Here is a 50,264-nt window from a genome sequence, read left to right on the forward strand (position 1 = left end):
GGCTAGTCAAGTAGCGATCGCTATTCATCAATCTGTACTCTACCAGCAAGTACAAGCTGCCAATGAAGAATTACAAAGATTAGCTACCCTAGATGGCTTGACTCAAATAGCCAATCGCCGCAGATTTGATCAATATCTGGAAGCTGAGTGGCAGCGATTCAAACGCGAGCAACTGTGTACAATATTTTTAATCGTGAGGATATATCTGTGTTCGCGGAGCGTCACGGAGTGAAGACAGCGTACCAATACAAGCTACGGCTAACAACAAAACAAGCCATTGAGATAGACAGGTGGCTGTCTATGCTATGCTCTCAATATAACTATTTGCTGGCTGATAGATTTGATTGGTATGAGCGCAATCGTTCACCGATTAATGCCTGTCCTCTTGTTTGCCATATACCAAAATTGCGAGATAACCCAGACTATTACTCGCAAAAGAAAATGTTACCGCAACTTAAAAAAACTCATCCTTGGTACAGTGAAATTTACTCGCAGGTGCTACAGGATATAGTCAAACGAGTGAAGATAACGTTTGACCGTTTTTTAAAATGTGATAGCAATGGAAAACATAGCGGCAAGCCCAGATTTAAATCTCGTAGCAGATATAGAACTTTTACTTATCAGCAAATGAAGGATGGGTGCTTAAGAGGCAATCTTATCACCTTGCCGATGTTTGGTATAGTCAAGGTTATTTTGCATCGCCCAATACCTGATGGGTTTAAAATTAAAACCGCATCAGTAACAAAAAAAGCTGATGGTTATTATTTAACTCTCGGTTTGGAGAATGCGACAGTCCCAACGATTAAGCCAGATTTTAACCCACATTCAATCACGGGTATCGACCTCGGTTTAAAAGACTTTTTGACAACTTCCGATGGTGATATTGTCCCAATCCCTCAGTATTATCGTAAATATCAAAAGCGATTGCGCGTTATTCAAAAGCGTGTTTCGCGTCGTAAAAAAGGAAGTAATCGGCGTAGAAAAGCTATTAAGCAAGTCGCCAAACAACACAAAAAAGTAGCTGATAAACGAAAAGACTTTCACTTTAAAACTGCCAATAATCTATTGAAAAAATATGATGTTGTAGTTCATGAAGATTTAAACGTCAAAGGTCTTTCTCGTTCCATGCTAGCTAAATCTGTGCATGATGCTGGATGGTCAAGCTTCCTGTCAATTCTAAGCACCAAAGCCGAAAATGCTGGGTTGTTGGTAATTGCAGTGAATCCATCGGGTACGTCACAAGATTGTTCTAGTTGTGGGGTGAAAGTTCCTAAAAAACTGCATGAAAGATGGCACGACTGTCCTAATTGTAAATGCAGTCTTGACCGCGATCGTAATGCAGCCGTGAATATAAAGAATAGAGCCGACGGACACGCGGTTCTTAAAAGCTCAACGCCTCCTACGCAATAGCCGGATTGGTTGAGAAGCCCACACTGCAACTGTATTCAGGTCAGTGTGTGGAGTGTGTCACGTAAATGTAGTTTGTTAGATATTTATAAAGTGTTGGGGAGTCTAGTAGATGAAGATACTGGTACTGAGTTGGGAGTTTCCACCAAGGATTATTGGGGGAATTGCGCGGCATGTGGCGGAGTTGTACCCGGAACTGGTAAAGCTAGGATATGAAATCCACCTGATTACAGCGGAGTTTGGTCACGCGTCGATGTATGAGGTAGTTGAAGGAGTAAAGATACATCGAGTGCCAGTGGCATATAGTAACGACTTTTTCCACTGGGTAGTGAATCTCAACTTGAGTATGGGAGATCACGGTGGTAAGTTGATTTTAGAAGAAGGGCCATTTGATTTAATTCATGCCCATGATTGGTTAGTCGGAGATGCTGCGATCGCTCTCAAGCATAATTTTAAAATACCACTAATTGCCACAATTCACGCTACCGAATATGGACGCTATAACGGTATTTACACAGATATTCAAGGTTATATAAATGGCAAAGAAACCTTGTTAGCTTACAATGCGTGGCGGATTATTGTTTGTAGCGACTATATGCGCCAAGAAGTAGAACGAGCGCTCTACAGTCCTTGGGACAAAATTGATGTCATTTATAACGGTATCCGAGCCGAAAAGAAACAGCATCACATCGATTTTCATGCTCTGGATTTTCGCCGCCAATTTGCCGCAGACGATGAGAAAATAGTTTACTACCTCGGTCGCATGACCTACGAAAAAGGTATACCTATATTACTTAATGCCGCACCCAAAATCCTTTCCCAAATGGGAGGTAACGTTAAATTTGTGATCGTTGGTGGCGGTAATACTGACCATCTCAAGCGCCAAGCCTGGGATTTAGGAATTTGGCATCATTGTTATTTTACCGGTTTTCTCTCCGATGAATACTTAGATAAATTTCAAACTGTCGCAGACTGTGCCGTTTTTCCGAGTCTTTACGAACCCTTTGGAATTGTAGCTTTAGAAAGCTTTGCTTCTCGTGTACCTGTAGTAGTTTCTGATACTGGTGGTTTTCCAGAAGTGGTGCAACACACCAAAACAGGCATTGTCACTTGGGTGAACAATCCCGATTCTTTAGCTTGGGGAATTTTGGAAGTGTTGAAAAATCCAGGTTATCGCCAATGGCTTGTGGATAACGCTTATCAGGATTTAGAAAGACGCTTTAGCTGGCCGAAATTAGCCAAACAAACCGAGCAAGTATATCAGCAAGTTGTGCAAGAGCGATCGCAAATACCGTGGTAATATAGATCCCCGATTTCTTGAAGAAATCGGGGATCTAAAATTTTATTTGAACTTGCATAAATCCTTAATCAACTTTGAAACATCCATAGCTCAATACGCTTGGGTTAGCGCCAAAAATCTTAAGTTGTGTAGGTTGGGTTGAGGAACGAAACCCAACATTTATGACTATATAAAATAAACTGCTCTTTTGGAATAAATTATGAGCTAAAGAAGCTAATGATATTGTTTATTGTGGACTATTTCTACCTTGGATTCACGCTTCTATTTTTCAATCGCTGGCAATTATCAGGAAGAACTAAATGGTGAAAATAATTTAATTTGTGTTCCCAGTTATTCAGCATATTGGTTAAGTATTCCCAGTAATTACGGAAGCATCTGAACAATCAATACCTAATCTATTTTAAATTTTATCTTGTCAGAATTAAACGCTACAAGCAATGTAGATATTTTCGCACAGTAGCACAGAGAATTAATGATTACTCTGCATTGTTTTGCGTTAACAAACAGTACAAGACCTGTACGCTGGAAATTCTACCCTATCTAGTGCCACAGTTAAGCTAGTGCGCGTCTCAATTGCACATTTTTCGTTAAGACTGTCCTAAGTCAATTGGTTATTCACAACAACAGATAAATGACTAATGACAAAGGACAAATTTCACGAATAAATAAGCAATTAAAATGCGTCACAGCCTAGCAATAATTGCAGTTTGCTCTAGAAATTTAGTATGACAAAGGCATTCCCAAGCATAGCAAGGCGCTTGAAAAGTACAGGAATCAAGTTGTTGAAAATGGGAACCTTCCTAATAACCCGTTTTATTGCAAGCTGGAAACGCTTCTTTCTGGGTGACACTGTTGATGTTCGCCCCTCCACCTCTGACTCCTTTGATGTCCGTCCCTCCTTAGCGGGCCCAGTCCTGAGTTTGGGTGGGGGAGGCCCCGATGTCGATGATGCTATCCAGTGGATGATTAACCAAGTTAGAGGAGGTAGTAACTCCAGCACTAAAGTTAATGTTGTAGTTATCCGCACTAATGGTAATCACGATTACAATCGGCTAATTTATGCCATGAAGGGTGTAAATTTTGTGGAAACTCTTTTGGTTAGGGATAGACAAGAGGCAAACAAAGCTGAGATTTATGAAAAAATCCGAAATGCTGATGTAGTTTTCTTTGCTGGCGGGGATCAATGTCAATACATCCGCAACTGGAAAGATACCAAGCTTGAGGCTGCCGTTAAATCAGTTTACCTTAAGGGAGGTGGTATTGGTGGCACTAGTGCGGGTGCAATGATCCAAAGTGATTGTGTCTATGATGCTTGCGCTTCTTCCGAAAAAGGCATTGAAACTAGAGACGCACTTGAAGATCCCTACCGAGACATTACTTTTACTTACAACTTTTTCAATTGGAGTAATTTGAAGGGAACTATCGTAGATACACACTTTGACAGGCGGGAAAGAATGGGTCGAATTATGACTTTCATTGCCCGTCAAATTAAGGATGGTGTATTTAGCAGTGTTTTAGGTATAGCGGTTAGTGAAAGTACGGCGGTTCTTGTGGATAAAAACGGTTTGGTGAAAGTTATGGGTAGGGGTGCAGCATACTTTGTACTTGGCAATCATCTGCCAGAAGTATGCGAACCCCGGAAGCCTTTGACCTTTTCCAATTACAAAATTTGGAAAGTTCGCAGTGGCGACACCTTCAACTTAAGAAATAGACCAACTTCTGGGTACTATCTCAGGAGTGTCAAAAGGGGACGGATTGATTCAAATCCCTATTGAGTGGCAGGGCTGATTCTTCCCATTTAAAACAGGATTTGTCAAGATGGTTAGCAAGAAAATTGTAAGTAAGGGTGACAATGAGATGAACATTTAAGCACTTAAATAGGGAGCATCTCACCTTTGCAAATATATCAGGCGTGTTTTTGCAAAAGTGAGATGCTCCCCTTAAATATCAGTAAAATAGTTCATTTTATCGGAACGCTGATAACAAACCAATCAATTTTTAATTGCTAGAACCCTTGATTTTTAAAGCTCTTTGGGGAATGAAACACGCCCAACGCCCATAACATCTTTTAATTTTTAAAATAGCTATCCAGGAGCTTTTAGCTCACTTGGGTAAAGGAGGGTTCAATAAAGTAATTTTAGAAAAGAATGTAAGAATATTCAAAAAAATAAATGATCCAAAATCCGTCATTGCGTTCGCTTCGCTCTCTACGAGACGCTACGCGAACGCAATGACAATTGAGTATTTTTTTACTTGGAGTACTTTAACAGAACCTGAGCTTCGGTTTTGCTCGGCTCAACCTGGCATATATAAGAATTTAAAAGTAATTTCGGGCAATACTAGGCGCTGATGGGTTGTTGTTCAGATTCAATTAACTGATTATTAGGTACATCAAATCTAATAGTACTAGCTGCCCAGTCTTTAAAATCGGGTGCTAGCCAGACTAGCTTACGCAGAATTTCATCATTGACCCACAACACCAAGGGAAACTGAAACTGTTTCCGAAACTCATCTCGCATGATATTGGTACTAATAATCAGTTGGTTAATTGCTACTACAGATTCTAAGCCTCGTACCATTAAAGCTTCGGGTTGAGTAGTACCAATTTCATTTGTAATAGCTGTATACAATTTGTCAGTAGTAGGTGAGAGCAAAATTTCGTGGATATCTGCTGATGAAAATTCTGTTAATAAATTTAACACTTGCTGCTGCCTTTGAACACAGTTGCAACACGCCAATAGCAGTGAAAACTGTCCACCAGAAACCATCATCGCTCTTGCCAGTCTCTTAGTGGCTGCTGTGCTGCTAACTGTGCTGTTTTCTGAATTAGTTAAGCCGATCATTAAAAACACCCTTCTTTTGATTTTCAAACATATTCAGTGATTCTACCCTATTAATTTTTATTTAAAAGTGTTAATCGGGTAACTTTTATGACTTGTCTCTGTAATATTAAGCATTATATAACGAACAAGCAGATGGTGCATTATCTCATATTCACAATTAAGGGATAATGTAAAGATAATATCAACACAATGTCAGTAATAGGGGACAAGCGAAGAATTAACAATTGAATTATCACTGGATTTTCATAGATTTTTGCATCTGCTAGCAAATAAGTAATTTTTTGTTAAGTGCAGTAAAAAAAATACTCGGTAAAAGTCTAACAGTAAATGTTAGCAAGTGGCAAAACTTATAGCAGTTTTCAAACGCACCCCTACTTAAACATTAGGTTTTCCATGTCACCCTTCTCTTGTGGTCGTACTATAACTTTGCTTCACGCTAACACCAGTTATCTACAGCAGTAAACCCCCTACAGCATGAGTTCACTGCGTCACTGTGTCTTCTCAACAAGCCATTTGGGGAGGGATATTGAGTGTGGAGTAGTAAAATAGTCTCAGCACAAGATGCAGAAATCTTGTTGCATTAAAGCTAACTCATCCGTTTGATAGAACTGTAGATTGAAGATGTCGCTCCGTTAGTGGAGGACAGGGAATATTTAGCTTTCTAAGATCGATTTAGAACATCTGAACTATAACAATAAGTTTGGAATTTGCTCAATTGCTCCATTTTTTGAGGTTGATAGCCAATAACAAACTTATGTAAATGTTTATTTTTTTTTAAGAATTCAATTAGGAATATCACACCATGTTATTTAAAGATCGGAGGTTTGCGGGTCAAGTTTTGGCTAAGGAGTTAAGCGCTTATGCTAACGATCCAAATGTTCTGGTATTAGGGCTACCAAGGGGTGGTGTACCCGTCGCCTTTGAAGTTGCCAAAAGGTTAAATGCCCCCTTAGATGTTTTAGTGGTACGTAAATTGGGTGTACCCGATCAAGAAGAACTAGCTATGGGAGCGATCGCTTCTGGTGGTGTGCGGATAGTCAATAAATATATTATCAACCTGGAAAAGATACCTGATGAAGTAATTGCCAGGGTGGCGGTGCAAGAAGAACGGGAGTTAGAGCGCCGAGAACAGCTTTATCGCCAAAATCGCCCCTTAAGAGATTTACAAGGACGTACAGTTATCTTGGTAGATGATGGTTTAGCCACAGGTGCAACGATGTGGGCTGCTGTTGTAACTGTGCGAAAACAGCAACCTGCTCAGATTGTGATTGCTGTGCCTGTGGCTGCACCTGAAACTTGCCAAGAGTTAGAAACTGAGGTAGACGAAATTGTTTGCATCTCCAGACCCAGCCCTTTCCAGAGCGTTGGTCTTTGGTACGAAAGCTTTCCTCAAACTAGCGATGAAGAAGTCCGCGACTTACTCGCAAAAGCGGCAAAGAACGGTGAAGCAATACCTGTTGGTATGTAGATAAACATTAAGTTTATGAGATGGTCTCAACTCACCAACTGAAATTTTAACGGGACAGAACTCAAATGGCGTGATGATATCGGTTCGGATTAGTAACGTTGCCGACACAAAAACGTTGATCGAGTATACAAACTAGTTGATATGGTTAAATAATACTGAGTTCATCTGAAACAGCAACCGATATTTCACGATCTATACTCAATAATCCCCAGGAATAAATATGTCTCTTATTCAAAACAAAGTGGTAATCATCACCGGAGCCAGCAGTGGGTTAGGTGAGGCAACTGCCAAGCGACTTGCTGCTAGTGGAGCCAAACTGATGCTGGCTGCCAGACGCGAAGATCGTCTCAAAGAATTGGTTGGAGCGATCGCTAAATCAGGAGGGACTGCAACCTATCAAGTAACGGATATAGCAGACCGCGCACAGGTGGAAGCCTTAGCGAAGGAAACTTTGAGTACTTATGGCAGGATCGACGTGCTAATTAATAATGCCGGGTTGATGCCGCTTTCTCCCCTCGACCAAGTAAAGGTGGAGGAATGGGATCGGATGATCGATGTGAACATTAAGGGTGTCCTCTATGGCATTGCTGCCGTGTTGCCGACTATGCGTCAGCAAAAGTCTGGTCACGTCATTAACCTATCATCAGTGGCCGGACATAAGGTATTTGCGGGATCGGCAGTCTACTGTGCCACCAAGTACGCAGTGCGGGCGATTTCTGAGGGGCTGCGGTTAGAGTCAAATGGTGAAATCCGTTCGACTAATATCTCACCAGGAGCTGTTGCCACCGAACTGACTAATACGATTACCGATACAGACACAGCAGCAGGAATTAATCAACTTTATACGATCGCCATTGATGCAGATGCTATTGCCCGTGCGATCGCCTACGCCATTGAGCAACCCGATGATGTTGATGTGAATGAAATGATCATCCGTCCGACACGTCAAGAACTTTAAATTTAAGTTTACAAAGTAAGCATTCGGCTCAGATAAACTCTCTCACCGAACAAGCAAATATAGAATTCGCTCAAAAAAACTCTGCGTACCTCTGCCCTTTCCTTCCCTACGGGACGCTCCGCAAACGCGTCCCTCTGCGTTTAAAACGTAACTATCTTAGGCAAAGCTGTATAAATCCTCAGTGTCAGATTAATAAGTCCAGTTTTGCTTAGTCTGCAAGCTATAGGTTCCATCTTTCACATTCACCCGCTCAGGAATCAGATTTAAATCTCTAAAGATATTTGCCTGATGCTGTAGAGCAGTGAGCGATTGGTCGTCAATCGGGATGATGGCGCGTTCAGCACTACGTTGCTGTAAAGTTCCAACGATGGATGGATCGATTTCATGGTGTTCTGCCATTCGTTGAACTGCTTCTAATTCCTGTCTCTTAGCCCAAGCTCCAGCTTCATTTACCTCTTCTAAAATCACCTTGAGCAGGTCGGGATAGTCGCGTACCAGTTCTGGAATTGCGTAGTAATAGGTCGGAACTTCCACGGAGGCTTTGTCACCAAATATGCTCTCTAGGTCTGCAATCGATCGCCCTGGATAAGCGCTTCGAGCAAGAGTAGCTGTGTAGGGAACCCAAATCACCCAAGCATCGATTTCACCCCGGCGGAATCGGGGTAGCGCCTCCGGTTGTGTCAAATAAACTGGCTCAATATCACTAAAATCGAGGCCGACTTTTGCCAGCAATCGCACAAGCACATAATGGGCACTTGAGCCTTTGTCAAAAGCAATCTTTTTACCCTTGAGGTCGGCCAGCGTCTGAATCGGCGAATCTTCTGGTACTAGAATCGCTTGACCTTTGGGAGCGGTATATTTTTCCTTAGCCACCCGCACAAATACATGATCTGCCGCTTGAGAGAAGATGCTGGCCGTACCGCCGCCACCGCAGAAGTCAATCGTGCCGTTACTGAGTGCTTCTATCAGAGAAGAGGCTGATAAAAAGCTTGTCCAGGTGATACTCAGCCCATAAGGTTGCAAACGCGTTTCGAGCAAGCCTTGATCGCGGAGAACTTCCAGATTGGTCATCCCTTCTGGATATCCTATTTTGAGTTGCTTGAGCCGCCGCGCTTGCTCTGCTAAGGGCGTATTGTTAGAGCGATCGGAACGCTTAGAAAACCAGCGATCCAAAACTACACAGAAAATTATGCCTCCCATAAACAGTCCCACGGTTTCCATTAACTGGATTGTGGAGCTTTTGGGTAGTTTAAACTGATTCATGAGAGTGGAGAGCTGATTGCTAGATTCAGAACTGGCAACAGCATGACCGTCAAAAACTACAGTCAAGACCAAAATCGAAACAAGACCGAAGCAAAATCGAACTGCAAACCTGTAGGTAGCCGATCTACGAGTGGCTGATCTGAACGACCGTAAGATGTTTTGACCTGTGCATCTACGCACAAAGTCAATCAAACGGCTAATCATAATGACTCCTTTGTTGATGCTTGCAATGAATGGCGCGTTATATACGAGAATACAGCCAGAATGTTAGACTTTTTGGGGTTATTTACTATATATTATTTACGCACTGTACAAATTGATCGTGGTATGCATTTCCTAAAATAGGTTTTTTCAGGCTTTTATTCATCATCAAAAAATGATGAATACACCCACACTTTAGGGGGGAATTCATGAATTACTCCTACAGTATGGTTTTTTAAATCACACCTATTTGGTATTTCTTGTCAAGGCGTAATTCCTATTATATATTATTAGGACTTACACAAATATTTTATATGTATGGATTGAGGCATTTAAGAGAAGCGCAGCATAATGTTCCAGCGCCACTATGAGTAGCTTTACTACGTAATTATTGTATTATAACTAAATTGAATAAATAATAAATCGAGTCACGCCCGATGCGCGAAACTCGCGTTCTCAGATTAATATTTATCGATATTGTGAGGCTGATTACATTGAGCGATCGCTAGTTTCGTTCATCAGATTAGGTGTTGAGTGAGGAATGGTGATGGATTGGTTAATTGCAACAATTAAGATTGGGCTAGCTACGGCTGTGGCAACAACATTTGACGACAATATTTATCTAACTGCCTTCTTCAGTGAGGTTAATCGGACTTTTCGTCCTCAGCACGTTGTGGTTGGCGAAATTATCGGGTTCACGGCATTAGTGACAGTAAGTTTCCTTGGTTTCTTCCTGGGTCTAGCAATTCCGTCAACTTGGACTGGTCTATTGGGGATTTTGCCGATACTCATTGGCTTGAACAATTTGTTCAACCTGAATAAGGATGATTCAGCCGAAGATAAGTCAGCTAATCTGAAAAGAAACTCTAAATTTAAAGGATTTGATTCCAGAAAGCGATCGCTCTGGGACGTAATTCGCGATCCCCAAACCTATCGCGTCTCTGCGGTAACAATTTCTAATGGCGGCAACAATCTTGGCATCTATATACCCCTGTTTGCCAGCAGCAGCATTCAAAATCTGGCCGTGATCGTACCAGTTTGCTATTTCATTGTTTGCTGCTGGTTATTTATGTCCTATACTTTGACTCATCAACCCGGTATCGCTTTGGTACTCAGCCGTTATGCTGGCAAGATTTTCCCCTTCGTACTGATGTGGCTAGGTTTCAGAATTTTGATGGACAGCGAATCTTATCGTCTTTTTTTACCGAACACTTGACTGTTATGACCACTTGTGTTTAGTGCTGACAAAGCAGTTGCGATCGTAGAGTTGAACCTATAATTAGAATTATTGGGGAGACTCCAAAGCATGAGTGAAACTGCGGGAAAACTTAAACTCGAACTTTCTCAGCTTTCTGCAAAAGAACGTGCTGAAATTGCCTACTTTTTAATTCATTCTCTATTACTGGAAACAAAGAAATATTGAAATTTAATTAGCTAATGTTAGCCGTACCATTGCTGAGTGCATAGCAGTCAACCGTCGCACAATCTGGTCAATCTCCAAATCTAATATGCTGTAATCAATGACTGCCTGACGAATCGGCGTATGTCCTTGATTGACGGCTAACTCTTCTATCCTGGCTGTACGCAGTGCTTGCAGGTGCGGCTGGATTTTTTGCAATATTTCTTCCAAGTCAGGTAAGGGCGGTGGAGGAATTTCCTGCTGTACCGAATCAGCTAACTGCTCTAACCCTAACGAAATTTGGCAGACAAAGGTTTCTAATTCCGGGAGTGGCACTGTTCCTCGGAAATGTTCGAGATGTACTGCCAAAACTGTCACGGCGTTAGTAAAACGTCCCATATACAGCAGCAGCGTCATTACTGGTTCTACTAATTCTTGGTGCATTTGGGGTTCGCGCAGTAATCCTTGGAAGGAGGCTTGGGCATTGCCAATTGCTAGTCCAGTTTGTCGCCGTTGACTGATAGTACTAGAGTCACGCTCCTTTATACCTTGGTAAACAGCCATCACATCCCGAAAGTATTTGTGACATTCTCGTAGCGCTGTGGCGATTTGACTGGGTAAGCGATCGCGTTCCCAGTTTGGCCAGATAAAGTAATGACTCGCAAAAGCCAGTCCCGCCCCTATTAATGTATTCAACACCCGAAAGCCAGCAAGTTGCCAACTAATAGGATGACCAATATCGATAATTAGTAAGACAAAGATTGAGAAGAAAACCACTGAAGACCCATAGTTGAAAGCGATTAAGGAAACGCCAAAAAATACTGTCAGCAGAATGATGATGTCTAATACAGGCTTACTCGTGATGGTTGCAAGTATAACAGCAGCTAAGATAGCTCCCAAGATTGTCCCGCCAACTCGCTGGAAAAACCGTTTGAAAGTTGCACCCAAGTTTGGTTTCAGGACTAATATAATTGTCAGTGTTACCCAATAGCCCATTGGTAAATTTGTAACGCTGTATAATATTACGCCTACAGTTAGACTCACACCAATGCGGAGAGCATGGCGAAAGATTGCTGAGTCTAAGGTGAGGTTTTCTTTGAGTAAACTTAAGAGCGATCGCTGTTCTTCTTCAAATAAAAGAAGTCTATCTACATCTCGTTGACTCATTTTGCTGCGATCTGCCAGAGATTTAGCTGTCTGAGCCGTGTATTGCAATTGCTCGATCAGCTTTTTGAGCGTCAGCACCAGGTTAGTGAAAGCAACGAGGGTTGTGTAGTCGGTTTCACTCCCAGCAATTGCTTTTCTTTGCAGACTTTCTTGTTCTTTTAAAGCCTCATAGATGCGCTTGAGATTTCCCAAGTCGATGCTAGCAGGCTTGCGAGATATGACTTTCGCTATGGCTTGAAGAATGACTGATATTTGTTCGAGTGCATCGTCTACTAATTGCTGGACTAGATGATATTGCTGTTGTTGGAAGTGAGTTTCTAGTAATTCTGTTAAGGCAATAACTAAACCAAGCAAGCGATCGCCATCCTGAATTAACAGCAAAAATGGCTCATTTATCCAACTCCGAGACGACTGTCCAATCCGTAATGTACTTAAAGCAGTGCGTGCTGTTTCTAATGCTTTTCTAATTTCGAGAATATTTTCAGCTGTTGCTACTTTACCTACAAATGCCTGAATGTAGTTGGCGATCGCACTGAAACAGTCAGCCAAAGCTAGCCGTATTGGATCGTAAGGTCTAAAAGGCCACATTACCAAGGAGAGTAACATTGCCCATCCACCTGCAATTAGACATAGCAGCGATCGCATGAGTGCAACTTCCAAGTTTCCCGGTTGTGCGATCGTGGTAATAAATGATATCCCTATTACTAGGCCGACATTGGCACCAGCATTACCGTATAGCGACGCAAAACCGGAAGCAAGTCCCCAGAGTAATGTCAGCACTACAGCTAGTACCGGAACTTGAGCGACTAGAGTACCCACAAATACTGAAGCAGTTATTCCCAAAGTAGCCTGTGCCATTGTCTTAGCTTTGATTTGGTAAGGGCCACCAATATTCGCTAAGTTGACAAAGTGAGCCATTAAACCAACCAATAGCCCGCTTTCTCTTTGGTTAATGAGTTGCCCAATTAGCATGGGAACCCCCAACGCTAACACAGCTCGTAAGCCGTTGGATACTGCTGGTTTTCCTGGCTCTGATTGGATCAGAAATCTGAGGAAATTACTTCGATTCAGCTGCATTGTTTTTGTTAACAAAACAAAATTTTTATCTAAATTATCTTAATATTTTGATATATTCAGATTTATTTTAATTGATGAGGGGCAATTAAGAGCATTTACAAAAACTCAATATTAGGACGCATATTTTGCCACTTTATAATTTATTTTTAATTATTCGTTAACAGATATGAGTTTTATCTTCGATAACGGCATTTATAGCTGTGATTGTTGTGTAAAAAGCATGATTATGATGCAAATATCTGTAATTAAAAGTGACTATTATCAAGACATCTAAATAATTTTAGTTACTGATTGTGAATATTTGAATAAATATTCACAATCAGTAACTAAAAAAGTAAAATAATGTCAACGAATTTGATAGAAAAAAATATTAAATCTGTCTAAAAGTAGAGATAATTTTTAGAAGACGAAAACAATAAAAACCATTTACTTGGATAAGGTTTGATGTCGAGAAACTCTTCCAACTTCAGGGGAGAATTCAACACGTGAAGGCTCCGGTGTTTTGAAGGAGGCAGGTGGTCACTGAGCGTAGTCGTTCGCGCAGCGTCTCCGATAGGAGAAGTGAGGCAGGAGGCAAGACAGCAAGAACCGCCCTCTGCCTTTCTTGATAAACCTGAAGAGGAAATAAAGAAAACTGGGCATTGAAAAGAGGTAGGAAGGGTGCTGCTCTTGCAGAAGAGAAAACTCTTCTCCCTTGTTTCTTCCCCAGTCCCCAATACATAGAGAAAAAGTTAAGCGCGAGGACATAGATTTAGTATGGCTAATAGCAGTGCAATCACCGCAGCACAACACTTGAGTGAAAAGTTACCTTCACCGCTCAAGCGTTTGGCAGATTTGGCTTATAACTATTGGTGGAGTTGGAGTGGCGATCGCATCTCCCTATTCCAAAGCATTGATCCCCAAGAATGGGAACGCTGTGGGCATAACCCAGTCGCAATTTTAGAGTCGGCAAGTTATGAGCGTCTGACGCAATTAGCAGAAGACCCATTTTACTTAAAGCAGATATCCGCCCTCGCGCGTGAGTTTGACCAATACATCAACCAGCAAGATACTTGGGTCAGTCGAGTTGCACCGCAAGTATCTGCATTGCGCCCCATTGCTTACTTTTGCGCCGAATTTGGCATTCATGAATCTCTACCGGTCTACTCTGGCGGCTTGGGAATTCTCGCCGGGGATCACTTGAAATCATCATCAGATTTGGGTGTGCCGTTGGTTGGTGTTGGCTTGTTGTATCGCCAAGGTTATTTTCGGCAACGCTTGAACCGCCAAGGTTGGCAAGAAGATTATTATATTGACAACCCCTTTGGCCACATGCCCTTGGAGTTGATTAAAAATGAGCAAGGGGAATCGGTAACTATCGAGTTACAAGTTCGCCAGCGGGTTGTGAAAGTGCAAATCTGGCGAGTGCAAGTTGGGCGAGTCACCTTATATTTATTAGATAGCGATCGCAATGATAACGATCCCATTGACCGTTGGCTAACAGGACACCTATACGGCGGTAACTTGGAAACCCGCATCGCCCAAGAAGTCGTTTTAGGAATTGGCGGAGTTCGCGCCCTACACGCCTTGGGAATTGAACCTTCTGTCTATCACCTCAACGAAGGACACGCTGCATTCTGCACCTTAGAAGTTGCGCGGGTAGAAATTGAGCGGACTGGGAAATCCTTCTACGACATTGAAGCCAAGGTGCGGAACAGTTGCGTATTCACCACCCATACCCCCGTTCCCGCCGGTCATGATGTCTTCTCACCCGATTTAATCGACTCCTTCTTTGCTAGCTATTGGCCGCAATTGCGACTTTCCCGCGAACAATTTTTGTCGCTGGGTGCAAGACGGCTGGGCGATCCTTGGGAACCCTTTGGGATGACCGTTTTGGCATTGCGGATGTCTCGTGCTTGTAATGGCGTGAGTGAACTGCACGGTCAAGTTTCCCGTAAAATGTGGACAGTTCTGTATCCACAGCGATCGGAAGACAAAGTACCAATTGGTTACATTACCAATGGCGTTCATGCACCCACTTGGACAGCACCCCTGTTAGGTGACTTGTATAACCAATATTTGGGAGAAGACTGGAAAAATCGCGCCGTCGATCCCAAGATGTGGGCTAAAGTTGACGAGATCCCCGACGAGGAACTGTGGTCACGGCATCTCATCCTCAAAGAAAGATTGATTGCTTTCACCCGTTATAAGGTGAAGAAATCACGGGAGTTGCGTGGCGAAAATTATGAACTCATTCAAGCAACTGAAAAATTACTCGATCCCAATGTGTTGACCATTGGATTTGCCAGACGCTTCAGCCCTTATAAACGCGGGGATCTGATTTTGCGCGATGCCCAACGCGCACTGAAGATTTTTGGTAATACTCAACGTCCAGTACAAATTATCTTTGCAGGTAAAGCGCACCCAGCCGATGAAGAGGGCAAGCGGATTATTCAGCGCTTGATGGAGTGGTGTCACAATTCCGGGATTATCAACCGAGTCGCCTTTATTGAAGATTACGACATTTACACTGGTCAAAAATTAGTGCAAGGTGTAGATGTTTGGTTGAATAATCCCCGTCGTCCCTTGGAAGCGTCTGGTACAAGTGGACAAAAAGTCTGCTTTAACGGCGGTCTTAATTGCAGCGTCTTGGATGGCTGGTGGTGCGAAGGCTACCAAGCAGGGCCCGATGGTAAAGGAATTAACGGTTGGGCAATTGGTGAAGATGCTAATACTAGCGATCAAGAATTGCAAGATGGGATTGATTCGCGATCGCTTTATCAGCTGTTAGAAGAAGAAATCGTTCCTCTATACTATGACCAAGATGCCCAAGGCATTCCCCACCGTTGGGTGCAGATGATGAAAACCTCCATTAAGACAAATGCGCCGTTATTCAACACTGACAGAATGATTGCCGACTACGTTTCACAGGTGTATGTCCCAGAGATTTCTAAGAGTGTGGAACCGATTTTAGCTAAAGTTCTGCTTTAGAGCATTTGAAGTTTCCTGGTTAAATAGAGGGGCGGGTTTTCTGCCCCTTTTTTTTGATCCTGGTATCGCAAGCGATAAGATCGAAAATAAATTCATGCTGTGTTTATGGCAACCCAACTCAGCCAAGCCAAATCACCAACAGAACTGGTAATCTCTTGGGAAGCCTTGCCCAAAGATTTTCAACTAGAGGATGAACCAGTGGAGAATACCGGTCAGCCACTTTTGGCTGGTGCTTTGCGTGAAAGCCTAGAAATCAGTGGATTCATCCAACCTCAGATGTTGATAGCTTCAAACTTTGGTCTTTGCGCGACAGTCAACGAGCAATTTATTGCCAAAGCACCTGACTGGGTTTATGTGCCGTCGGTTAATGAAATTGTGGGTAATCGCAAAAGTTATACACCTAATTTAGAAGGAGATATCCCTGCGATCGCTATCGAATTTTTATCCGATACTGAGGGTGGAGAATATTCAGTCAAGCGAACTTATCCACCAGGAAAATGGTTTTTCTACGAGCAAATTTTGCAGATTCCCATTTACATAATTTTTGAACCTTATGGCGGTTTATTAGAATATTATCAACTAGAAAATAAACGCTATGAGTTAAAGCAAACTGACGAAAATGGTCGTCATTGGATTGATGTAATGGGCTTATTTTTAGGAACTTGGCAAGGAACAAAAGAAGGTCGCACTGGTTATTGGTTGCGCTGGTGGGATCGAGATGGTAATTTGTTACTGTGGGCTGTAGAACAGATTGAACAAGAACGCCAACGCGCCGAACAAGAACGCCAACGTGCCGAACAAGAACGTCAGCAAAAAGAACGACTGATTGCTTACTTGCAATCTCAGGGTATTGACCCGAACAACTTACCCCCGTTTGAGTAGACGCAATTCATCAATTGCCCTTACGAGAATCATCCGATTTTACAAAACCAACTAGTTTGCTATAGCAATCCTGAATCGTTCCTGAAAAATAATATCGCCGACTTATTTGATAAATCGGCGATATGCAGGTTGTAGCAGCGACGCTTTTGGGCTGATTTATAAATATGGGTTAATTGCCTGGATTTGTTTAGTAAATATATAGCTTTCCAGGCGTTTACCTGATTTTAACTTTCAAGCATTTCTAAAAATTGTGCCTCACTTAACTGCGCAATTCCCAAAGAAATTGCTTTTTCTAACTTGGAACCGGCATCTTCTCCCAAGACTAAATAATCTGTTTTTTTACTCACTGAATCAGTTACTTTTCCCCCAGCTTTTTGAATCAAAGCCTTCGCTTCATCTCGCTTCAAGGTTGGCAATGTACCTGTAATTACAAAAGTTTTACCTGCAAATTTTTGATTACCATCCGCAACTGTTGTTGTTTCCTCTGGGGCAGTTAATTGCAATCCTTCTGCTTGCAAGCGTTCTATCAATCTTTGGTTAGCATCAATCCGAAACCACTGATACACAGATTGGGCAATTTCAGCACCAATACCATAAATGCCTTCAATATCTGATTGCTTTGCTGCTGCTAACTGCTCTACAGTGAAATATTTCTGAGTCAATAATTGAGCATTGACACTGCCAACATGACGGATGCCTAAACCATACAATACCCTTGACCAAGGTTGATTTTTTGATTGAGCGATCGCATCTATCAACTTCTCTGCCGACTTTTTCCCCATCCTTTCCAATGTAGATAACTTCTCTGCTGTCAACTCATATAAATCGGCAACGGAATGCACCAAACCTTTATCAACGAGTTGATATACCAGCTTTTCCCCCATGCCCTTAATATCTAAGGCATCACGACTTACCCAATGTTCAATGGAACCTTTGAGAATCGCCGCACAGGAAGCATTGACGCACCGAGTCACTGCCTCACCTGATTCTCGCACCACCAATTGGCCACAGACTGGGCAATGGGTGGGCATAACGAAGGGTTCGGTGTTAGCGGGACGGAGTTCTTTGATTACCCTCAACACTTCTGGAATGATTTCTCCAGCTTTGCGGACAATCACAGTATCGCCAATGCGGATGTCTAATTGAGCAATGCGATCGCTATTATGTAAAGTAGCGCGGGAAACTGTTGTTCCCGCTAGTTGCACCGGGCGCATCTCGGCTAATGGCGTTAATGCCCCTGTTCTCCCAACATTTACAGCAATATTTTCCACACGGGTAGGTGCTTCTTCGGCTGCATACTTTAAGGCTACTGCCCAGCGGGGAAATTTTTGCGTAAACCCTAGCTGTTCCTGAAGTTTAAAAGAATTCAGCTTTACTACTACCCCATCAGTCATGTAGGGTAAATTCAGCCGTTCCGTATCCCAATATTCGTAATATTTTGCCACTTCTGCGATCGAGGCACACAGTTTGTGGTTGGGGTTGACTCGAAAACCCATCTTTTCCAATAACTCCAATGCTTCCCATTGGGTATTGGCAATACTGGTGTCATCTCTACCAGGAATGTGCAGAGTGTAGCCAAAGAAATCTAACCGCCGTTTAGCGACAATGCGGGAGTCTAGTTGCCTGAGTGTACCAGCTGCGGCATTACGGGGATTAGCAAATAATTGCTCGCTGGCTTTTTGCCTTTCCTCGTTGATTTGTTTAAACACTTCCAACGGCAAAAACGCCTCACCTCGAACTTCTACCCTTTCGAGAATTTCTAACCCTTCAAAATTCAAACGTAAGGGAATTGAGCGAATTGTCCGCACATTTTGGGTGATATCTTCACCCGTCACCCCATCACCTCTAGTTGTGCCTCTAACTAGAATGCCATCTTGGTAAGTAAGAGCCAAAGCAGAACCATCAATTTTTAGTTCACTGACATATTCCACTGAATCTATTTTCGGTACTTGTCGCCGCCAACGCTGATCCCATGCTTGCAACTCATCAATATTGAATGCATTCTCCAGACTGTACAAGGGGATATTGTGCCGCACCGAGGTAAACTGTGTTGCTGGCCTCTCACCCACGCGCTGAGTCGGACTATCGGGTGCTGTCAATTCTGGATATTGAGTTTCTAGTTGTTGCAATTCTCGATATAGCTGGTCATAGACTGCATCCTCCATGATTGGAGCATCTAGGACGTAATAAGCATAGCTTGCTTGTTGCAATAACTGGCGCAATTCTTCTGTGCGCTTTACTTGAGGCTTAATCTGTGTCATGAGAATTATTATAAAATATCTAGGATTAGGGCTAATAAATCATACATTTGTACTATACAAAATTTTGGCTTTTGAGCCATATCTCCTGCTATTTAATACTTGAATAGTGCGATCGCATCACAAACTTCAGTAGTAAGCTTCCCCTGAGTACTAAGTATAATTCCATGCGTAAATGCAGAGCGATCGCAAGTCAATAAATCGCTATATATAACGCTTCTCGTTCGGATGCAATACACTTTGACCTCACTTCCATTCCTCTCTCCTAAAAGGAGAGGGGCTTTGAATTTTACTCCCCTGGGGGTTAGGTCTGTATTCTATGCAACTTAGAACCGCTATAAAAGAATGTAGAGAGGTAGCACTGCTACCTCTCTACAAGGGTAATAACGCGTATTTAATTTCACCAGAGTCTATTAGAGAACTGGGTTGAGTAACTTGTAAATAGACGAAATTTTGTGTAGGGTGGGCATTACCCCACCCCAAATTATTATCCAATTACCTCAGCAGTCTTCTTCTTATCCAACTTCAGAATCAACACACCCAAAGGTGGTAAACACAAATCCAGTGAATAAGGACGACTGTGCAAAGACCAATCATCCGTCCATTTGCCACCTAGGTTGCCCATATTACTGCCGCCATACTGACGTGCATCACTATTGAACAACTCAGTATAAAATCCCTTTTGCGGTACACCGATACGGTAATGAGAATGGGGTTGTGGTGTAAAATTACAAACCACGATCGCAAAATCATCAGAATCCTTGTCACGACGCATGAAGGAAACTACACTATGGCGATTGTCGCTACAATCAATCCACTCAAACCCCGGTTCAGCAAAATCCTGGGTATACAAAACTGGCTCAGAACGATAGAGATGGTTCAACTCTTGGAAAAACGTTTTTAACTTTTGGTGGGCTTCATGCTGTAATAAATGCCACTCCAAATCTGCCCAAGCATTCCACTCACTCCACTGCCCAAACTCCATGCTCATAAACATGGTTTTCTTGCCTGGGTGAGCAAACATATAGCTAAATAAACAACGCACATTAGCTAACTTCTGCCATGTATCCCCCGGCATTTTACCGATGATATTGCTCTTACCATGCACCACTTCATCGTGAGACAGCGCCAGCATGAAGTTCTCGCTGTGGTTGTACCACATACTAAAAGTGATATTGTTTTGGTGGAACTGGCGGAACCAAGGGTCCATGCTGAAGTAATCCAGCATATCGTGCATCCAGCCCATATCCCACTTCAAGTTAAAGCCCAGTCCGCCTGTGTAGGTAGGCCAAGATACCATTGGCCAGGAAGTAGATTCTTCCGCAATTGAGAGAATACCAGGGAAATAGCTAAAGATAATGTGATTTACCTGACGCAGAAAATCTGCTGCTTCTAAGTTTTCTCTGCCACCGTACTGATTGGGCAGCCATTCTCCTGGTTCGCGGCAATAGTCGTTGTAGAGCATTGAGGCAACAGCATCGACACGAATGCCGTCAATGTGGTATTTATCAAACCAGAAGAGGGCATTTGCTGCTAAGAAATTACAGACTTCACGGCGACCGTAGTTGAACACCAAAGTACCCCATCCTTTGTGTTCGCCTTTGCGGGGGTCAGCGTGTTCGTACAGGTGGCTACCATCAAAGAAAGCTAAACCATGTCCATCTTTGGGGAAGTGACCGGGAACCCAATCCACAATTACCCCTACATCATTTTGGTGACATTTGTCAACAAAATACATGAAATCTTCAGGGCTGCCAAAACGGGAGGTAGGGGCATAGTAACCAGTTACTTGATAACCCCAAGAACCATCAAAGGGATGCTCCGCAATGGGCAACATTTCTATGTGGGTGTATCCTAATTCTTTGACATAAGGAATGAGTCGGTCAGCTAGTTCTCGGTAGGTAAGGAAGCGTGCGCCCGGTTTCAGTTCCGAAACAACAACTACAGGTTCAGTTTCACCATTGGGGAGTTTAGCTGGTTCTGCACTCGAAGCGTGTAACCAAGAGCCTAAATGCACTTCGTAAACTGAAACTGGCTGAGTTAGCGGCTCAGTGCGACGCCGCTTTTCCATCCAGTCTTCATCACTCCAACTGTAAGTATCTAAATCAGTGACAATGGATGCCGTTTTCGGACGGGGTTCCTGCTGGAAACCGTAGGGATCGGATTTTTCGTAAATGTGTCCTTCAAAATTTTTGATTTCATATTTGTAAGACTCCCCTACACCAATTTCAGGAATAAACAATTCCCAAACTCCGGTGGGGCCTTTACGCATCTGGTTTTTACGTCCATCCCAGAGATTAAAATCTCCCAACAATGAAACATTACGAGCGTTAGGTGCCCAAACGGCAAAATAAACACCTTTAACGCCGTCTATTTCCGTGGGGTGCGCTCCTAGTTTTTCATATATCCGGTGATGGTTGCCTTCACCAAACAAATGCAAGTCAAAGTCTGTCAAGCGGGGAGAACGGAAAGCGTAAGGGTCATAAATGACACGCTCATGTTCTCCTTCTTTAATCCGTAACTGGTAGTTTGCCAGTTCGGCAGTTTCAATGGTGCATTCAAAAAAGTGAGGATCGTGCACCGTTTGCATTGGGTATTCTTTACGTTGTTCAGGAAGAACGACCCATGCTGCACTTGCATTTGGTAAGTAGGCCCGCACAGCCCAGACAGTTTTACCGTCTTGTTCTATGGGATGAGAACCTAGTATTTCAAAGGGATCGTTATGCTGATTCCAAACGATGCTGTTAACCTGTTCAGGGGCGATCGTGGTCATGGACATGAAGCTACCTAAGTGAAATAACGTGATTGACTAAATCTACTTTTTTAATATCTATATATATTCTTTACATTTATTTGCAATTTTGTCGCCACCGTTATCCTACATCAGAATGGGGTATTGAGCATGAGGCATAGGGCATAGGGCATAGGGCAAAACAGTTCCGAGTGCTGAGTAGGGAATCTCACTTCTTTACTCAGAACTCAGCACGGGCTAAACCCTAGCTATCCGGTAACATAACTGGGCACTATTGAGGGGTATTGGGCAGAGGATGAATGACAAATTTATCAAAAATTTAAAAATGGAAAAAACTGGAATAAGGTTTTACGTAAGCGAAGCAAGAAAATTTGTTCTCGAATTTTGGGGTCTAGTTTTGGTGGCGGGACCTCTTGCAGCTGGGCTTGCAATTGGATATACTCGGCAGCTGTTAGGGATTTGCCATCAACAGGCGATCGCGCTTCTATAATAATCTTTGTCCGTAATATTTCTTCTGGTGTATCTTCTGGTGGCGGTAATGCTATTGCTGCCGATCTCCAATAGCTACTTAAAACAATCGAAGTTAAAGTAATTACAATTAAGCTCAGTAACTTTATAGATTTTCTCGTTTTAACTCTCCTCATCTCCTGAACTACCTTCACAACGCAGGATGAAAATCTGTTTTTCCCATGCCCAAATTTTCCCAATAAAAATCTGGCAACATCAAGGGAGATTACCAAGTCTTTCCTGATACGGAATAGACTACAGGAATGCTCAAGAGCAATTGCCAGCGATCGCAATAAATTATTTTACCCTCTCAAAACTCAGTAGTATAAGCAATTTAAAATGCCAAACGAGGGAAGTACCTGCCGACAAAATAGCTTAGATTGACTCAACTCTCTTGGACTGGTAACAAGGTTTGAGCGGGTGGGAATTTCAGGAGGACACTTGGTAGAGGACATAACCCTCTTTACCAGTGTCCTCTACTTACTGCCCTACTTAGTTGATATTTGAGCAAACTCTAGGCTCGGATAAACCATCATAAAAATGAGGCTTTTTCGTGAACCCAATTAATTCGAGCGATATTTCCAGCTATGTAGTGAGGAATGCTGTCACTAAGTAGTTCTGGGTGCGATTTAAACTAAAGTTTAAGATGCCTTATTTAGGAGTCGCTGCGGGAGTCGCTGCGGGAGTTGCTGCGGGGGTAGCAGCAGGAGTAGTTTTAACAGCAGGTGCATCAGTTGGTTCACCTGTAGCAGCTGGAGTAGCAGTACCAGCACCATCACCACCACCACCTTCACAGGCCCCAAGAATTGCAGCCAGACTTAACATTAAAGCAAAACCAAAGATTTTTGTTTTCATAACTCCTCTTTCACCAATTGTGGCTAGAACAATTTTTCGCCTGTTGAATACGATACCGTATTTATTGCTTTTTTTAAATTCTGCGAGATTACATACTTAAAAAAAACAATCCTTTGGGGTATTGTTTTTGGAATTACGTATCCTGATTAGTTTCTCTTAACTCAGGAGCAAAACGAGAATGTACCAAATTATTTAGCAAACGGAGCTATGATAGCAAAAAATTTTATTTTTTTCACAGAGTATTGCATATTGCTACGTGAGGTTGCCATACTTTAGGTGCGATACCTAAAGGGTAAGCTGTCCAGTTTCTAATCGCTGATTGCAAACATTGCATCTCTAGGGGATGCAAACATTGATACAGCTACCTATCAGAAAAGTTAAAAGGGTATAGTCTGTTATGTGTGCTGGTTGCACAGAAGGTGATTTTAACCTGAGCAAAAACAGACAATCAATCTAAAGTGCAGTATTTCCCATCTAAAAAAATTTAAAAATTTATGGTAGTTGCTCGTAAATCTACTGTTTCTACAAGGGGTAATTGGTTCTGGCGAGATTCTATCCTTTCTTTAGGAAGGCGACGCTCTGCGCGTATGGAGTCAGCAACACAGAGCGCTTCTACACCAGTATCCTCTCAAAAACAACAGCGTTCCTCAAAAAAATTAGCGGTTTCTCCCACAAATGAGGCAGTTATAGCCAAATCAGGGAAACAGTTGGGTAGACAACAATTACCAAATCTCAATGAGCAGTTGAATAGGAACCAAAAGAGTCCGGGGGAAGGTTTTCTTGGGCTTCCCACAATGCCGAATTCTGGATCTGCACCTTTGTGGTTGCTGCGCTTGTATACCTTTCATCGTTATTCGTCAGTTGTGGCGTTCTTGTTAGTAGCATCGACACTTGCTGTTTATGCTTGGACAGTCTATTCTCAGGAGCTTTGGGGTCAGTCATATCGCAGACTGCAAAACCTCCAACGTCATGAACGGCTGCTAACGACAACCAACGCGACGCTGAAAAATAAAATGGCTAATGAAGCAGAACAACCAACAGCAGGGCTGGTATCGCCAACTCCTGAAAGAATGATTTTCTTGCCTCCAGCATCTCAGAGTCCTAAGCCAGCATCGCCTAACACAACGCCAAATTCTGAAACGCAACCGCAAACACTCTCGCCACTGGGATACTAATCTCTAAGAGTCATTTGTCATTTGTCATTAGTCATTAGTCATTAGGACTGAGACTTCTGGTTAATCACAAAAGGCAACAGACAAAGGACAAAGGACAAACCCAATGCAGAAGTCACCAAAGAAAACAAAATTCAGAAAGTTTCGGAATTTAAAATTTACAGGGCGACACAAGGACAAGGGTGATAAACGAGGGCTTTTGGGAAAATTAGCCTCTAGTATGCAAGACCCAACATCCAACACTAAGTCCCGACTGTTCATTGTTTGGGGCATATTAATGGTATCAGGGTTGGGGTTGACTATTAACTTGTATAATCTCCAAATTGTCAAGGGATCAAAGTTAACCGAGTATGCACGCAACCAGCAAATGGTGAGTGTGCGACCTTTTATGCCCCGTCGCCCAGTGGTAGATCGCAATAGCGATCTGTTGGCTATTGACCGTCCTGTATATACTTTGTACGCTCATCCCAAGCTGTTTGATAAGTCTAATGAAGATATGGCAGAGCGACTTGCGCCAATTTTGGCAAAAGATACTGCTGAATTGGTGAAAACTTTTCAAAGCAAAAGAAGCGGAATTATACTTGCGCCAGCCTTACCAGAAGAAATTATCGATCGCGTCATCTCTTTGCGCTTAAATGGCCTGGAGTGGACTCAAAAATACTCCCGATTTTACCCACCAGACGATTTGGTTGCTGATGTGGTGGGCTATGTGAATGTTGACCGCCGTGGTCAAGCTGGTGTGGAATACTCTCAAGAGAAGTTGCTAGAACGTCCCGTGCAAACGGTGCGGCTCAGTCGGTCGGGTAATGGGGTCTTGATGCCGGATCGGGCGCCCGAAGGCTTTTTGCATTTTGACGATTTGCGATTACAACTCACTATCGATAGTCGTCTACAACGAATTGCCCGCGTTGCGCTCAAACAACAAATGGAGAAGTTTGACGCTAAACGTGGAGCGGTAATTGTCATGGATGCATTGGATGGTTCGTTACTTGCCCTCGTTTCTCAGCCTACTTATAATCCTAATGAATATGCTAAATCTGATATTTCACTATTTAAAAACTGGACAGTAGCGGATCTTTATGAACCAGGATCGACTTTTAAGCCTTTGAATGTGGCGATCGCTCTGGAAAATGGCATCATCAAACCAGATGATATGTTTAATGACTCCGGTTCGATTCGAGTCGCTAATTACACCATCAAAAATGCCATGAATAATGGGAATGGGCGAATCAGCATCGCTCAGATTTTGCAATATTCTAGCAATATTGGCATGGTGCAAATTATCCAACGTTTAAAGCCTTCAATTTATTACAACTGGTTAGAACGCTTAGGATTAGGACAAAAAGTAGATACAGATTTACCTTTTGAAGTCGGCGGACGGCTCAAAAGTCAAGAAGAATTTATCGCTTCGCCAATTGAAGCAGCTACTACTTCCTTTGGACAAGGCTTTTCCATGACACCGTTACAGCTAGTGCAAATGCACGGTGCTTTAGCTAATGGCGGTAAGTTAGTTACACCCCATGTAGTTCGCGGGTTGATTGATAGCAAAGGGCAGATGCATGATTCACCTACTCACACCATCCCCCGCCAAATTTTTTCAACCGCAACAACTCAAAAGGTTGTGGAAATGATGGAAACTGTTGTTACTCAAGGTAGCGGTAAGCCGGCACAAATTCCGGGATATCGCATTGCTGGTAAAACTGGTACAGCCCAAAAAGCTAGTCCTAATGGCGGATACATCAAGGGTGCGAGAATGACCAGTTTCGTGGCTATTTTACCCGTGGAATCTCCTCGCTATGTAGTGTTTGCACTGGTGGATGAGCCAAAAGGAGAAAGTGCTTATGGTTCTACTGTCGCCGCGCCAATTGTAAAGTCGGTGATCGAAGCACTTATTCCTCTTGAGCAGATTCCACCCAGTAAGGCAATTGAGCAACGGACGCAAGTACCGTAGGGAGTGGGAATTGAAGAGGGGAATAGGGTACAGGTTACAGGTTACAGGGTATAGGTTACAGGGTATAGGGTACAGGTTATTAGACCTCTTGCATAAGTCGAATAGACCCCACTTAATCCCCCCTTATAAAGGGGGGAAACTTGAAATTTTGCTCCCTCCCCTTTATAAGGGGAGGGTTGGGGAGGGGTGATTCAACGATTTTTGCAAGAGGTCTATTCCCTATCACCTGTCATCTCTTCCCTAATCTTGAAACTTAATCTTTCTCTATAACCAGGGAAAGAGGTACAGAAAGCTACTGGTGTGGAAACCTAGATATTAGAGGTGAAAGTAATTTATCACTTTTCTAAAGCTACCGAAGATTCCATGCAAAGCAATTTAGTTATATTTTCTAACGCTGGGGCTGCAAAAGAGAGCACACACACTGTAGAAAAAACAATTACCAACTACGACCGTGCTGAGGAGCAATTTATAGAACTGCTAGCAATGGAGGATTTGGACAAGAAACTGGATGCAAAACCTTCAATAGCCAGCGAGTTTGAACAGGCGCTTTCAACAGCAATGCGTGCGGCCTATAGAAACGATCGCTCTGATGAACAGGCTCACCGTTTTCTGCAACGGATACTTTATCGAATCAATCGGCTAAAGCTGTTTTGGTACGACGATTTGCGGCATTATAACAATGAGCGATCGCTATATTTGCACTCTTGTCGTGACCAAATTGAAGCTGCTTGGCAACAGTGGGAACTAGCACAAATCGATGTGGCTGCACTGCAACAATTGGATGTAAAACAAGCTTTAATTGAGCGTGCATCTGCCGATTTAAATCCGCCTTTGTCGGAGAATAGCCGCTACATTCGTGAGGAAATGACTGAAGCTGGTTATCGTCACTTGCTAGCGATCGGCTCCTTTGATGGTTTGGTTGAAGGTAGTCGTCTTTGCTACGTATTGGGTGGTGCTGCTAATGAAATCCAGTGTACGCTGGTGCGAGTACTACTAGAAGAATACGGCAATGGTCGTTTATCCCGCAAGCACTCGACATTTTTTGCTCAAATGCTGGCTGAGTTTGGAATGAACACTGAACCAGAAGGATATTTCGATTTAGTACCTTGGGAAGTCTTAGCTTGCGATAATCATAACTTTCTGACTACCGATCGCAAACGCTATTTCCTACGTTACAATGGCGCGTTGACGTATTTTGAGGTGGCTGGTCCTGCGGCTTACAAAAACTATCTAGCGGCGGCGCAACGATTGGAACTATCAGAGGCGGCGATGGGTTATTGGGAACTACACATCAAGGAAGATGAACGCCACGGTCGTTGGATGTTAGATGATGTTGCTTTGTCTTTGGCAGAACGATATCCCAATGATGCGTGGGAACTGCTGCTTGGCTATGACCAAGAAAAACTAATGGGCGATCGCGCCGCTGGTGCTGTTGTGCGATCAATACGCGAAGCGGAATAAGCCGCTTTACTCCTATGAGCAATCCCAAAAATTATAAATAGCAGGTTATTCTTAGCATTTTAATTTGACATTTTAAGTCATTTTATTGCTAATTCTCTTGCAAAGAAATTTTTTTAGCAACCCTTTGCTAAAGGAACAGTTATTTATTGCCTGAATGCAAGGTAATAAATAACCTCCTAATAGATTGATTATACCTTACACTTTGAATTTTCGTCAAATGAAAGATATCTTTTTTTGTCCTGAAGAATCTAATTTCTACTCCAACTGCTTAGAAAGTTTTGTGATCAGAAATTGTCAAAATTCTGAATCTATTGTGGAGTTTGGCTCAGGAGATGGCAGCCCTGTAATTAATACCTTATTGAGAAACAATTTTGATGGAATCATCCAGGGATTTGAATTAAATACTTCTGCATGGAAAGTCGCAAATTCGACCATTGATGAATACAATCTCACTAATAAATACATCATCCACAATTCATCTTTGTTTAATTCTTCTCAACCCGATGCCGAGTATCTTGTAGCTAATCCGCCCTATCTTCCCGCACCAGATAACGATATTTATATGCCACTTCTGTTTGGGGGTGTAGATGGAGCCACTGTTACCAATGAGCTTTTATCGCTAGATTATGAAAATGTATTGGTTTTAATATCTAGCTTTTCTAATCCAATCAATACATTGAACATAGCAAAACAAAATGGTTATTATGTTCAAAACTTCATGGTGTTACCTTTACAGTTTGGCTACTATAGCTCTGACCCTAAGGTAAAGAAGCACATCGAAAAACTCCAAAAAAATCAGATGGCATTTTATTCTGGCGATTATTATTTTTTAGCTGGAGTTTTATTTAAGAAATGCCAGGAGTCTGCAATTGATTTATCTAATCAATTAGCTCAGGTGATGACTAGTTTGTGAAAATCAAGAATAAGTTAAGTGATGTTATCCCTTGCCTAAAGTACAGATGTGTCTCGAAGCCACGCTTAGAGACATATCCTCAAAGATTTTCAACGAGCATTTTTATAAATCCATATTCCCAAGTAATCATTTTGTCTGCCTGAAGTTATTGCATTAACTTCTTTGTTGTATGGCTGCACTCTTAGAGTGAGCTTTGCGCTTAAATGCAGCAAATAAAATTACACCAGCGCCGAACGACAAAATAGGAACACCTGAAGTTGGTTCCGCTACAGAGACAGATGAGATTGGTGTCAACAGGAATGCGTGTAATTCACCATTAACTGCACCACGACCGACAATTTGTCCATTATTATTAATGGCAGATGCCGCTGTCAAGGTAAAGCCACCCTCTGAACTAGGAGCAATCAGGTTATTTAAGTCGTACAGAGTCTTATCACTATAAAGAAAAGCCCGCAAACCGTTGCCAACTGCGGCAAAAAAGTTATTGTTAGTGCCAGAAAACCCGACTACTTGACCCAAATTATTAATCCCCAAACCAGTACTAAACAAATCTGTAGGACGTAACCTACCAAGGTCTTGGAGTCCCGTGCTAGAACTGTACACAAAAGCACGACTATCATTTACGCCAGTGAGTCCCGAACTACCAACTACTTGTCCTGAGTCATTAACATCGTTTGCTTGACTGTAGGTGTCACCTGGCAAAGTTCCCAAGTTAGTAGTTTGTCCGTTTTCATACAGAAAAGCTCTTCCTGAATTGAGAATACCTACTGCTTGTCCCAAGTTATTTAAACCGTAAGCAACAGTACCAAGAGTTCCTATGCTGGTTGCTACACCATCACCGTACAAAAAAGGCCCAAGTCCGCTCGCTCCCCCTACTACTTGGGTGCGATCGTTAATTGCATAAGGAATAGCATCTTGAATTGGGAGAGGTTGGGTGAGGCCATTGCTGTACAGGAAAGGCTTATTTCCAGTAAAGTTATTACTATTAGCCGAATTACCAACTACTTGCCCCAAGTTATTGATACCAGTCACTGCAAGTTGATTATCACCAGGCAACGGACTAATTGTTTTGAGCGAACCATTGTTGTAAAAAAAAGACCTACCCAAAGTATTAATGGCTACCTCACCTGAGTCATTAATATCTGTAGCGTAACTGTAGGCTTCTCCCGTAAGAGCGCCTAAGTCAGTGACTGAGTATAAAGATACCGCCAATGCCGATTTAGATGCAGCAAGACTAATTGCGGTGAAGGTAATTGCTGCTATACAGGATTTCCACTTAAGTAAAACCATGTTACTTTTCTGTGATTTTGTATTACCCTACTAAATTACCACTGAAGAGTAGAGTGGCAAGCTGCCGTATCTGGGTAGTCGCTAAATACGCCATCAACACCTAAGCTGAAAAATAGTTCATATTCACCTTGGGGATTTCCTTGAAAGTCCAGTGGCAAAAAACAGTCTTCATTGCGGAAAGTCCAGACATGAACCAGCAAACCACCCGCATGAGCATCTATAACTAAAGATGTAGGCGGTCGCAATTTATCATTGCTATCTCTAGGAACTAGTAAATTTTTATGAATTCCAATCGCTTTTGCATATTTGGCAATTTCTGCCAAACCTGATGCTGTAACTAAATCTGCATAAGTTTGTTCATTGCCACTAACGACAAAATCATAAGGTTTACCACTGTTATTCAGCAATTGCACCAGAGGTAAATCAGTCTTTGTGGATAAATCTTGTAAATTACCTACTTCAAAAGACTGAATAAAAATAGGTGCGTTAGCTCCCTGATAACCGTTGGCTGTTAAAGTTGCAAGTAAGGGTGCTTCTAGAGCTAACCCAATCGATTGAAAGTAAGTTGGGTGCTTAGTTTCTGGGTAAATGCCAATCGCCTGATTAATTTCGCCACTTTTAACCCTGACTAAATTGATGATTTCTTGCAGTGTGGGGATTTCAAAAAGTCCATCATAGGCGGTATTTTGCGATCGCACTTGGGGAATTCGCTCTTTAGCTCGTAATGTTTTCAGTTCTGTTAGGGTAAAGTCTTCGGTAAACCAGCCAGTTTTTGATTCGCCATCAGTTATTTTAGTGGTTTTAAGATGAGCAAATTCTGGATGGCTTGCAACGTCGGTGGTTTCAGAAATCTCATTTTCGTGACGAGCAATTAGAATACCATCTTTGGTGGAAACTAAATCAGGTTCAATATAATCAGCCCCTAGTGCGATCGCTAACTCATAAGCAGCTAAAGTATGCTCTGGACGATAGCCGCTAGCACCTCGGTGTGCAATGATAATTGGAGATGCACCTTGCAAAGTTGTAGTCATTACTTTACCTACCTACACAAAAGTAAGCTACCCGTCCCATGTAGTAAAGAAGCAGTTAGTTACAAAGTTTGACGCTGTAGCTACTTACGTCAACTAATAGATATATTTGACCAACTTTTTTGTCAACCGTATTGGATTAACGATATTGCGTTAATAAGTATCAAAGGTAGATAAATCCAGTTCCAATACATCGATTGAGAACCGGAAAAACTCACCATTCAATACAGTTTAGTTCTCTATCGAACTAAAAAACAAGTATTTTTAGTTTTGCGATCGCTACTCAACCTAAAATTATTTTTAACTTAACTGTAACTAAGTCAAGATAAATAAAACTGTCTAAAGAGGGTTGTAATTTGTCATTGGTAATAGTTTAAAGAATCTTTACCAAGAATATAGTTATGTTTCTTCCCACTGGCTTACTTGTTGCTGATAGTTGAATTATTCAACAAATATTAAATTAATCAAATTTTTCACGTTAGTACACTAAGTCGATAAAGTTTTAGTACTATTTGAAAAACTAATTATTGGACAAGAAGTATTGCTATAAAATCATAAATCTGTCATATTGAAGAGTCTCATTATTCCCTAACTATATAAACAAATTCACGGATAAAATCGGATTTCTAGATAATTAATTTGTTTTATTGTTCTTTAACAGCAATTAATTTACACCTATGAACAGCCTGCAATCTGCTAAACCTCCAAAGCTTGATAGTTGTAATAACCAAGTTATTTTCGATTACTTTGAGAATGCTTGGCAACTGGAAGATATGTTATTGAAAAGTCTAGTTGGAGAAGAGACATTTTATCTCAATCCTGACCCTTTGAGAAATCCTTTAATTTTTTATCTGGGGCATTCGGCAATTTTCTACATCAATAAATTAATTCAGGTGGGGTTATTAGAAAAACGCCTCAATCCAGAGTATGAAATTTTGTTTGAAATTGGAGTAGATCCAGAAAAACCAGAAGAGTTGAATGCAGCGATCGCGCATTTGGAATGGCCGCAAGTCTCACAAACTTGGGAATATCGAGAACAAGCATATTCCGTAATTTCCGAACTAATTAAGACAACCCCAATTACTCTGCCAATTCATCCCAATCATCCCCTTTGGGCTTTAATGATGGGGATTGAACACCAACGTATTCACATTGAAACTTCTTCGATGTTAATTCGCCAACTGCCGATTGAGAGAGTGAAACGTCCTCAAAATTGGCAATATGCTCCTTTTAATGGTTACACTCCTCAGAACGAAATGATAGAAGTTGCTGGTGGGGTAGTAAAACTCGGTAAAGCCTTAGATGATTCAACTTATGGATGGGATATTGATTATGGCGATCGCACTGTTGAAGTTGCACCCTTTTTTGCTAGTAAATATCTGATTACTAATTCCGATTTTATCTATTTTGTCAAGGCTGGTGGCTACGAAAATCAAGAATATTGGGATGAAGAATCTTGGAATTGGAAAACTCGATACAATATTCAATGTCCTAAATTTTGGTTACATGAAAATGGTAGCTACAAATATCGAGCTATGTTTGATGAAATCGACTTACCCTTAGATTGGCCTGTGGAAGTCAATCACTATGAAGCAATGGCTTATTGTCGTTGGCAAGGGAAAGATACTCGTTTAATGAGTGAATCAGAATACCATTTAGCAACTTATGGTAATAGTTTGTTAGATCGTGTAGAAAATTATAATCTCAATTTAAAATTTGGCTCTCCTACTCCCGTTGGAATGTTAGAAACAGCCAAAAGCTCTTCAGGATTGTACGATTTGCGTGGTAATGTTTGGGAATGGTTGCGTAATAACTTAAACCCGCTTGCCGGATATCAACCTCATTTTCTTTATGAAGATAATTCTGCCATCTTTTTTGACAATCAACATCAAATGATGTTAGGAGGATGTTGGATAACTAATGGTACAGAAGCTTTAAAATATTACCGCAACTGGTTCCGTCCAAACTTTTATCAGCACGCTGGTTTTCGGATTGTTCAAGATATCAAAAATTAATAGAATATGCCTCAGCCACATACTATAAGGTTACAGAAATGCAAAAATTTTTGAATTTCTGTTTTGAGATCGAATTTTATCTAAAGATCGCTATTAGTTGTACGATTGTTCAGCAGGTATTTTATTTGCTGTTAAACCATATCGAGATCAATTTTATAACCCAGGTGTTGTTGTACTGGCTCCTTGGTTCTATCTCATTTTATAGTATTGGCATCCTCATTGAAAAAGGAATCAAAAGCAACGATGTTTTGAGGGATAAGCTGACTGCAAGAGTCAAGACAGTCAAAAATCAACCATTTCCTTCCTTTACTATCCAAGGCATCATAATAGGAGAAATTAAAGCTTTTCTATCAGCATTAATAGTTCTATATCTAGCTCCAGAGGTTCATAGAGGAAATAGCTTACTCCTAAACCTTGGATGGTTCTTGATGAGAATAGTTGCTGCTGATTTTTGCTTTTATGTTGCTCATCGGCTCTTGCACACAAGATTTTTGCAGAAAATCCATCTTAAACATCATGAGTTTCGTGACTCATCAAGTTTTGTTGCTGGACACAAGAGTCTTGTTGAATATATTATTGTTACGATCGCTGATGTTTTACCTATTTTTATATTTGGATATGACATCACTCAACTGTGTGCATGGAGCGTTATAGGCAATGCTTACAACCTAGAAGGTCATAGTTCTTTGTCAATATTTTTCATTCCATCAGATTTCCACGATCTTCATCACACTTGTTTTAATGGAAACTATGGCATTCAGGGATTTTGGGACAGAATATTCAACACACTGAATCCTCCTACCAAGAAGCCGGGAATTATGTTTCCTGTGAGTCTTATCGAGGATAAGTAGAGCGACGCAAATAAAGCTAACTGCTAGAGATTGTGATTTATCATTTTTCCTCTATTGTTTGTAAGCATTTCAGGTCTATTTACATCTCATAATATAGTTTTGTTTATTCTTACCGACTTAGTTGTAAATATTAAATCTGTCTATTATTGATGACACCGAAAAAACAAAATATTTACCACTTAATGATAGAATTATTATTAATAACAATTAGGAACGTTAGTTAGTTTGACGATTGACAATATAACCCTGAAATTAGTTCACTTTTATGCTCATGTCTGAGCATACTAATCATTTTGGCTGAAATTCAGTCTCGTAATCTTTGTTTTTTTATTACTGAACTGGCTTGTTAACAAATTATTCAAGCTATTTACTAAGATATTTATAGTTAAAAGCGAAGATAGAAGTATCAAAATCCTACGCCGAAACATCATAGAGTTATTGTTACTTAGTTGCTTGGTGTCGTCCGTTTTGATTGTGGGTGCTAATAATTATCTAGTTTATCGTCGCGAAAACCTTTAGCAATATACGCTTTTATTAATTAAGCGTGTCCCCTAAGTATTTTGGGTGACACTAAGAATTGGCATAGGTCAGAGCATTGGCACTTTTATTTTAACGGCGATCGCAAATCCTAAACTTAACACAGCGAATGGTACAATTTGGATTGGATTAATCCGAACTTCCTTTACCTTTTAATTGCAATGCGAAAAAAGACATGAAATTATGAAAATCGGATTAGTAGAACTTACCCAACTAAAAATCATAAATTCTGAAGGCACTAACTGGACGCAACAAAACCAATATTCTTTATGCGATCGCATTCTCTATGGATGTAAAGAAACATTATTCAAGCAATTAGTTTGATGCAAATTGACAATACCTTGCGTTTCAAAGGAATAATTCTGCTTATCCTTGTCAATATAATCGGTGCTACAACTTTTCCATTGACTAAAGACATCGTTAGTAACCTTCCACCAAGTGTATTGATTGCCAGCCGTTTTGTCATAGCGGCTGGAGTTTTTACCCTAAATTTACGTAATCTGAATGCACTTTTATTGCGTGATGGTACAGTACTAGGGTTTTTACTTTTCTTTTACTTAGCTATAGAAACAATTGCACTTAAGACTATACCAGCAAATCGAGCGGTATTCATTGCCAGTTTGAACACACTTATTGTCCCGCTGCTGGGATGGCTGAGTGGTCAGCGCGTACTCTTGAAAACTTTCCTAGCTGCTGGAGTAGCTGTAATCGGTATTGGTGTGATGTTTTGGGAAGGGGGAGAACTAGGAATTGGCGATCTATTAATGTTCGTTGATGCTTTTGTCTATGCAGCCTACATACTTTTCCTAGAGCGAGTCGCCTGCCATCACCCCACTTTAACACTTACTAGTGTTCAACTTTTGTTCATTGCAACGATAGGGGTACTCTGGAGTAACACACAAATCTTTAACCAATTTGAGGTAATTCGCCAGCACTGGGGAGTGATTCTCTACTTAGGGTTGTTGGCGACGGCTGCTGTTATCTGGCTGCAAACATTGGCACAGCAATGGGTTTCATCTGACGAAGCTGCTTTACTTTTTACACTTGAGCCATTGTTTGCCACAATTTTCTCGTTTTGGCTACTTGGAGAACATCTGGGAATACGCGGTTTAATTGGCGCGATTCTTGTCTTAGTTGCTCTGCTTCTAAGTCAAAGCCCTCAAAAGATTGAGCCGGAAGGAAAAGTTGAGGTCCAGAGCGGTTAACGGACTGTTACCTCGAAAGTGAAATCTAACTAAGCCAAGTTTGAAACTTGGAAGCTGCAAGAAATTTAAACATAGTGGGTCTTTATTTATGACTACAATAGAGTCGATTTCAGATGGAAAGCTCAATTCTCATGTCACGATTCAAAAAACAGCAAAAGGACGAGGAGTGTTTGCTACAAAAAAATTTGCCCAAGGGGAAACTGTGGTGGTGGGTATCATAATTGAAGAAGTTCCCGAACGAACAATGTATACATTTCAGATGGATTTTAATTTACATGTCCACCTAGATGAGCCTTCTTGGATCATTAACCATTCTTGTAATCCAAATACTGGGGTAAGGAACAATCAGTTTGGAGGATATGACTTCGTTGCTTTGTGCGATATCGAAGCAGATGAAGAAATTACCTGGGACTACGAAACCACTGAATATGAATTAATTGTTGTCTTCGGGTGCTTGTGCGGATCTCTATCCTGTCGAGGGAAAACATTAGGATTCAAATTCCGGGAACAAATGTTGCGTGATACTTATGGAGAGTATATTGCAGATTATCTCAAAACTCAAAGTAAATGATGTTTAGTAATGCATTTGTCTATGCATTAAATCTCTTGTAAAAGTAACTTTTGCAAGAGGTAGGAAAACGGATAAAAAAAATACTCAATTACTTGTTGTGGGGTGGGCGACACGAGAACTAGTAGGCAAAGGCGGGCAAGATGCCCACCCTACAACATTGGATAATTCCTTTAAGCCTTTTTCAACCAGCTAAACATAGCGCGTAAATCTTTACCAACTTCTTCAATTTTGTGTTCAGATTCTTTTCGACGCATGGCGGTAAATCCTGGTTTACCAGATTGGTTTTCGAGAACGAATTCTCGTGCAAATTGCCCAGATTGAATTTCGCTGAGAATTTTCTGCATTTCAGCTTTGGTTTGTTCGGTAACAATCCGCGGGCCACGAGTATAATCGCCATATTCAGCAGTATTAGAAATGCTGTCGCGCATTTTGGCTAAACCGCCTTCTACAACCAAGTCAACAATCAACTTGACTTCATGCAGACATTCAAAATAAGCCAATTCTGGTTGATAACCAGCTTCTACCAAAGTTTCAAATCCGGCTTTGATTAAAGCACTCAAGCCACCGCACAATACCGCTTGTTCGCCAAATAAATCTGTTTCGGTTTCTTCGCGGAAAGTAGTTTCGAGAACACCAGCGCGAGTCCCACCGATACCTTTAGCATAAGACATGGCGCGATCGCGTGCTTGACCACTAGCATCCTGATAAACTGCAAACAGCGCTGGTACGCCTTCTCCACCTTCATAAGTCCGTCGTACCAAATGCCCCGGCCCTTTTGGTGCTACCATCACCACATCTACATTATCCGGTGGTACAACTTGCCCAAAGTGGATATTGAAGCCGTGGGCAAAGGCTAAGACATTCCCTTCTTCTAGATTTGGTTCAATCTCGTTTTTGTAAATCGTTTTTTGGACTTCATCAGGTAACAAAATCATGATGAAATCAGCAGCATTAGCAGCATCTGCAACGTTTTTCACAGTTAAACCAGCCGCTTCAGCTTTTGCAACTGACTTACTACCCGGATATAGTCCCACAATCACATTCAAACCACTATCTTTGAGATTGAGAGCGTGGGCATGACCTTGAGAACCATAGCCGATGATAGCAATAGTTTTTCCAGCCAAAAGGTCTAAATTGGCATCTTCGTCATAATACATCCGGGCCATAGAAGCATCTCCTGTCAGCAAGCATCGTCATTAATTCGCAGGCTTACGATTGTACCCCAAATTGAGTAACACAGATGAACTATCAATCATTCAATTTGGGGACAAATGACAAATGACTAACCCTGTTACATAAATCGCAACAATAGAGGCTTTGAGTTTTACTTCAGTAATACTGGGGTTAACTTCATCCATCTGAGGATAGATTATGCATACTTCGACTAAATTACCGCGCACATCTGCTTTGTTTATAAGTGCGTTATTAGGAGGGGTGATTTTCACCAGTTGCGCTTCTTCGAATCGGTCAACAAATCAGTCTGCACCTCAAATGGCAGCCGATGGCGCGGCAAATCAATTATCTGCTCGTGAAAACAGTATTTCTCAAAAGGCGGAAGGTTCACCAATAGCCCGTTCTCGTCCCCAACTGATCAAAAAGGCAGCAATCTCTTTGACTGTCAACTCTGTAGATCGGTCTATTGATGCTGTTTCGCAAATTATCAATCAACAGCAAGGGGATTTAATCGGCCTGAAACAACAACAACCCAAAAATGACAACCCGCGTTACACAGCAACAATTCAATTGCGGATACCAGAGAATCGGCTAGAACCTACTTTAGAACAACTAGCTAAATTGGGCACTGTTGAGAGTCGTAATATCACTGCCGAAGATGTAGGCGATCGCTTAGTAGATTTCCAAGCTAGATTAACTAATTTGCAGAAAACTGAAGCTAATTTGCAAAAAATTATGGATCGAGCTGGTTCTGTGAGAGATGTGCTTAGTGTTTCCCAAGAACTGAGTAATGTCCGCCAAACTATAGAACAAATTGATGCCCAACTGAAAAACCTCAAAAATCAAGTTGCTTATTCCACCATTACGCTGAACCTAGAAGCAGCAGTTTCTAGCACCAGCCCCCAACCTGCGTTCGGTTTGCAAGTTCAGGAAACTTGGAACAACTCTACCCACTCTTTGAGTGCATTTTCTGTTGGCTTACTCAAGTTGGGCATTTGGTTAATTGTTTACAGTCCCTATTTGTTAATTTTTGTTGCTCTTATCTATGGCTTTAGGCGTTGGCGGCGAACTCATTCACCACGTTTGACACAAACACCAGAATCAACTACTTCTGAGTGAATTCGCATAGATACTACATCTACTTTCGATAAATCTATACAAGCAAAGAGGGATTTAAATATTCCAAGCTCTTATGGTCTGAACCTTTCTCTTAAAAAGTTTTGTTTATCCTGTAGCCTCGATCACTTTAATACTTTTTCAAATGTAAAGAGCAATACAAAAAATATGATGACATTTTTGATACAAATTTGTTAAGAATAGTTACAATAGTCGGCATACACGATAATATTTCTTATGGTAAATTCACTTGACAATAATCCACCCCATCAAGTAGTTATTGTTGGCGGTGGTTTTGGTGGACTTTATGCGGCAAAAACACTCGCCAAAGCGGCAGTAAACGTTACTCTGATTGATAAACGTAACTTTCATCTATTTCAACCCCTTTTATATCAAGTCGCCACAGGTGCGCTATCTCCTGCTGATATATCCTCACCGTTGCGTTCTGTCCTCAGCAAGAGCAAGAATACGAAAGTGCTGCTGGGAGAGGTGAATAATATCGATCCAGAAGCCAAACAAGTCACTGTGGGCGAAGAAGCAATAGCTTACGATACGTTAATTGTCGCCACAGGTGCGAAGCATTCCTACTTTGGCAAAGACAACTGGGAAGAATTCGCCCCAGGTTTGAAAACTGTAGAAGATGCTCTAGAAATGCGTAGCCGGATCTTTTCAGCCTTTGAAGCCGCAGAAAAAGAAACCGATCCAGAAAAGCGCCGTGCTTGGTTAACTTTTGTAATTGTGGGTGGTGGCCCAACAGGTGTAGAGTTAGCTGGTGCGATCGCAGAATTGGCAAATCAAACCCTCAAAGACGATTTCCGTAACATCGACACATCAGAAGCCAAGATTTTGCTATTAGAAGGTCTAGATCGGATTTTGCCACCCTTTGCGCCAGAGTTATCACAAGAAGCAGAAGCATCCTTAACGCGGTTGGGTGTGGTTGTGCAGACAAAAACACTGGTAACAAATATTGAAAACGATGTTGTTACCATCAAACAAGGCGATGAAGTTAAAGAAATTGCCTCAAAAACGGTATTATGGGCAGCAGGTGTGAAAGCTTCGGCAATGGGCAAAGTGCTAGCAGAACACACAGGTGCAGAGTGCGATCGCGCTGGACGGATTATTGTTGAACCTGACTTAAGTATCAAGGGACATCCAAATATTTTTGTAGTTGGCGACTTAGCAAATTTTTCTCATCAAAATGGTAAGCCCTTACCTGGTGTTGCACCTGTAGCCAAGCAAGAAGGTGAATATGTAGCAACATTAATTCAAAAGCAACTTGCAGGTAAAAGTTTGCCACCCTTTGCTTATACCGATCATGGTAGTTTAGCAATGATTGGGCACAATTCTGCTGTAGTAGATTTGGGCTTTATCAAGCTGAAAGGTTTCTTTGCATGGCTGTTTTGGCTGTTGATTCATATCTACTTCTTAATTGAATTTAACAACAAATTAGTAGTAATGATTCAGTGGGCATGGAACTATTTCACGCGTAATCGCGGAGCAAGATTAATTACAGGTAAAGAATCAATTACGGAGTTTGTAATTAGCGAACGCAATTACACATCAGCCGATAATAAACAGCCAGTAAATATCTAAATTGGGTATTGTTAAGTTAAGAGTTAGGAGTTAGGAGTTAGGAGTTATTTCTTTCCCTGGAGGAAGCTGAAGCTACATCTATTCCAGTCTTTTTCTTCTGTACGAGACGCTGCGCGAATAATTTTGAATTTTGAATTTTGAATTTTGAATTGATTTCTCCCCGCCCTCATAAATTAGCAGTAAGCTATTTGAGGGCGTTTTTCATAATCTACATAATGGCAACTATTAACGACAACTACCTGAAACTGAAAGCGGGTTATCTGTTTCCAGAAATTGCTCGGCGGGTGAATGTCTTTGCGGAAGCGAACAGTAATGCTAAAATCATTCGGCTGGGCATTGGCGATGTTACCGAACCTCTGCCAGAGGCTTGCCGCACAGCGATGATTAAAGCTGTGGAAGAAATGGGCGATCGCAATACCTTCAAAGGCTATGGCCCAGAGCAAGGCTACGCTTGGTTGCGGGAGAAAATTGCTACTCATGATTTCCAAGCACGGGGAGCCAATATAGATGCTTCCGAAATCTTTATCTCCGATGGTTCCAAGTGCGACACAGGCAATATTCTAGAAATCTTTGGTCATGACAACATAATTGCCGTGACTGACCCAGTTTACCCTGTGTATGTAGACACTAACGTTATGGTGGGAAATACTGGGGATGCCAACGATAAAGGCGAATTTGAGGGTTTAGTTTATCTACCAATTACGGCTGATAACAACTTCACCGCCGAGATTCCCTCAAAGAAAGTCGATTTAATTTATCTCTGCTTTCCCAATAACCCCACTGGCGCAACTGCTACCAAAGAATATCTCAAAGCATGGGTAGACTATGCCAAAGCTAACAACTCGATTATTTTCTTTGATGCAGCCTACGAAGTTTATATTACCGATCCATCACTTCCCCACTCCATTTATGAAATTGAAGGTGCAAGAGATGTTGCGATCGAATTTCGTTCTTTCTCCAAGAACGCAGGTTTTACAGGAACCCGTTGCGCGTTAACCGTAGTACCGAAGACACTCACAGCAAAAGCCGCCGATGGTTCCGATGTCGAACTGTGGAAACTCTGGAATCGCCGCCAGTCTACCAAATTCAACGGTGTTTCTTATATCATCCAACGGGGAGCCGAAGCGGTTTATTCTGAAGAAGGACAAGCGCAAATCAAAGCATTGGTGAATTTCTATCTAGAAAACGCCAAAATTATTCGTGAGAAACTCACAGCCGCCGGATTATCAGTTTATGGAGGTGTGAATGCACCTTACGTTTGGGTAAAAACGCCTAATGGTTTATCCAGTTGGGAATTCTTCGATAAATTGCTGCAAACTGTCAACGTTGTGGGGACACCTGGTTCTGGCTTTGGTGCTGCCGGTGAAGGTTACTTCCGTATTTCGGCGTTTAACAGCCGTGAGAATGTCGAAGAGGCGATGAAGCGGATTGCCGAGAAGTTTAAGGTGTAGGCGATCGCTTTTGTTAAACTCAATCTATTAGTCTAAAGGTTACGGTGGGCTGTATTATCCACCGCAACCTCATAGATAATTATCGAGATTCAGCTTACTTGTATTTTGGTTATGACTGCTGCTATCCCCGTTTTTAAAGCTGTTAGCCAGATGCAATTAGCACCTGGTAGCACGGTGACAATTCCTGATGTTAGCTGGCAAGAATTTGAATCTATTTTAGAAGAATTGGGAGAAAAAAGAACTACCCGAATTGCCTACAGCCAGGGTACTTTAGAAATTATGGCTCCTTTACCAGAACATGAAATTCCTAAAGATTTAATTTCTGATATTGTCAAAATATTGCTGAAAGCTAAAGATATCAGATATCAACCTTTTGGTTCCACCACTTTTAAACGCCAAGGCGTAGCAGGAGTTGAACCTGATGCTTGCTTTTATATTCAGAATTATCAACAGATGATTGGTCATCGCCGCTTACAACCTGATGATCCACCGCCAGATTTAGCTATTGAGACTGATGTCACATCAAAAACTACTCTCGATGCTTATGAAGCCATTGGAGTTCCAGAATTATGGGTTTACGACAGCGGAAGTCTTTCTATTTATTTGCTGAAAGAGGGAAAATACATAAGATCTAACACCAGCCCTAATTTTGCAGATATAGCTATTACTCAAATTATTCCTGCTGCTGTAGAACGTAGTTGGCAAGTAGGAAGTTTCCACGCTTTAGAAAAATTGGAAGCAATGATTTTGTAAAATTATCAATGCTTTTTGGATCATTTTACTTAATTATGATTGCACTAGTAATAATTACTTGTCAAAATCTATTGAGCTAATGTACATTACAGTTACAGTATTTTTATAAAATAGAGTATAATTACAACTTTTTATGGAACCCCAAAATTTTAATGAATAATATGCAAAAGCTGTACAGTTTCTAATAGATGGAGAAGAAAACGATACAGCAATATTTTTACTATCTTGTGCTTTTTTATCATGGGATTCTGCCTTGTACTGGTTCGATATAAAACTTAAAACTCGACGACCTAATTATGATATTCTTCTTGATAAAGAACATTCTATTACTAAAGCTATTCATCGAGCTTTTGAAGCTATACTACCTCTTGATGAATGGGAAGTTAATAAGCTGTATATAACTCCTGTAATAGAGTTATCGAATATTCCAGATATTCAAGCTGATTGGCGTAATGATTTGCTGAAAAATGCTCTTGGAAGAGATGGAAATAATCAAGGTACATTCATTTCTGATGAAAAAGTAAAAAATTGGAATGGCTTTAAATTTGCATCCCTTAGTGAAGTCCAAGTTGCAAAGGAATTAGATAAACTAGGTGTCTTATTCCTTCCAAACTGCAAAGCGCGATTTAAGGTTGGATATGGACGCGGTGAATGTTATCCAGATTTCCTAATATGTCATCAGGGAAAGTGGGGAATCCTGGAAGTGGACGGTCCACACCACAATACGCAAAGCTATATTCAGCGCGACCGTAGTCGAGATCAATCTTTAAGGGCCTACGGAATATTTATCGAGCGCTTTGATTGGAAAGATTGTCAACAGCAGCCAGATTGTGTAGTTAAGCGTTTTTTAGACCTACTAGATAGTAACAGGTGATTATTAGTAAGTTTAATTAATAGGTAAAGAATATTGATATGAATCAACTAACCTATAATTTAAATAAGGATGCTAGCACTAAAGGTTCGATTTTGCAGGGTAGATACAATGCGATCGCCTTCACGTCGTGCTTACCAAATTAGAATTTTGGGTATCGTTTGACAGAATGACTTTCTGGCTCTGAATACATAGCAAATAACTCACTAAAAGCTTCTTCCCCATTAATCTCTCCACTACTAATAACAAATCGTTCTACTTAAATCGAACCATCCTCAAAAAATTCCACTTCCCATCGTTCACCAGCCACTGCCACATTTACCATAATAGTTTTATCCCGATGATGTACTAAAGTGTAACTAATTGTCTCTTGTTCCAATTTATTTAAAAAAGTAACTAGTTTGCCAAATCCATGATTCTTCATGAGTATCCATTAATTACATCAATAAATTATTCCTGAGAATCACTTCCTCTTTCTTCACTATCATCAGGTAAATCAATTTTTGGTTGCCCATAATTAGCCAAAGTCACCCCTTCTTCTAAATATACAGCAGAGTATTTACTCAACCCAATACGCTGTGCAGAATAAATTCCAGAATGACCTGAAAATAAGTAGCTAACTACACAGCCAATAGCAATAAATACCCCCGATTCCAAACCAAATAATTCAATTCCCATTAAGGTGGATGCTATAGGTGTATTTGCTGCACCCGCAAACACACCCACAAATCCCATTCCTGCTAAGAGTGGTGCAGGTAATGCTAAAAGCAACGATAAAGCATTACCTAAAGTAGCACCAATAAAAAACAAAGGTGTCACTTCCCCACCCTTAAAACCTGCTCCTAAAGTTAGAGCAGTCAAACCTAATTTGGCTGCAAAATCCCAAGGAGGTAACTGAGTGAAAAAAGAATCAACAATAGTAGGGATACCAAGCCCAATGTATTTAGTTGTACCACTCAACCCAACAATTACTGCTACCATCGCACCGCCGATAAAAGGACGCATTGGAGGATAAGATATTTTTGCTTTAAAGAAGTGACTAATTTGGTGAGTTAATTTAGCAAAAAGTCTTGCTACAATTCCAAAAATTGCACCTGCGATGATGGCAGAAATCAATCCCCAAATTGTGAGCGTCGGTATAGAGGGAGCGTGTCGGTATGCTGTATGATGTAAACCTAATAGTAAAGTTACTTGATTTCCTACGATCGCAGCAATCAAAGAAGGAAAAAGAGCATCATAATGAATCCTACCAATTGCTAAAACTTCCAAACCAAATACGGTTCCAGCTAAGGGAGTACCAAAAACTGAAGCGAATCCCCCACTGATACCTGCTGTTAACAGAATTCGCCGATTGACTCCTTGAAAATGCAATATTTTAGTTAACTGATCTGCCAAAGAAGCACCCATTTGTAATGCTGTCCCTTCACGACCGGCTGAACCACCAAAAAAATGGGTGAAGTTTGTTCCTATTAACACAAGAGGAGCCATGCGGAAGGGAATAATGTTTTTTGGGTTATGGATTTCTTCAAGTAAAAGGTTATTTCCGGCTTCTACAGTTTGACCACATTGATGATAAATCCAACCACTCAGGAAGCCGCCAAGGGGCAGCAAAGCGATAATCCATCGATGTGATTCTCGCCAATCAGTTGCCCATTCCAATGATGCTAAAAGAGCCGCAGAAGCTGTTCCAGCAAGAATGCCGACCACAAAGGAAATAGGCAACCACTTGATTAGATGAGGTAACGCAATAAATGGTTCAAACTGACGAAGGTGTTTCATACCATGACTCCTTGAAGTGCGATTTGTAGACAAATACTTTCTACAGGAGAGTCAGGTAATGCATTTAGCCAAGCCCTACTCTCCCGCAGTTAGCAAGGAAAGTAGGAGCTATCAGCCTTCCAGAAGAGAGTTCATCGCTCTGGAAAGGCGGTTTTGGCGAGCTCCATCGCCGTTAATTATCTAATTAATAGTACCATTTTTGCTGTAGGTCAATATCTTTGGTATTCTACGATATAGATAAATAATGTGTATCATTGGCGGTATTGTATGCTGCCATCATCAGAAACTAATTATCAGCCTGTTAAAGATTCTCAAACAAAACTAGATCGGTTTTTAGTTTGTGGGCTAGGAAGTTTGGGTCAGCATTGTGTTGCAGTATTGAAAGAGTATGGTGCTATTGTCAATGCTATCGATCAAGAACAACCGAAAAATTTGCAGGTATCAAATTTATCCAGTTTATTAGAACATTTATTAATCGGAGATTGCCGTCAAACTAGTATTTTAGAACAGGCAAATATTTCTCAGTGCCGAACAGTACTTTTAGTCACTGGTAATGAACGGGTAAATATAGAAGCGGCCTTTGCCGCGAGGCTTTTAAATCCTCAAATTCGCCTGGTTGTACGTTCTGATAAACAAAATCTCAATGAACTTTTAAGTCAAACACTTGGTAATTTTATTGCCTTTGAGCCAAATCAAATTTCTGCTTCTGGCTTTGCTGTTGCAGCCCTTGGAGATGATAATCTTGGATATTTTCAATTGGAAGAACGTCAATTTCGGGTTGTAAAGCGTCAGATTAAAATAAGTGATAGCTGGGGCAATAAATCACGTATACATGAACTGAATACCTTATATCGTCGGGTATTGAATCACACGAATGATTCATCTCCCTTGCCTAAAGAATTTCATCACTGGGAACCAGAAGCGATATTACACCCAGGTGATACGATTATTTATATCGAAGTTACAGAGCAAGTTAAAAGTTTGAAGCAATTTGCTACTGTGCGTAAATACAACTGGCAGCAGTTATGGCAAGAAATTGTATTAGGCAGAGCTTGGAATAATTTCAAAAAGAAAATAGTATATCTCTCACGAACATTCTCTCGTTATCAGAGTTTGCGGGTGGCAATAATCTGTGGAATTACAGTACTTTCTCTTTGGTGTTTTGGAACAATTATCTATATCTTAAATTATCCTGGAAGTAACATCGTAGAAGCATTTTATGCTATTGCTATCTTACTTTTAGGAGGATATGGAGATGTTTTTGGCGGTGTCAATTTTAAAACACCACCAGAGCCAGCGGAAAATATGCCTGTGTGGTTGCGATTGTTTAGCCTTGCACTAACTTTAACGGGTATAGGTTTTGTTGGGGTTTTATATGCGTTGCTAACTGACGCTTTGTTAAGTTCAAGGTTTAAGTTTTTCAATAGTTACCAGCCATTAATACCCCAAAAAGACCATGTTGTACTTATTGGATTAAATCGAGTTGGTCAGCGAGTGGCGGCTTTATTACAAGAATTCAAGCAACCTTTAGTAGGTGTTAGCAGCACAGCACTAAATGCCGATTTTCTCAACAAAATACCACTAATTATTGATAATATTGCTGATGCTCTAGGCAAGGTGAATCTCGCTAATAGTAAAAGTGTCGTTGTCGTTACGGACGATGATATGGAGAATCTAGAAATAGCTTTGATGGCATACGCTAAAAGTCCTAAAACTCGTGTGGTCATTCGGACTTATGATCGATATTTTCGTGATAATGTCGCACGATTGTTTCCTTATGCTCAAGTTATTTGTACCTCTGCTATTTCAGCAGAAGTATTTGCTGCTGCGGCTTTTGGAGAAAATATTCTCAGCTTGTTTAACTTCGATACTCAAACTATTTTGGTAGTAGAGTACATGATTGAAGCTGGAGATACACTAAATGGATTACTATTAGCTGAGGTTGCTTATGGTTATGGAATTGTACCAATTTTATACCAAAGCCTCAAGCGATCGCCTGTTAAGTTAATGCCTGCCGATCATACACAACTTGCTGTTGGCGATCGCCTGATTGTTCTAGCAAATAGCAATAGCCTCCAGCGGATTGAGCGGGGTGAAATGTTTCCTCGAAATTGGCAAGTGCAGGTTGAGAAAGTTTTAGCTCAAGATGCTATTTTTGATGGTGCAAATGAAATAAGTATAATATCGGGATGTAACATTGGCACAGCTAGAGAGTTGATGCATAATTTGCCAGCATCGCTACCAGTAGCATTATATAAACAACAAGCTCTGTTACTGGTGCGAAGGCTTAGTAAATTACGAGTTACAGCCCGCTTGAAACCATTTGTTTAAGATATAGATTAAAGCCTTATATTTGTAAATATTTTGTTCTATTAATTACTAACAATAAAACAGCAGCGATCGCAAACAAGCTCTCAGCGATAAATGTTGCCTCTGCTCCCACTGTTAACAAAGCCACTGCGAAGAATCCAGGGATGAGTGCTAGCCAAAAAATGAGGCGGAAGTTGTTTTCGGAAGCAGCCATCAGGGCAAATGCTGCCAAAGGCCCTAAAAATGCTCCGATAGTATCGAGGGATTGACGCAATCCATAAGCTGCACCACGTACCTCTGCATTAGTGGAATCGGCAACCAAAGCATCGCGGGGTGCTACCCGGATACCTTTACCAATGCGATCGCCAAATCGAGCTATTAACACCCCAGTTGAACTGGTAGCTACAGCAAATAGAGGTTTGACAAAAGTTGATAATCCGTACCCAAACACCGCTAATCCTTTACGATGTCCTAAGTAATCACTCAATACTCCCGAAAAGACTTTTAAAATTGAAGCTGTTGCTTCTGCAATGCCTTCAATGATGCCAACAGTCCAGATATTCGCCCCTAAAACTGACACTAGAAATAAGGGCAACACAGAATTAATCATCTCGGAACTAATATCTGTCAGCAGACTGACAAACCCCAAAACCCAAACAGTCTGAGGAATTTTCTGGACAAATTTATTTTGTAGCCGCATATTGACTTGCAATGCAACAGATGTTTCATTAGTTAACCTAACAATAAATTAAATTGAATGCAACACTTGTTACAATATCTCTATGGATAGACAATCTTGGAATCTATTGGTGTACAAAGTACCTGCACAGCCTTCGACGCAGCGGGTGTATGTATGGCGTAAACTGAAGGGATTGGGCGCACTTTATTTACAGCAGTCGGTGTGCTTGCTACCACAGCGAGAAGACTTGCAGAGCCATTTAAAAGAATTGAAAGCAGACATTACAGCAGGTGGCGGTGAAGCAGATTTATTCACCATTTGGATTGATGAACCTGAGCAAAATACTATGTTGGTAGAGCGCTTCCAACAGCAAGCAGACCAAGAATATCAAGAGTTTTTGGGGCAATGTCGAGATTTACATAGCGAATTGAGCGAAGAACGGAAAATAAGTAACCTCACTTTTGCAGAACTAGAAGAGAATGAAGCGGAACTAACGAAACTACGTTCTTGGTTGCCAAAAATTCGCGATCGCGATTTGTTTGATGCCCCAAAATACTCACAAGCCACTGAAGCTTTGAAGGCGTGCGAATTAGATTTTCAGCTATTTTCCCAACAAATATATCAAGCACAAGGAATAGACTCAGAATCTTTATAAGTAAATGGATCTTAAATAATTGCGTAGGCATAGGCAAACCTCAGTATCGCCCTTGTAATTTCTGCCTAGATAAACAATTTATTCCTATAGATAGATGCGTTTTTAGTATCTATAGATGTTAATTCTATGACTAAAACTTAAGTAGGAAAACCGTACTTATCTGATAGGTTTTCTGTACCATATATCTAAGTTTAGCTGGATAAAATCAAAATGTAGCTGAAGTAATGCTGTTTTCTCAAAAATTTACACAGCATTAGCAGGAGAGCAAAAACATGACAAATCAATTGAAAACGGCTGCTTTGCTTGCTGCACTAAGTGGTCTTTTGATTGCAATTAGTTACTGGGTAATTGGCGGTTCTAGTGGTTTGATTATCGGGATTGGCTTGGCAGCAGCAACCAACCTGTTTTCTTGGTATCAATCAGATAAAATTGCCTTAGCAGTATACCAAGCACAGCCAGTAAGTGAAAGGGAAGCACCAGGACTTTATCGGATGGTGCAGAGATTGAGCGATCGCGCTAACATTCCTATGCCTAGAGTTTATATTGCTCCAAGCCAAGGCGCTAACGCCTTCGCAACAGGACGCGATCCCGAACACGCTGCTGTGGCTGTGACTGAAGGTATTTTAAATATATTGCCAGATGATGAACTCGAAGGTGTTATCGCCCACGAGCTAACCCATATTATTAATCGTGACACCCTGACACAAGCGGTTGCTGCTACTGTGGCTGGTGCGATCTCATTTCTAGCCCAAATGGTTAGTTACAGCCTATGGTTTGGCGGTGGTTCGCGAGATGACAACAGAGGTGGAAATCCAATAGGAGTTTTATTAACAGTCATGCTTGCACCAGTGGCTGCGACAATTATTCAGCTAGCAATTTCGCGCACACGAGAATTTTCTGCTGATGCAGGTTCTGCTAGATTAACTGGTAATCCCCGCGCCTTAGCTAGGGCATTGCAACGGTTAGAAGCTTCAGCAAAGCAAGTACCTTTAAATGCTAATCCAGCTTATGAGCCGTTATTAATTATCAATTCCATCTCTGGACAGTTTCTGGGTAACTTATTCTCCAGTCACCCTGCTACAGAAATGCGAGTTGCAGCATTACTAAAATTAGAGCAACAACTGCCAACAAAAGCTTATTAATTTGTCATTAGTCATTTGTCCTTTGTGAAATAAATGACTAAGAGGATGTTTGAAAAGTTTTCTTCTCGGTAACAAAATGTTCTAGATCCCCCTAAATCCCCCTTAAAAAGGGGGACTTTTATTCCGATTCTCCCCTTTTTAAGGCAGGGCTGTTTCATTCCCTAAAAGGCGCTGATTTACAAGCGTTTCAAGCAAAAAAATCAAGTGACTAAAAAATTTGATTGGGCAAGAAAATGGCGTTCACACTTAGAGGTTGTTTGAAAAGTGTTTCGCTGTGACTTTAGGCACTTTAGATCCCCCCTAACCCCCCTTAAAAAGGGGGGAACCGGAGTTAAAGTCCCCCTTTTTAAGGCAGGGCTGATTCATTCCACAAGGGCAAGAAGTTTGTCAATATCATTAGAGAGAAATCTTTGAGCAATTGTGATGGAAGGATGACCATTT

38 protein-coding genes, 2 pseudogenes and 1 riboswitch (1 of these 41 cut by a window edge) are annotated in these 50,264 nt (G+C 41.3%); of the genes and pseudogenes, 27 read left to right on the forward strand and 13 right to left on the reverse strand.

Translation table 11 applies throughout. From position 1 onward, the window contains the following. The 4 genes and pseudogenes from V7K44_RS03455 to V7K44_RS03470 form a co-directional block, all read left to right on the forward strand. Window positions 1-232, forward strand: partial view of a GAF domain-containing protein gene (locus V7K44_RS03455; protein WP_334928745.1) — the 3' portion only. 176 nt of this gene lie to the left of the window's left edge; 232 of the gene's 408 nt are visible here — the last part of the coding sequence; its start codon lies off the left edge, out of view; its stop codon occupies window positions 230-232. Beyond that, a pseudogene (locus V7K44_RS03460) lies at window positions 229-1,423 on the forward strand (RNA-guided endonuclease InsQ/TnpB family protein). Before V7K44_RS03455 ends, V7K44_RS03460 begins: the two are co-directional and overlap by 4 nt. Window positions 1,424-1,519: 96 nt before the next feature. Next, window positions 1,520-2,707 (forward strand): glycosyltransferase family 4 protein, encoded by a 1,188-nt coding sequence (locus V7K44_RS03465; RefSeq protein ID WP_334928658.1) that lies wholly within the window; start codon window positions 1,520-1,522, stop codon window positions 2,705-2,707. A gap of 725 nt (window positions 2,708-3,432) precedes the next feature. Beyond that, window positions 3,433-4,482: a cyanophycinase gene (locus V7K44_RS03470; RefSeq protein ID WP_334928660.1), complete on the forward strand. Its 1,050-nt coding sequence runs from the start codon at window positions 3,433-3,435 to the stop codon at window positions 4,480-4,482. A 564-nt stretch (window positions 4,483-5,046) separates the two neighbouring features. Here V7K44_RS03470 and V7K44_RS03475 read toward each other — a convergent pair. After that, complete coding sequence (locus tag V7K44_RS03475; protein WP_334928662.1) at window positions 5,047-5,550, reverse strand: hypothetical protein; 504 nt, start codon at window positions 5,548-5,550, stop codon at window positions 5,047-5,049. Window positions 5,551-6,352: 802 nt separating this feature from the next. Here V7K44_RS03475 and V7K44_RS03480 point away from each other — a divergent pair. Further along, window positions 6,353-7,018, forward strand: a complete 666-nt coding sequence (locus tag V7K44_RS03480; protein WP_334928664.1) for a phosphoribosyltransferase — start codon at window positions 6,353-6,355, stop codon at window positions 7,016-7,018. Between the two features lie 220 nt (window positions 7,019-7,238). Beyond that, window positions 7,239-7,976, forward strand: coding sequence for an SDR family oxidoreductase (locus tag V7K44_RS03485; protein ID WP_334928666.1), 738 nt, complete (start codon window positions 7,239-7,241; stop codon window positions 7,974-7,976). Window positions 7,977-8,165: 189 nt separating this feature from the next. Here V7K44_RS03485 and V7K44_RS03490 read toward each other — a convergent pair whose 3' ends face one another. Beyond that, the gene (locus V7K44_RS03490; RefSeq protein WP_334928668.1) at window positions 8,166-9,305 is read right to left on the reverse strand and encodes an aliphatic sulfonate ABC transporter substrate-binding protein; all 1,140 of its coding nucleotides are present in this window, start codon (window positions 9,303-9,305) and stop codon (window positions 8,166-8,168) included. Window positions 9,306-9,987: 682 nt separating this feature from the next. Here V7K44_RS03490 and V7K44_RS03495 point away from each other — a divergent pair. After that, on the forward strand, window positions 9,988-10,656 hold the full coding sequence (locus V7K44_RS03495; RefSeq protein WP_334928670.1) for a cadmium resistance transporter: 669 nt from the start codon (window positions 9,988-9,990) through the stop codon (window positions 10,654-10,656). A 210-nt stretch (window positions 10,657-10,866) separates the two neighbouring features. On the opposite strand, the gene V7K44_RS03500 is transcribed toward V7K44_RS03495, so the two are convergent. After that, window positions 10,867-13,083 carry an FUSC family protein gene (locus V7K44_RS03500; RefSeq protein WP_334928672.1) on the reverse strand — a complete coding sequence of 739 codons (2,217 nt, stop codon included), beginning with the start codon at window positions 13,081-13,083 and terminating at the stop codon, window positions 10,867-10,869. A 756-nt stretch (window positions 13,084-13,839) separates the two neighbouring features. Between V7K44_RS03500 and glgP the strand changes: the two genes are divergently transcribed. Both glgP and V7K44_RS03510 read left to right on the forward strand, forming a co-directional pair. Further along, complete coding sequence (gene glgP, locus V7K44_RS03505) at window positions 13,840-16,053, forward strand: alpha-glucan family phosphorylase (RefSeq protein ID WP_334928674.1); 2,214 nt, start codon at window positions 13,840-13,842, stop codon at window positions 16,051-16,053. Between the two features lie 105 nt (window positions 16,054-16,158). Beyond that, on the forward strand, window positions 16,159-16,935 hold the full coding sequence (locus V7K44_RS03510) for a Uma2 family endonuclease (RefSeq protein WP_334928676.1): 777 nt from the start codon (window positions 16,159-16,161) through the stop codon (window positions 16,933-16,935). 224 nt (window positions 16,936-17,159) lie between these two features. Here the strand turns inward: V7K44_RS03510 and ligA are convergent, their stop codons facing one another. From ligA to V7K44_RS03530, 4 genes are all read right to left on the reverse strand, one after another. Next, window positions 17,160-19,196, reverse strand: a complete 2,037-nt coding sequence (gene ligA / locus V7K44_RS03515) for an NAD-dependent DNA ligase LigA (RefSeq protein WP_334928678.1) — start codon at window positions 19,194-19,196, stop codon at window positions 17,160-17,162. A gap of 484 nt (window positions 19,197-19,680) precedes the next feature. Further along, complete coding sequence (gene glgB / locus V7K44_RS03520; protein ID WP_334928680.1) at window positions 19,681-21,972, reverse strand: 1,4-alpha-glucan branching enzyme; 2,292 nt, start codon at window positions 21,970-21,972, stop codon at window positions 19,681-19,683. 284 nt (window positions 21,973-22,256) lie between these two features. Then, window positions 22,257-22,589 carry a hypothetical protein gene (locus V7K44_RS03525; RefSeq protein ID WP_334928682.1) on the reverse strand — a complete coding sequence of 111 codons (333 nt, stop codon included), beginning with the start codon at window positions 22,587-22,589 and terminating at the stop codon, window positions 22,257-22,259. Between the two features lie 514 nt (window positions 22,590-23,103). Further along, window positions 23,104-23,307: a hypothetical protein gene (locus V7K44_RS03530; RefSeq protein ID WP_334928684.1), complete on the reverse strand. Its 204-nt coding sequence runs from the start codon at window positions 23,305-23,307 to the stop codon at window positions 23,104-23,106. 494 nt (window positions 23,308-23,801) lie between these two features. Between V7K44_RS03530 and V7K44_RS03535 the strand changes: the two genes are divergently transcribed. The 4 genes from V7K44_RS03535 to V7K44_RS03550 all read left to right on the forward strand — a co-directional run bounded on the left by V7K44_RS03535 (window position 23,802) and on the right by V7K44_RS03550 (window position 28,804). Continuing rightward, the gene (locus V7K44_RS03535) at window positions 23,802-24,482 is read left to right on the forward strand and encodes a hypothetical protein (RefSeq protein WP_334928686.1); all 681 of its coding nucleotides are present in this window, start codon (window positions 23,802-23,804) and stop codon (window positions 24,480-24,482) included. A gap of 103 nt (window positions 24,483-24,585) precedes the next feature. Then, window positions 24,586-26,430, forward strand: a complete 1,845-nt coding sequence (locus tag V7K44_RS03540; protein ID WP_334928688.1) for a peptidoglycan D,D-transpeptidase FtsI family protein — start codon at window positions 24,586-24,588, stop codon at window positions 26,428-26,430. 363 nt (window positions 26,431-26,793) lie between these two features. Further along, window positions 26,794-27,891 carry an iron-containing redox enzyme family protein gene (locus V7K44_RS03545; RefSeq protein WP_334928690.1) on the forward strand — a complete coding sequence of 366 codons (1,098 nt, stop codon included), beginning with the start codon at window positions 26,794-26,796 and terminating at the stop codon, window positions 27,889-27,891. Between the two features lie 217 nt (window positions 27,892-28,108). Beyond that, the gene (locus V7K44_RS03550; RefSeq protein WP_334928692.1) at window positions 28,109-28,804 is read left to right on the forward strand and encodes an SAM-dependent methyltransferase; all 696 of its coding nucleotides are present in this window, start codon (window positions 28,109-28,111) and stop codon (window positions 28,802-28,804) included. A gap of 153 nt (window positions 28,805-28,957) precedes the next feature. Here the strand turns inward: V7K44_RS03550 and V7K44_RS03555 are convergent, their stop codons facing one another. Both V7K44_RS03555 and V7K44_RS03560 read right to left on the reverse strand, forming a co-directional pair. Continuing rightward, window positions 28,958-30,094, reverse strand: a complete 1,137-nt coding sequence (locus tag V7K44_RS03555) for a DUF3466 family protein (RefSeq protein WP_334928694.1) — start codon at window positions 30,092-30,094, stop codon at window positions 28,958-28,960. Between the two features lie 35 nt (window positions 30,095-30,129). Continuing rightward, window positions 30,130-31,125 (reverse strand): glycerophosphodiester phosphodiesterase, encoded by a 996-nt coding sequence (locus V7K44_RS03560; RefSeq protein ID WP_334928696.1) that lies wholly within the window; start codon window positions 31,123-31,125, stop codon window positions 30,130-30,132. Between the two features lie 674 nt (window positions 31,126-31,799). Here V7K44_RS03560 and ovoA point away from each other — a divergent pair. The 6 genes from ovoA (at window position 31,800) to V7K44_RS03590 (ending at window position 36,301) form a co-directional block, all read left to right on the forward strand. Beyond that, window positions 31,800-33,137 (forward strand): 5-histidylcysteine sulfoxide synthase, encoded by a 1,338-nt coding sequence (ovoA, locus tag V7K44_RS03565; RefSeq protein WP_334928698.1) that lies wholly within the window; start codon window positions 31,800-31,802, stop codon window positions 33,135-33,137. A gap of 164 nt (window positions 33,138-33,301) precedes the next feature. Beyond that, complete coding sequence (locus tag V7K44_RS03570; RefSeq protein ID WP_334928700.1) at window positions 33,302-33,988, forward strand: sterol desaturase family protein; 687 nt, start codon at window positions 33,302-33,304, stop codon at window positions 33,986-33,988. A gap of 564 nt (window positions 33,989-34,552) precedes the next feature. Then, a complete protein-coding gene (locus V7K44_RS03575) occupies window positions 34,553-34,681 on the forward strand; it encodes a hypothetical protein (protein ID WP_334928702.1) in 129 nt (42 codons plus the stop codon). A 27-nt stretch (window positions 34,682-34,708) separates the two neighbouring features. Next, window positions 34,709-34,849, forward strand: a complete 141-nt coding sequence (locus V7K44_RS03580; RefSeq protein ID WP_334928704.1) for a hypothetical protein — start codon at window positions 34,709-34,711, stop codon at window positions 34,847-34,849. Beyond that, a complete protein-coding gene (locus V7K44_RS03585) occupies window positions 34,849-35,730 on the forward strand; it encodes a DMT family transporter (protein ID WP_334928706.1) in 882 nt (293 codons plus the stop codon). The genes V7K44_RS03580 and V7K44_RS03585 overlap by 1 nt, the downstream gene beginning before the upstream one ends. 88 nt (window positions 35,731-35,818) lie before the next feature. Then, on the forward strand, window positions 35,819-36,301 hold the full coding sequence (locus V7K44_RS03590) for an SET domain-containing protein (RefSeq protein WP_334928708.1): 483 nt from the start codon (window positions 35,819-35,821) through the stop codon (window positions 36,299-36,301). A 170-nt stretch (window positions 36,302-36,471) separates the two neighbouring features. On the opposite strand, the gene ilvC is transcribed toward V7K44_RS03590, so the two are convergent. Next, complete coding sequence (gene ilvC, locus V7K44_RS03595; protein WP_334928710.1) at window positions 36,472-37,467, reverse strand: ketol-acid reductoisomerase; 996 nt, start codon at window positions 37,465-37,467, stop codon at window positions 36,472-36,474. 205 nt (window positions 37,468-37,672) lie between these two features. Here ilvC and V7K44_RS03600 point away from each other — a divergent pair, with 205 nt between their 5' ends. The 5 genes from V7K44_RS03600 (at window position 37,673) to V7K44_RS03620 (ending at window position 43,261) form a co-directional block, all read left to right on the forward strand. Continuing rightward, a complete protein-coding gene (locus tag V7K44_RS03600; RefSeq protein WP_334928712.1) occupies window positions 37,673-38,593 on the forward strand; it encodes a DUF4349 domain-containing protein in 921 nt (306 codons plus the stop codon). A gap of 234 nt (window positions 38,594-38,827) precedes the next feature. Continuing rightward, entirely contained in the window at window positions 38,828-40,183 is a 1,356-nt protein-coding gene (locus V7K44_RS03605; RefSeq protein WP_334928714.1) for an NAD(P)/FAD-dependent oxidoreductase, read from the forward strand. A 215-nt stretch (window positions 40,184-40,398) separates the two neighbouring features. Further along, window positions 40,399-41,634, forward strand: coding sequence for an LL-diaminopimelate aminotransferase (locus tag V7K44_RS03610; RefSeq protein WP_334928716.1), 1,236 nt, complete (start codon window positions 40,399-40,401; stop codon window positions 41,632-41,634). A 111-nt stretch (window positions 41,635-41,745) separates the two neighbouring features. Then, on the forward strand, window positions 41,746-42,387 hold the full coding sequence (locus V7K44_RS03615) for a Uma2 family endonuclease (RefSeq protein WP_334928718.1): 642 nt from the start codon (window positions 41,746-41,748) through the stop codon (window positions 42,385-42,387). A gap of 253 nt (window positions 42,388-42,640) precedes the next feature. Further along, window positions 42,641-43,261 carry a DUF559 domain-containing protein gene (locus V7K44_RS03620; protein ID WP_334928720.1) on the forward strand — a complete coding sequence of 207 codons (621 nt, stop codon included), beginning with the start codon at window positions 42,641-42,643 and terminating at the stop codon, window positions 43,259-43,261. A 256-nt stretch (window positions 43,262-43,517) separates the two neighbouring features. Here the strand turns inward: V7K44_RS03620 and V7K44_RS03625 are convergent, their stop codons facing one another. Together V7K44_RS03625 and V7K44_RS03630 are read right to left on the reverse strand one after the other, a co-directional pair. Next, window positions 43,518-43,682 (reverse strand): hypothetical protein, encoded by a 165-nt coding sequence (locus V7K44_RS03625; protein WP_334928722.1) that lies wholly within the window; start codon window positions 43,680-43,682, stop codon window positions 43,518-43,520. A gap of 26 nt (window positions 43,683-43,708) precedes the next feature. Further along, window positions 43,709-45,037 (reverse strand): voltage-gated chloride channel family protein, encoded by a 1,329-nt coding sequence (locus V7K44_RS03630; protein WP_334928724.1) that lies wholly within the window; start codon window positions 45,035-45,037, stop codon window positions 43,709-43,711. Window positions 45,038-45,132: 95 nt separating this feature from the next. Further along, a riboswitch (Fluoride riboswitch) is annotated at window positions 45,133-45,217 on the reverse strand. A gap of 87 nt (window positions 45,218-45,304) precedes the next feature. On the opposite strand from V7K44_RS03630, the gene V7K44_RS03635 reads away from it, so the two are divergent. Continuing rightward, the gene (locus V7K44_RS03635) at window positions 45,305-47,368 is read left to right on the forward strand and encodes a potassium channel family protein (RefSeq protein ID WP_334928726.1); all 2,064 of its coding nucleotides are present in this window, start codon (window positions 45,305-45,307) and stop codon (window positions 47,366-47,368) included. A 106-nt stretch (window positions 47,369-47,474) separates the two neighbouring features. On the opposite strand, the pseudogene V7K44_RS03640 reads toward V7K44_RS03635, so the two are convergent. After that, window positions 47,475-48,047 (reverse strand): annotated as a pseudogene (locus tag V7K44_RS03640) (MFS transporter); the annotation flags it as partial. Between the two features lie 82 nt (window positions 48,048-48,129). Here V7K44_RS03640 and V7K44_RS03645 point away from each other — a divergent pair. Continuing rightward, complete coding sequence (locus V7K44_RS03645) at window positions 48,130-48,681, forward strand: Chromate resistance protein ChrB (RefSeq protein ID WP_334928728.1); 552 nt, start codon at window positions 48,130-48,132, stop codon at window positions 48,679-48,681. Window positions 48,682-48,953: 272 nt separating this feature from the next. Continuing rightward, complete coding sequence (locus tag V7K44_RS03650; RefSeq protein ID WP_334928730.1) at window positions 48,954-49,823, forward strand: zinc metalloprotease HtpX; 870 nt, start codon at window positions 48,954-48,956, stop codon at window positions 49,821-49,823. The last annotated feature ends 441 nt before the right edge of the window (window positions 49,824-50,264 follow it).

The organism is Nostoc sp., from assembly GCF_036917235.1.
In the GTDB taxonomy this organism is placed as follows: Bacteria; Cyanobacteriota; Cyanobacteriia; order Cyanobacteriales; family Nostocaceae; genus Nostoc.

What these genes read in the sequence shown, in the direction of transcription:
- V7K44_RS03465 (WP_334928658.1), top strand. Translation starts at nt 1,520, where the DNA reads ATGAAGATACTGGTACTGAGTTGGGAGTTTCCACCAAGGATTATTGGG.
- V7K44_RS03470 (WP_334928660.1), top strand. Translation starts at nt 3,433, where the DNA reads ATGACAAAGGCATTCCCAAGCATAGCAAGGCGCTTGAAAAGTACAGGA.
- V7K44_RS03475 (WP_334928662.1), bottom strand. Translation starts at nt 5,550, where the DNA reads ATGATCGGCTTAACTAATTCAGAAAACAGCACAGTTAGCAGCACAGCA.
- V7K44_RS03480 (WP_334928664.1), top strand. Translation starts at nt 6,353, where the DNA reads ATGTTATTTAAAGATCGGAGGTTTGCGGGTCAAGTTTTGGCTAAGGAG.
- V7K44_RS03485 (WP_334928666.1), top strand. Translation starts at nt 7,239, where the DNA reads ATGTCTCTTATTCAAAACAAAGTGGTAATCATCACCGGAGCCAGCAGT.
- V7K44_RS03495 (WP_334928670.1), top strand. Translation starts at nt 9,988, where the DNA reads ATGGATTGGTTAATTGCAACAATTAAGATTGGGCTAGCTACGGCTGTG.
- V7K44_RS03500 (WP_334928672.1), bottom strand. Translation starts at nt 13,083, where the DNA reads ATGCAGCTGAATCGAAGTAATTTCCTCAGATTTCTGATCCAATCAGAG.
- glgP (WP_334928674.1), top strand. Translation starts at nt 13,840, where the DNA reads ATGGCTAATAGCAGTGCAATCACCGCAGCACAACACTTGAGTGAAAAG.
- V7K44_RS03510 (WP_334928676.1), top strand. Translation starts at nt 16,159, where the DNA reads ATGGCAACCCAACTCAGCCAAGCCAAATCACCAACAGAACTGGTAATC.
- ligA (WP_334928678.1), bottom strand. Translation starts at nt 19,196, where the DNA reads ATGACACAGATTAAGCCTCAAGTAAAGCGCACAGAAGAATTGCGCCAG.
- glgB (WP_334928680.1), bottom strand. Translation starts at nt 21,972, where the DNA reads ATGTCCATGACCACGATCGCCCCTGAACAGGTTAACAGCATCGTTTGG.
- V7K44_RS03525 (WP_334928682.1), bottom strand. Translation starts at nt 22,589, where the DNA reads ATGAGGAGAGTTAAAACGAGAAAATCTATAAAGTTACTGAGCTTAATT.
- V7K44_RS03530 (WP_334928684.1), bottom strand. Translation starts at nt 23,307, where the DNA reads ATGAAAACAAAAATCTTTGGTTTTGCTTTAATGTTAAGTCTGGCTGCA.
- V7K44_RS03535 (WP_334928686.1), top strand. Translation starts at nt 23,802, where the DNA reads ATGGTAGTTGCTCGTAAATCTACTGTTTCTACAAGGGGTAATTGGTTC.
- V7K44_RS03540 (WP_334928688.1), top strand. Translation starts at nt 24,586, where the DNA reads ATGCAGAAGTCACCAAAGAAAACAAAATTCAGAAAGTTTCGGAATTTA.
- V7K44_RS03545 (WP_334928690.1), top strand. Translation starts at nt 26,794, where the DNA reads ATGCAAAGCAATTTAGTTATATTTTCTAACGCTGGGGCTGCAAAAGAG.
- V7K44_RS03550 (WP_334928692.1), top strand. Translation starts at nt 28,109, where the DNA reads ATGAAAGATATCTTTTTTTGTCCTGAAGAATCTAATTTCTACTCCAAC.
- V7K44_RS03555 (WP_334928694.1), bottom strand. Translation starts at nt 30,094, where the DNA reads ATGGTTTTACTTAAGTGGAAATCCTGTATAGCAGCAATTACCTTCACC.
- V7K44_RS03560 (WP_334928696.1), bottom strand. Translation starts at nt 31,125, where the DNA reads ATGACTACAACTTTGCAAGGTGCATCTCCAATTATCATTGCACACCGA.
- ovoA (WP_334928698.1), top strand. Translation starts at nt 31,800, where the DNA reads ATGAACAGCCTGCAATCTGCTAAACCTCCAAAGCTTGATAGTTGTAAT.
- V7K44_RS03580 (WP_334928704.1), top strand. Translation starts at nt 34,709, where the DNA reads ATGAAAATCGGATTAGTAGAACTTACCCAACTAAAAATCATAAATTCT.
- V7K44_RS03585 (WP_334928706.1), top strand. Translation starts at nt 34,849, where the DNA reads ATGCAAATTGACAATACCTTGCGTTTCAAAGGAATAATTCTGCTTATC.
- V7K44_RS03590 (WP_334928708.1), top strand. Translation starts at nt 35,819, where the DNA reads ATGACTACAATAGAGTCGATTTCAGATGGAAAGCTCAATTCTCATGTC.
- ilvC (WP_334928710.1), bottom strand. Translation starts at nt 37,467, where the DNA reads ATGGCCCGGATGTATTATGACGAAGATGCCAATTTAGACCTTTTGGCT.
- V7K44_RS03600 (WP_334928712.1), top strand. Translation starts at nt 37,673, where the DNA reads ATGCATACTTCGACTAAATTACCGCGCACATCTGCTTTGTTTATAAGT.
- V7K44_RS03605 (WP_334928714.1), top strand. Translation starts at nt 38,828, where the DNA reads ATGGTAAATTCACTTGACAATAATCCACCCCATCAAGTAGTTATTGTT.
- V7K44_RS03610 (WP_334928716.1), top strand. Translation starts at nt 40,399, where the DNA reads ATGGCAACTATTAACGACAACTACCTGAAACTGAAAGCGGGTTATCTG.
- V7K44_RS03615 (WP_334928718.1), top strand. Translation starts at nt 41,746, where the DNA reads ATGACTGCTGCTATCCCCGTTTTTAAAGCTGTTAGCCAGATGCAATTA.
- V7K44_RS03625 (WP_334928722.1), bottom strand. Translation starts at nt 43,682, where the DNA reads ATGAAGAATCATGGATTTGGCAAACTAGTTACTTTTTTAAATAAATTG.
- V7K44_RS03630 (WP_334928724.1), bottom strand. Translation starts at nt 45,037, where the DNA reads ATGAAACACCTTCGTCAGTTTGAACCATTTATTGCGTTACCTCATCTA.
- V7K44_RS03635 (WP_334928726.1), top strand. Translation starts at nt 45,305, where the DNA reads ATGCTGCCATCATCAGAAACTAATTATCAGCCTGTTAAAGATTCTCAA.
- V7K44_RS03645 (WP_334928728.1), top strand. Translation starts at nt 48,130, where the DNA reads ATGGATAGACAATCTTGGAATCTATTGGTGTACAAAGTACCTGCACAG.
- V7K44_RS03650 (WP_334928730.1), top strand. Translation starts at nt 48,954, where the DNA reads ATGACAAATCAATTGAAAACGGCTGCTTTGCTTGCTGCACTAAGTGGT.